A 57671-nucleotide genomic window follows, 5' to 3' on the forward strand; every position below is an offset into this window, starting at 1 on the left:
TTGTCCATGTCAATTTAGGTGAACCGGTTTTCCTTGAAGAGATCTTAAAAAAGAACAATGTTCCACAACATGTTGCTTTGCATGAAGAGATGCCTGAGTCGGTTAAAGCCACGGTCAATGATGTGGCGTTTGATATTTTGGAAAATATCAATAAAGCGGTCGTGATTAATCCTGTTAGTTTGATTTCTCTGGTCTTGTTAAATGCACCAACGCATGCTTTGGCAGAGCGTGAAGTATTGGTACGTTTAGAACAATTCCGTAATCTACTCAAACAGCATCGTTATGATGATCGTATGCAAATTACCGAGCTTTCCAACACAGAAATCATTCAATATGCCATGAAGCTAAAACAAGTTGAATTGATTGAGCATGATAATGAGCGCTGGGTGAAAGTCAGTGATATACAGGTGGGATTGCTTAAGTATTTCAGTAATAACATTCTGCACACGTTTATCCTGCCTGCACTGATTGCCAAAGTATTACGTGTTGAAACAGAGCAGCAGCAATTTGAGATTCCAAAATCTGATTTATATACCCAAGTCATCAAACAATACCCACTTATACAAAAAGCCTTCTTTTTAAAATGGGATGAGTCTGAGATTGAGAGTGAAATCACACAAATTATCGATTATTTTGTTGCGGAGAAATTAATCACACTTGAAGCGGATCAAAGCATTAAGATTTCAAATGCAGATCCTAAAATTCGTTTACTTTCAGCCTTTGCTCATTTGTATGATGTCAATGTTGTGAAAGAACCTGAAAAAGAAAGCAAAGAGAAATAATCTTTTAAGCTTTGACGATGATCTGCAATAAAAAAGTTCCTTCAACCATTTGGATAAGGAACTTTTTTGTAAGCGTATAGCAATATGACTAATTGATTTACTTTAAAGCAAAAAATGATTTTTAGTTATTACTTAGACGTTTTTCTTAGTCCGTTTTAAATGCAATAAAACCATGATAATTCAATACTTGAGCAAAACTTTCCACACGCTTAAAACCTGCTTGTAAATACAAAGCGCTCATTTCATCAACAGAAATTAAAGCAAAATCTTGTTCAATACGTTCTGCCATAAGTTGCGCCTGTTTTTCTGTTAATCCTGTTGCTAAACTCAGATTTTTTAAAGCTTGTAATTGTTTGGCATTCGAAATTTCCATCAATTCATAACTTAGACATAGACCAGTACTGCTTAGGTGATTTGCAATATCTTTTAAGAATTGTGCTTTTGCATCAACTGGAACAAAATGTGAAACCAAGATAGCCAAAGCCACATCAAAATTCTCATCGACTTGTTTAAGAACAGATGTATCACCTTGTACAAACTGAATTCGAGAACAAAGCCCTAAACCAGCTATATGTTGTTTGGCTTTATCAATCATATTTGCTGCAGGATCGATTGCTGTAAAATTCCAGTGAGGAAATTGCTCAGCCAAATATTGCAGTTCATAACCTGTACCACATCCCACGACTAAAATCTTCGCTTGAGTCAATACATAGCTCTTTAATACAGCATGGACTTGTAAATGTATCAGTTCATAACCGGGAATTAATTTACGAATATGTGCATCATATCCTTCAACTACAACTGGATTATTAAAGTCCTTTGCCATTTCTTTAAGCCTTGTAATGATGATTAATACTATTCCTGAGGATGTTTGACTTTCACTGCCTGTAAACAAAAATCAGCGATTTGTTTTACAAAATACTCTTTATAGCTTTTATCAAAACGCTTGATCTTGGCGATACTTAAAGGTTCAATCACAACGAAAGTCATTGCGCCAACGATGCACAATGCGGTGGTGTTTAGATCCTCAAAAATAAACTCGCCTGAATGACGTCCTTCTGTCAAAATTTTAATAATACTTTCTTTAATCAATTGCTTACTTTGAAAGCGTTCTAACTCAAATTGAGGATCGACTGGTTCAAATAATAAAGAATAAGAGAGTCGAGGGCTGTTCATTGCCCTTTTTACAAAGGTTGTGACTGCTCGATCTAATTTTTCTATCGCACTAAGTTCAGTATGTGCAATATCATTGAGAATATTAACTTCGATATGAATCGCTGCATTTAAAACTTCAATCAATACCTGATTTTTATTTTCAAAATATCTGTAGACCAAACCACTTGATACACCTGCCCTATCTGCAATTGCTTGAATTTGTGCATCTTTAAATCCTCCTTGTGCAATCAATTCACGTGCAGACAATAAAATTGTCTCACGGTTCTGTTGCATTTTCTCTTCCATGACAGAGGATCTTTTATAGTTCATAGCGATATGTAAATTCCATTCCAAATAAACTGGCAGCGAATAGATTGCCCTGTTGGTACTACAAGGTAATGCAGACTAAATACTAATAAATTTTGCAGCAATAAGCTATCCACCCTGATCGCTTGATTCAATATTTAATAAATCATTGATGAACTTAATTATCTTGTTGAGGTTATTTTCTACCCTTGCTGATTTATCAATTCCTGATCGATCAAAACAGTCATTTTAAATTACTCCTTTTTAGAAAATGAACCTTTTTAAATCATTAATTGATTCTACAATATTCTTAAATGATCTGAGGCAACTTCTTAAGACAATGCAAACATGAGTTGTCCGATAATCCCCCCTTAAATTGGTCATTAGCCCCCTTTATTAAATCCACTAAAAATGATTCACTAAAATCATAAAGATTTCAGATAAAAGTTAAATAAACTAATAGCTTAACCTCTATTGTTCACTTTGTTTATCTGAATTTTATATGCGAAATAAAAAAAACATTCAAGGAAAGAAAAGCATGAAAACTCAATCACTGATTCTCAGTGTCCTCAGCATTTTACCCACTGCATATACTCATGCAGCTGCGATGGATCAATCTGGTCAATCGATACTGGCGTTTCTTGAAGACAAGAATTATTTCGAAGCCAGTATTGCCACAGTTGACCCAGAAGTATCAGGCAAAGTCCGAAATCGACCTGATTTAGTCAATACAGGGAGCAATGATTTAACTACAGGTGATATGGCACAATCATATCAATACTATAATGCTGCTTTAAAACTGCAAATTGCGCCAAAAGTTTCCTTTGGGCTCATCTATGATCAACCTTATGGTGCTGCAATCGAATATCCTTTACGTAGTAATAATACCTTCTCTGATACCGAAATCAGTATGAAAGGTACCATTGCGGATGTTGATACTCAAAATATTGCGATGTTATTTGGTTTTCAGCCAGATGCCCATTTTAACCTTTACGGCGGTGCGGTATACCAGACAGTCAAAGGCAAAGTGTCTTTGCGTGGTAATTCGATGAGTGTTTTTAATGGCTATGATGCTAATTTTAAACAAGATAATGCTGTTGGATGGCTTGCTGGTGCTGCTTTTCAGATTCCTGAAATTGCTTTAAAAGCAGCGGTAACTTATCGTTCTGAAATCAAGCACAAAATAGATGCTCAAGAAACGATTTTTGGACAACCTTTAGCATTCACCACTGATAAAGATACAGAAATCAAAACGCCACAATCGGTAAATTTAGATTTTCAAACAGGCATCTATAAAGACACGCTGGCATATTTAAATGCACGTTGGGTAAATTGGAAAGATTTTAGAATCCGTCCAACACAGTTTGGTGCACTCACTGAACTGGCAACAGCTGAGTTAAGCCAAGGCCTGTATGCTGGTGGATTCAATCTCGATGACTATCAAAAAGACCAATACAGCATCACTCTTGGTTTAGGACATCAATTTACACAAAAATGGGCTGCGTCGGCTGATGTTTCATGGGATTCTGGTACTGGAAATCCTGCTTCTGTATTGAATCCTACCAAAGGCGGTTGGGGCTTAGGGTTGGGTGTTCAATACAATCCTGCTGAAAATTATTTTATCGCAGGAGGCATCAAATATATTTGGATTGGGGATGCCACGGCACAAGATGGTACCTATTACATTCCGGTACCCGGTGCTTCAGAAATTGCCCAACAAGGTGATTATCATGACAACAATGCCATAGGCTATGGTTTAAAAATAGGTTACCGTTTTTAATGCTCAATGCATGATCTTGTTAAAAGTGTTTTTAGCGTAGACTTCATTCTAGTGTATATACTTGAGAATGAAGTCTTTTTCTTTTTATTCAAAGACAAATTCATTTTCCCGTCATTTGTATACGCTATAAATTTTAATGATCAATATGAATAAACCTCAGTAAAAAACCAACTTAATTAAAGGATCTAAATATGAAATTATTACGTTTAATTCCAATTCTCGCTTTAGGCACTATCTTAACCGCATGTGGTGGTATGCCAAAGGAATGTGAAGAATCTTGGAAGCATATGGAAGACTTGGCAAAACAAAGTGGCATTCCTGAAGATTCACTAAAAGAACAGAAAAAAGCCTTTGAAGAAGAAATTAAAAAGTTATCTAAAGAAGATGCTATTCAAGCCTGTAAAGCACAGTCTTCAATCATTGGCATGGTTAAGTAATTTATCATTAATCTACAAAATGGATGCTTCAATTTGCAGGCATCCATTTTGATTTAGCATATAGATCATAAGCAAAACTTTAATTTTTACATTTTAATCGTCACAATTTTTTGCTTCACTATAAATAAACATTGGGCCTAAATCATAAGTCTGATCATGCCTTTTCACTTGTGGAATAAATGCACTTGAAATTGAACCATCTAAATATAAAGCTTGATCTGTTTTAAGCTGCGTCTTAAAAATATCAGCAAAATTATAAAAATTAATTTTTTCACGACTTATCACGAAATACAGTTGATTATTCTTAATTCCCACCCCATTGCGAACTTTCAATGAATCTGAGTTTTTAACGAAAATTGGATTGATCTCACCATTGATCAACAACATTGGACCAGATTGTGTTGCATAGCGAGCTTTAAAATTAGATTTAAGATATTGCTCAGTGGTTTTAATCACAGCTTGCTTATTGTTCCAAGCAACCACGCCATTGGGTTGCATAAAAAAATTACCAAATTTATTTTTTTGCTGGTTTAATTCTGTTTGTTGTTTACCTTGTTCAATGTATAAACCCACTGGTGTAAAATTTGGATGATACATTCCTGCATTCATGGCAAAACTGATCTGGCATTTTTTACGCTCTTTTTGTACAGCTGCGAACTTTTTATAAGTTTGTCCTTGTTGGTTTTTTAAAAATAGTTGTAGATGATCAAGATCGTCGATACGTACAGCATCTGCGATCACCTTCTTGTCTTTGATTATTTTGATATAGTCGGTATTGGCATTGACTTGAAAGGAAAGTGCACTCAATCCCATCATGCTTATCAGCGCATATACTCCAGTTTTCAAATTCATAACCCCCCCATTCAAAGTGTTATATTTTATCGTGTGATCTATTGAATAATGAAGGCTAATTAGCATTTTTAATGCATTTTTTTACTTAATTATCACTTTAAGGGCTATCAAATTCATTTTGCATCGTTATAATCAAACTATCCTTTCAATTAAATACATGTGTACACTTTATTTGAACTGAGTGGGAATATGCAGACAAAACAAATAGCTAAATACCCGTTAGGTGCGCATTTAATCGTCAAACATTTTGGCTATAGTCATCATGGAATCTATGCTGGAAAAGGTCGTGTTATACATTATTCTGGACTGGCACATTTTGTAAAAAAACGCCCAATCGAAATCACTTCACTTGAAAAATTTTCACATGGAAAAGTGATCCGTGTCCGTTACTATGATCAACCTAAGTTTTCTGGTCGTCATGTGGTTCGACGTATGCGTACACGCATGCACGAAAACAGCTATCATTTAATTATCAATAATTGTGAACATCTGTGTAGTTGGGCAATTACAGGGGTTGAAAGTAGTCCTCAAGTGGTAAAAATGATGAACCGTTTAACCACGATTGGCTATATCAGTTCAATCATGACCTATATGAATGGCTTATTTTTAACAGTTGCAACCACCTGTTTTGCTTTAGTTTTATATATAAAAATGAAACTCAGGGCTCAGTCAAAATTAAAACTTCCAACCTATTTATCTCTTAAAGAACAACAGCCTAAAAAGTAAAATACTCAACGAGGTTCTTCACATGACCTTAAGTAAAGCCCTGATTTTAAAATACCATTAAAATGGTGGAAATTTGTCTTCAACCAATTTGAGTTCTAATCCGTATTCCAAATAAGCTTTTAAACCATCCAGCACTGTGGTGAATCCTCCAGTTGCATCTATAATAAATTGAATTAGTTCAGAGCCTTGAAGCGAAATATCATAATTTCTAATTTTTAAATAAGTTTGCTCTGAGCTGATTTCTTCAAATATAAAATCTACCGATGTTTTGGGTTCACCCCAAGTAATTTGAATCAATTTATTTTCAATAATGTTAAATACCATAACCTTTGAGCTGACTTGATACTTATCCCAACTCCATTGCACAATTTTGCCTTCTTTTAGTGGTCCTGTAGATCGACTAAACCAGAATTTTGAAGTAATGTCAGGATCAATAAATGCATTAAAAACCGCAGACACGGGTTTACGAATTAACATTTGAGTTTCAATGGTTGGATTCATTCTTATTACTCTTCTAAACTTATATTGAATTATATAGATAACAAAGTGATACTGATAACATAAGTGCTATGTAATCAGTATCATGTTTTTGTTAATAAATTTAACCAATTAGTTTTGAATAAGTGATGATTCAACGATGCTCTGATAGCGCTCTGAAAATTGACCATTCCAATATGGATAATATGGATATGCTGGATAAACCGCACTGGCTTGATTTAAACGCTGTAATTGTGAATCCATAAGTACTAGATCTTTTGCAATGAGATTATCTTGCAGTTGTTGTTGATTTCGAGCACCAATCAATACAGTCGAAACGGTAGCTCGTGTTAACAGCCATTTTAAAGCAATTTGTGGGACTGAATATCCCGTTTCTAATGCAATCTGTTTTAAAGTATCGATCACTTGATAAAGATATTCTTTGTTTACGGGTGGTGCAAATTGTGCTGTTTCATGTAAGCGACTATTTTCAGGCATAGGACGCTCACGATCAAACTTACCCGTCAAACGTCCCCATCCTAAAGGACTCCACACAACGGCACCAATATGCTGATCATGATTTAAAGGCATCAATTCCCATTCATAATCCCGACCTATCAATGAATAATACACCTGATGTGCTACCATTTTTTCATAACCATAACGATCTGCAATCGACTGCGCTTTCATCAATTGCCAGCCTGAAAAATTAGATGCCCCGATATAACGAACTTTTCCGCTTCGGACCAATTCATCTAAAGTTTTCATAAGCTGATCGAGTGAAGTAAAGCTATCAAACTGATGTAACTGTAGAACATCGATATAGTCTGTATTTAATCGTTTTAACGATTGCTCTACTGCATGAATTAAATAATGACGACTAAATCCGACCTGATTCACTTGCTCATTGCTACGAAGCGCAACTTTAGTTGAAATAATCGTACTGTGCCGATAAGGCGCTAATGCAATTCCAAGCATTTTTTCAGATTCACCGTCTGAATACACATCGGCAGTATCAAAGAAATTAATTCCTGCATCTATACATGTGCTAATCATTTGATTCGCTTCGATCTGCCCTGTTTGTCCCCATGCAGAAAATAGAGGACCTTTTCCTCCAAAGGTTCCAGCACCAAATCCCAACTCAGATACTTTTAAACCAGATTCGCCTAAAAAATTATATTTCATGATCATTCACCCTGATTGAATAATGTGTCTCATCACAAAATAACAACTTGGTATTGTTTAAAAAATCAGGATAATAAGAAATTACTTTTTCGATTTTATGGAAAATGAATACACAAGACTTTCATTTCTTCTTACGTGTCGCAGATTTGGGTTCAATCAGCCAAGCCGCAAAAGAAGCCAATATTGCAGTTTCAGTGGCAAGTCAACGAGTGCAAAGGCTTGAAAATCAGCTTAGCCTTAAACTTTTTTATCGCACGACACGTAAACTGAGTCTGACTGAAGAAGCCAAAATATTGATTAAGCAAGGACGTCCACTTCTCGATAGTTTTCAAACATTGACCGAAAATTTAAAGCTTCAAGATCAAAAACTTTCAGGGAGCATTAATATCACGGCTTCCGCAACCTTTGGAACCCAGATACTAGTTCAAGTTATTGCTGAGTTTTTAAAACACCACCCTGAATTATTAATCAATCTAGATTTAAATGACCAAAATGTAGATCTTATTACCCAAGGTATGGATATCGCAATTCGCATAGGCAAACTACAAGACTCTTCTTTAATTGCAAAACCTTTATCTATCAATAAACGCTTACTTTGTGCTGCACCTGAATATCTAGCTAAATTTGGTATCCCCAAACGTTTAGAGGATTTACAGCGACATCGTTGTATCGTGCAGCGTCATCAACAAGGCATCACCAATACATGGAACTTTCTGGATCATGCTAAATCCAATCAAAGATTAAATATCCACGTAAATGGCTATTTTATTAGCAACTCAGGCGAAGGGATTCGTCAGGCGTCTTTGGCAGGGCTCGGCATATCCAATCACTCACTTTGGCATGTCAAAAACGATTTAGATTCAGGAAAACTGGTTCATGTGCTTCCTAATTTTATGGTAGAACCCACTGCTATTTATGCTGTTATTCCAGATAAAAAATTAATCTCTGATAAAGTAAAAGTTTTTATTGAGTATTTACAGGATTACTTTAAAGAATTCTAATGATGATTTGCCTAACATTATTCGTTATTCTAAATGACAAACATAATCTACAACTTCGCTAGATTGCAGACTAAAACGACTATTTGCAGGTACAGTAAAAGATTCTCCACAACTGTAGACCTCCATTTCTTCTTGATCTGCTATCCGAACCAAGCATCTTCCAGAAACAATTTCAATGCGCTCAGTCACATGAGTTTCAAAAGTTAAAGGTTTCTCTGTAGGTAAAATTACCCCCAATGTTTTCTTCGAACCATCTTTACATTCGATAAGATAACTTATTGATCGTCCTTTATAATGAACATTAGGTTTAATATGGACCGTAACAAAATCAAATTGGGAAGACATATATTTGTCCTGATTATTATTTGTGCATTTACTATATCTTTTTTCTATAGTATTACTCAATCAATTTTAAACAACATGAAAAAAACCTAGCCGAAGCTAGGTCTTAAATCATGATTTCATTCAGGATTGAATAAAATTATTTACCCGGTTTAAAGCTATCTTTCAAATCTAAGACACGATTGAACACAGGTTTATCTGCTGTATGATCATATTGATCCGCAACAAAATAACCCTCGCGTTCAAACTGGAAACGATCTTCTGGCTGCGCTTGTGCCAAAGCAGGCTCAATTACCGCTTGAAGTACTGTTAAAGATTCTGGATTTAAATTTGCTAAGAAATCATCATCCGCATCTGGTGCAGCTTCGGTGAATAAACGATCGTAAACTCGAACCTCAGCAGGAATCCCTTTCGACGCAGAAACCCAATGTACAACGCCTTTCACTTTACGACCTTCTGGGTTTTTACCTAAAGTTTCCGGATCAATAGAACATTTCAACTCGATCACTTCGCCATTGGCATCTTTAATCACTTCATCACACTTGATCACATACGCATGACGTAAACGCACTTCACCCTCAGGAACTAAACGTTTAAAACCTTTTGGCGGAACTTCTTCAAAGTCTTTACGATCAATAAAAATTTCAGAGGTTAAAGGAATAATACGATCGCCCATATCTACATTTGGATGACGTGAATGGCTTAAATTCAAATCTGCTGGCAAGTTGGTCAAAGTCACTTTCAGCGGATTTAAAACAGCCATACCACGTGCTGCTGTATTTTCAAGGGATTGGCGAATACAGAATTCAAGCATAGCCACATCAACGATACCGTCTGTTTTAGATACACCTACACGCTTACAAAACTCACGTAACCCTTCAGGAGTAAAACCACGACGACGCATGCCCACCACAGTTGGCATACGCGGGTCATCCCAACCATGAACATAGTTACCTTCTACTAATTTACGTAATTTACGTTTAGAGGTAATCGTATAATCTACATTTAAACGGCTAGATTCATACTGACGTGGAACCGATTGTGAGTGCACTTTCTCAACAACCCAATCATAAAATGGGCGATGGTCTTGAAACTCTAAGGTACATAATGAATGTGTAATCCCTTCAATCGCATCTGACAATGGATGAGCATAGTCATACATTGGGTACATTTTCCATTTATCACCAGTTTGGTGATGTTCTGAATGAAGTACACGATATAGAATTGGATCTCGCATATGTACATTTGGTGATGTCATATCAATTTTGGCACGTAATACTGCTTCACCTTCGGCCAATTCACCATTGTTCATTTTTTCAAAACGAGCAAGGTTTTCTTCAATAGATGCATCACGATAAGGTGAGTTTTTACCTGGCTCGACAAAATTACCACGGTTAATTCTAATTTCTTCTGGGCTTTGTAGATCTACATAAGCATCGCCCTGTTTGATCAACTGAACTGCCCAAGCATGTAATTGGTCAAAATAACTTGATGCATAGCGAGGTTCGCCATTCCATTCAAAACCTAACCATTTTACATCATTGGCAATACCGTCAACATATTCTTGTTCTTCAGCATCTGGGTTGGTGTCATCAAAACGCAAGTTACATAAACCATCGTATTCTTGAGCGATACCAAAATTTAAGCAAATAGCCTTTACATGGCCAATATGTAGATAACCATTTGGCTCAGGTGGAAAACGCGTAACAACTTTTTGTGTACGGCCCGCTGCCAAATCTTCTGTAATGACTTGGCGTACAAAATCTAAGCCCGCTTGTTGTTCTTGCTGCGCATTATCGACAGGGCTTGGACTATTTGTCGGAGTTTTCGGCAGTTCTGAAACAACATCATTTGGCTTCATAGTTGATAAATCACTTCTAAAAGTTAAAATTGAATATATAAAATGTGATTTTATCCTTTTTTAACAAAAGAATTTCACATTTTTACTTGCTATGTAGTTTACAGTTTGCTTATGCTTCTCTCAACCAAAAACCCATGACATTTTTAGTCATGATTAGGAGATTATAGAATGAGTTTTCCTCAAGTCGAATTAAACACCAACAAAGGACGCATTGTTCTTGAACTTAACTCTGAAAAAGCACCAAAAACTGTTGCTAACTTTTTAGAATATGTTCGTGATGGTTTTTATGATGGCGTAATCTTCCATCGTGTTATTGACGGTTTCATGATCCAAGGCGGTGGCATGGATGAAAACTTCAAAGAAAAAACCACACGTGATTCAATTGAAAATGAAGCGGACAATGGTTTAAGCAATGATGAGGGTACAGTTGCAATGGCACGTACTCAAGCACCTCACTCTGCTTCTGCACAATTTTTCATCAATGTAAAAAATAACTCTTTCCTTAACCATACAGGTAAAACTGCTCAAGGTTGGGGTTATGCAGTATTTGGTAAAGTGACTGAAGGCTTAGACATCGTTGAAGCAATCAAAGGTGTTCGTACAGGTAACCGTGGTTATCATGCTGATGTTCCTTTAGAAAACATTGTGATTGAATCTGCAAAAATTATCTCTGAATAATTTATAAATCCTCCCGAAACTTCTTTTAAATAAAGGGATATTGTTCCCTTTACTAAGCAAGGTTAGGAGGAGTTATTAAATAGGAAAAATAAGTGACCTATCTGTTTATCGCTGATTTACATTTGTCACCAGAACACCCTCGACTGGTTCGAGGGTTTTTTGATTTATTAGAACACTATAAATATCAACACACGCAACTGTTTATTCTCGGTGACTGGTTTAATGCTTGGATTGGGGATGATTATACTGCGCCTTGGTTAGATGAAATTATGGAGCATCTAAAACAATTTTCCTTGCAAGCTGGTAATCAAATTTATTTTCAAGTGGGTAATCGTGACTTTGCTTTAGGGGAAAAATTTTTAAATCAGTTTGATGGCAAACTACTTCCCGAATTTTATACATTTACCATAGCTGATAAACAATTTCGACTTGAACACGGCGATGCTTTATGTACCGATGATATCTCTTATCAACGATTTAAGAAAATTATTCGCAATCCGATTGTATTGGAACTTTTAAAAAGTACTCCACTTGGTTTTAGACAAAAACTTGCTAATGGTTTTCGTAAAAAAAGCCGTGAGTCTCAACAAAATAAGTCCTATGAAATTATGGATGTTAACCAACAAGCAGTAGAAAAAGCAATTAATAATGTCGATCTGTTGGTTCATGGTCACACTCATCGCCCTGAAATTCATGATGTAAATGGTAAAGCTAGAATTGTTTTAGGAGATTGGTGTGAAAAAACATCTGAAGCAATGATTTTAGAAGTGGATGAAAATGCGGATTGGAAATTTATTAAGTGGATTATTCAATAACTCCCCCCCTTAAACTAAACAGATTTAATAATTCCATAAAATTAAAACCATCCAAACATGAATCAATATCACAGAAAGCTTAATAGTAAAAATAGACGAGAATGCTTATTAGTATATTATCCAGCAGAGAGCAAAAATTGAGCCTATAAATAATATTATGTCTTTCAACTTATTCCACTTTTTCATGGAGTAAAAAATGATAAAAGAATTTTAATACTTAATTATTAAAAAATGTCTTTTCCTCTACACTACTCTATCAAATTTCTCTTAAGTTAATACTGTTAAATGAGTTTCTGATCATTCTAAAACCAATGATTTTTCTGCTGTAATTAACGAATCCAGTCTATTGTAATACCAGATAAATAGCGGATTTAAGAGTTTAATAAAAACACGAAATAAAATATTAAGAATTAATCAATTAATTTATGCTTTTTTGCAGGGATATATTGGTTCAAATTTAATCCATTGATAAAATTTACAAATATTTATCCCAGCTAAAAAAGATTTTCCACCTTTATTTACGTTTTGAAGATTCACATTTCGGAATTTTAGCATATAATATATCGAAAATTTACGATATATGAGATCTCCTTATGGATGTATTAAATGTAGCAAAAACACGTTACACCACAAAGGCTTATGATTCTTCTAAAAAGATTCCTCAAGCACAATTTGCACGTTTACTTGAAATCCTACGTTTGACACCATCATCAATCAATATCCAGCCTTGGCACTTTTTTATTGCTGAGAATGATGCAGCTAAACAACGTATTGCTAAAGCCTTAATCGGAAAATATAGCTACAACGCACCAAAGGTTTTAGATTCATCACATACGATTTTATTCTGTACCAAAGCAGATATTACAGAACAGCACCTGAGTAATTTACTTCAGCAGGATGATCTCAGTGGCCGCTTTAAAGATGACAAGGCTAAGCAAGGTCAAAAAGACAGTCGTACAGGCTATGTCTCTTATTATCGCAATGAAAAAGGTGATATTCAGCGCTGGGCGGAAAATCAAACCTTTATCGCACTGGGTCAAATGCTATTAGCTGCAGGTATTGAAGGTATCGATGCAACGCCAATCGGTGGTTTTGACGAAGATATTCTGACTGAAGAATTAGGCTTAATTGAAAAGAATTTGGTCCCGTCTGTGATTATGACACTCGGTTATCGTAGTGATACTGACTTTAATGCAAAATTGCCCAAGTCTCGTTTAACCCAAGAAGATGTCTTTACTCGTCTATAACGTTTAAAGTGCTTGCTTCCACTCAATAAGTGCTGTGGGGCACATCACGTCCCTCAGCATTGAATCATAAGCATATTTTGTTAAGAGAAATCACTTTCACAGGCATCCATAAATTCATTGATTAATGCACTTGGATTGGCTCTTTTGGTCCACGAAATGGGTTCTTCATAATATTCAAGCTCATGAATAATGACTGGAAGATTTTTCCCAAATGTATCTTGAAGAATATTTTCAGAAAATAATTGCTGAACTATTTTGATTATTTGTGTAATAAACAATTGAGCAAACTGCTCGCCTTTTTCTAAAAGTTCATTAAATAGTGCATCATCTTCTTGTTCAGCATATTCCATCTGTTTTTGAGAATAATAAAATGGTGTTTGCTCAAACCATTGTGCCAAAAGCTGATCATTCTCTCCCCCAATATCCCAAGACGGTTGTTGTAACCAATAGGCATAATTCCATTTCGCTTCAGCTTGACTCGAAGATTCAGAAATTTGCGACTCAAACTGTTCAATGGTATTAAAGTTCAGCTCAACTTTGGGAAAACAAGGTTCATCATCATCACAATAATAGTACAAGGCCAAGGCGTACACATCGTGATAATTTTGTGCAATATATTGAATCGATTCAACTAACTTTACATAGCTCGTTTCATGCCAGTGCTTTTGAGTTGTTGATTCTATATTCATAACACACCTAATTATTTTTACCAGCACTCTGGTGAATATGGACATTCACCAGAGTGCAAATACAAAAATATTGCCTATACGATTAAATCGGATGCGAGCTTGCAATTTCCTGACTAATCATCACAGCTGTTGCAGCAGACAACGTCCAGCCTAAATGTCCATGCCCTGTATTATAAAATACCCGTTCACGTTTTCCACGTTTTACCACAGGCATCATATTCGGCATCATTGGTCGTAAACCCGCCCACGGGATACAATGCTCGGTTGAAATATCGAAGTTCTTATTGACCCAATCTGTTAAAGGTTGGATACGATCTGAGCGGATATCTCGATTATAGCCATTAAATTCAGCAGTTCCAGCAATACGTAAACGATTAGCGCCTAATCGTGACGTGACGATTTTCGCGCTTTCATCGAGCAAGCTGACCCAAGGTGCACCATTAATACTTTTTTCATCATCCAATTGTACGGTGATTGAATAGCCTTTTACAGGATAAACATTCACACGATCGCCCAATTGATTGGCCAATTGATAACTGCCAACACCGCCACAAATCACCACGGCATCTGCACTGAGTTGTTCAACTGCTACTGAACCACCTTCCATGTTTTCAACACTCGAATGATATTGAATATTCACCCCATTGGCAGTGTGTTCTACATTAACAACTTCCATACCAAATAAATATTTTACCCCATATTTTTCAGTCGCTTTGGCAAGTCCAGTGGTAAATTTATGAATATCCCCCGTTGCATCACCTGGACAATAAAAGCCTCCATAGTACTCACCCGTCAAACTCGGTTCGATAGATTTAATTTCTTCATTGGTCACTGCATGGCGTTCTAAACCACCTTTACATAACAGCGCATTGACGTTGGTTGCCACTTTATAATCATATTCAGAATGGTAGAAATGCAAGATGCCACGTTTTTCTAAATCAAAATCAATCCCTTCTTGTTCAGCAATATTAAATAGCCTTTGACGCGCTAAAAGTGCCATTTTCACTGTATTTTGAGTATTTGCTTCATAGTGTTTGATATTGCCAAGGAATTCGACCAGCCATGCATATTTGTGCAAATCAAAAGATGGATTGAGCAATAATGGTGCATCTTTCTTCGCCATCCATTTAATACCTTTTAACACAGTGGATTTTTGATTCCACACTTCAGCATTACACGCAGACAGCTGTCCACCATTGGCAAATGATGTTTCCATTGCGGGAAATAAATGTTTATCAATAACAGTAACTTGATAACCTAATTGAGCAAGTTCATAGGCAGAAGTAACACCTGTAATACCAGAACCAATAATGACGACATGACACATACGCACACTCCGTTGAAATGCAATATTTTTAATTACATTGTCAATGTATGCCCCATCTGTCATGTGTACCTGAGAGCTTCGATAAAAACCTAAACTATTTAGGCTTTACCATCCCCTTCGGTGAGTCATTTCTTTTTTGTTTTCAATAGAATGACTTCTCTCCAGAGGTTTTACAATGATTACAGTCCTTTTGCCTGAGAGTTTCCGGGGTCGTTGCTCCTTCGGCGAGTCCGCAAGAGACTTCTCTCCTGCAATCATCTTTCCTTGTATTAGCAATTAATATGCCATGAATTTGCTCGAATACAAGTAAAATATGTTCAATTATTATCTAATTTTTAAATCGCTTAAGAATTAAATAGCTTAGTCAATAACTTGATCACTGACTCTGGCTTTGTTGTAGTTTGATTGAAATTAGCCTAAATCGCCTCATCTGAATTTTCTTCATTAAAACCACGAAGTGAAAGCATAAACCAATGCCAAAAATGCACATTGGAAAATGAAATTGCCTGTTCTGCGACTTGCTAACTTTGGTTCATATCAGTTTCACAAACATCTTAGTGATTCACTGAGTCATATCGAAACACATTCAAATCATCATATTCAATTTGTGGTGTGGTTCCAGAAATAATGTCTGATAATAATTTTGCAGAACCACATGACATGGTCCAACCCAAGGTACCGTGCCCTGTATTGGTATATAGATTTTGATACCTTGTTTGCCCAACAATCGGGGTACCATCTGGTGTCGCAGGTCTTAAACCCGTCCAGAAATGTGCATCTGATAAGTCACTTGCATTTGGAAATAATTGTTGTAAAACCATAAGCAAAGTGTCTTCACGACTAGATTTTAACGAGCGATCAAACCCATTAATTTCAGCCATCCCCCCTACACGAATTCGATCATCAAAACGGGTTAAGGCAATTTTATAAGACTCATCTAAGATTGTAGACACTGGTGAAAGTGCCGGATCAACAATTTTGGTGGTGATCGAATAGCCTTTTAATGGATATACAGGCGCATCAATTTCCAATTGTTTGAGCATTTCATGACTATAGCTGCCCAGTGCCATGACATAAACATCTCCCTTGATTTTACGACCATCTTTTAAATGAATCGCGGTAATCCGTTCAGCATCTTTTTCGATTGATTCTATTACCGTATTAAATAAAAAATTGACCCCTTGTTTGGCTGCAAGCTCCGCCAACTCTGTTGTAAATTTTTGGCAATCGCCTGTCTGGTCATTCGGTAAACGCAAACCACCAACAAAATCAACAGTTGCGTGGGCTAAAGCAGGTTCAGCCTTGATTACGCCAGCTTTATCCAACAACTCAAATGGCACGCCTTCATGTTTTAAAACTTCGGTATCTTTGCCTGCCACATCCAATTGATGTTGTTTTCGAAAAAGTTGTAATGTACCTAATTGGCGCTCATCAAAATGAATTTTAGTCTCCGCACGTAATTCATCTAGACAGTCACGGCTATATTCAGAAATCCGTACCATTCGCTCTTTATTGATTTGGTAGCGATTGATATTACATTCAGCCAACATACGGATCATCCACTGATACTGATGCATATCACCCGTTAGCTTAATTGCCAATGGTGAATGTGGTTGAAACATCCATTTAAACGCTTTTAATGGAATACCTGGTGCAGCCCAAGGCGACGCATAACCCGGCGAAATCTGCCCAGCGTTGGCAAAACTGGTTTCTAAAGCCACATTGGGTTGCCGATCGATCACAGTGACTTCATGACCTGCTTGTTTTAGATAGTAAGCGGATGTTGTACCAATAACACCAGCTCCCATGATGATGATATGCATATTGAACCGAACCTTATACGATTTAATCGTCTTATAATAAGAATAATGTAGTTAGAGAAATAATTTATATGACTATTTTAATTTAGCACTTAGAACAGATTTAGCAATACTGATTTGATGTTGAAGTGTCAGCTTAAATTCGATTTCAAATAGATACATCATTCACAATATCACATGATTTTTAAACCATCAGCAAATTATAGCTGCCTAGTCAAAAAACTCAGACATAAGAATACAATTTCTCCTAATTAATATTTTTAGTTAAATTAATTGCATAGAAAAAGAAATTGTTCCGTTATAAAAAAACTTGCAATGCCACACTTTACATTCAAAGTTTCAATACCTTTGCGTTGGCGATACCTCACTTTTCGCAGGAGATGCCAAACCTTGCGCTGCAAACAAAGCAGTGCTTATTCTTTACTCATGGGCGCCGCCCAACGGCGACATCCATGTTGCCACACTATAGAACAACCATCTATGATTCAAAAGTACACCAGACGAATTTAAAACCAACAGTATCTAAAAGTTCATCCAAAAAAATAATTATTATTTATGATCAATAATTTGATGCATTGCACTTGTATGAATAATTAGGTAGTTTGACAATCTAAGGAACTTAAATTTAAGAAAAACTTTTTTTTATTTATATTTGATACTATCCTCCTCTAAAAAAGAGAAGGAATAGCTTTAGTTTAAGAAATTTTAAATTTTGAAGATTCTATTTATTTATTTATGCGTATGGATAGACATAACGATACCAAAACTCGCTAACAACGCAATTACCGCCGATCCACCATAACTCATAAGTGGTAATGGATCACCAGTCACAGGTAAAATCCCACTGACCATACCAGAGTTTACAAATACATAGAAAAACAAAGACAAACCAATCGTACCTGCCAATAAACGACCATAATTATGAAAACTGCTTAAGCTAATGATCATACATCTAAAAATCATTGCGGTATAAAGTGCAAATAAGAAGAATACCCCAATAAAGCCAAATTCTTCTGCATAGGTCGACATAATAAAATCAGTATGATGTTCAGGTAAATAGCCCAACTGAGACTGTGTTCCTTCTAAGAATCCACGCCCTGTCATTCCGCCTGAACCAATCGCAATTTTAGATTGGATAATATTCCATCCTGCCCCAAGCGCATCTGACTCAGGATCAAATAAGGTCATAATCCTTTTCTTTTGATAAGCTTGTAATACAAAAGTCCAAATTAAAGGGAACGCCAGTGCCAATGCCGCTAAAGTCCCAATAATTAAAGTCCACGACATGCCACTTAAAAACAAAGCAAACACACCACCAATCACGATACCAATTGCCAAGTCTGGTTGTAATAATGCTAATACGAAAGGCACCATCATAATAATCAAGGCAATTACAATATGTTTAAACTTTGGCGGCAACGGGTTACGTGCAAAATACCATGCCATCATCAGTGGCATGGCAAACTTCATAAATTCGCTGGGTTGCATACTGCCAATCCCTGGAATGGTCAGCCAGCGCTTTGCCCCTAATCGAACATCACCGACCAATAAAACCAGTATCAACAACAAAATTGCAAACAAATAAAACCAAGGGCTAATCGCTTGATATACTTTTGGTGGAATTTGTGCACAAATAAAAAGTAAAATAAAACCAACACCGAAACTCACGGCTTGTCGAATGACCATAGACATATCTTCAGAAGATGCGCTATAGACCATCAATAAACCCAAAATTGCATTGATAATTAAAAAGCCCAATAACCAAGGATCAAGGTGTAATTTGTCCCACCTTGAAACTTTTTGATTAATACTTAAACCATCTCTGACTGATTGACGTAAAAACTTATACTGTGGCGATGGTGTCATGAATACAAATCTTAAACCTAGTTTAATCTGGTCAAATTATAGAGATAAATAGCGGTTGAGAAAATCAATCAATGCATAATTATTTTTATTTTCGTTGTTTTATTGCTGCGATTGCAAAATTAACTTGGCCAACTCCAAATCATCTGGATAAGTAATTTTAATATTATCAGAACGCCCCATCACTACTTTGACAGGTTCATTGATATATTCCAATGCACTCGCCTCGTCTGTAATGACAATATTATTCGCTAAAGCTTTTTCGATTGCCGTTTTAAGCTTTGAAAAGGTAGAAATTTGTGGTGTTTGTGCTTGCCACAATTGATCACGACTGATTGTTTTATTGATATCTTGCTGATTTTCAACACACTTCAAAGTATCTCGTACAGGAATTGCAAGAATTGCACTGCTGTTCAGGTTTATTGCGGTATCGACTAAGTTTTCAAGACATTGCTGTGTCACACAAGGACGAGCAGCATCATGTACAAAAACCAAATCATCGGCTTGTGCAAATTGTTCTAAATAACGCAACGCATTTAAAACCGAATCAACACGTTCTGCACCACCCAAACAAAAATGACTCAAATGTTTATTTTTTAATGGCAATGTTTGAGCATAATGATCTTGCTCACCCACAGCAAGTACATAACCCGCAAGTGGTAAATCGTTTAAACGCGCTATGGTATGCGCTAAAACTGTTTGATTTTGGATTACTTGGTATTGTTTTAGTTCAGTTTTTGAAAAACGACGACCTGAGCCAGCCGCAGGAACAATTGCCCAAATTTTACGGTTGTTCTGGCGCAGGTTCGTTGTCATCTTCATTGGTTCTTAAATCTACACTTGGATCGGTATAAATAGGTTTGTAATGGGTACTAATGGTACTCATTTGTACAAAAGTTTCATGTGGCTTTACTAAGCCAAGGTCTAAACGTGCATGTTCTTCTATGGCTTCAGCACCATTTTTTAAATCATACACTTCAGCAGCAAGAATTCGGTTGCGTTCTTTTAACTCAGCATTGACTTCAGCTTGCTGTTCAATTTGCTGTAGTAAAGCTTGATGAGGGAAATGACCACCCTCACCAAACCAAAAGCGATATTGTAATACCACAACGATTAAAATCGCGAGTATTGCAATCACTTTACTTGAAGTTGTTTTAAAGACTTCTAACATGTATTTGCGTCTTGAGTAACAGCATTAAATTAAGATGCTAATATACATCAAATATTTTGTATGAAGAACACTAAACTATGCGAAAACTGCAAAACTAGAACAAAATAAATTCTCTTTTTTATAAAAGAATAATTATGTGCTCAATAATCTACTTTGTAATTAAAAATTTAAGAATTATCTTTATGCTAAAAACTCATATATCGCGATATTATTTATTATAAATTTTCTTTTCCACAAACTATGCTAATTAAACTCCACCTCTAAATTTCATTATTAATCAATCACATGATATTGAATCTCACTTAACACATACTATTCTTGATTATTTTTAGCGAATAAAAAGCCATTCCCTATATCAAATAAAGGAATGGCCTTTTTTAAATTAAATCAATAAAAGATATTAATTTAAACCTTTAAACTCAGCTTTACCGCGATAAGCAGCATGAGTCAATTCTTCAATACGAAGCAATTGGTTATATTTTGCAACGCGGTCAGAACGGCAAAGTGAACCAGTCTTAATTTGACCTGCTGCTGTACCTACAGCAAGATCTGCAATTGTAGAATCTTCAGTTTCACCAGAACGGTGTGAAATCACAGTGCTGTAGCCATTTGCTTTAGCAAGATAGATTGCATCTAAAGTTTCAGACAAAGTACCAATTTGATTGTATTTAATTAAGATAGAGTTACCTACTTTCTCATCAATACCACGTTGTAAAATCTTAGGATTTGTAACGAACAAATCATCACCGACCAATTGGATTTTATCGCCTAGGATAGAAGTCAAATAGCTCCAGCCTTCCCAATCAGACTCATCTAAACCATCTTCGATTGAGATAATTGGATATTGTTTAACAAGACCAGCAAGATAGTCAGCAAATTGGTTACTTGTGAATGCTTTGTTGCCTTCACCTGCAAGAATATATTGACCATTTTTGTAGAATTCTGAAGATGCACAATCAAGTGCAAGCATAATATCAGAACCTGCTTTATAGCCAGTTGTTTCAATTGCAGAAAGAATAACAGTAATTGCTTCTTCATTTGAACGTAAGTTAGGCGCAAAACCACCTTCATCACCAACTGCTGTATTTAAACCTTGCTTTTTCAATACAGATTTCAAAGCATGGAAAATTTCAGCACCAGCACGTAAAGATTCAGCAAAAGATGTGAAACCTACAGGTTCAATCATGAATTCTTGAATATCAACAGTGTTGTCTGCATGTGCGCCACCGTTCAAGATGTTCATCATTGGAACAGGCATAGACAAAGTTGTTTGGCCACGAAGATCTGCAATATATTGGAATAGTTCAGTTTTCTTCTCAACAGCAGCAGCACGCGCAGCAGCTAAAGATACAGCTAAAGTTGCGTTTGCACCTAATTTTTCTTTGTTTTCAGTGCCATCAAGCGCAATCATTTTGTCATCAAGTGCTTTTTGTTCAAATACGTTTTGACCTTTTAATAAGTCTTTGATTTGACCATTTACGTTTTGAACAGCAGTGCGAACACCTTTACCTAAGTAACGTGATTGATCACCGTCACGAAGTTCTAAAGCTTCACGAGAACCAGTTGAAGCACCAGATGGTGCACATGCACGGCCAACAACGCCAGAGTCTAGGATTACGTCTGCTTCGATGGTTGGGTTACCACGAGAGTCCAAAATTTCACGTGCACGAATGTCAACGATTTGGCTCATGAATAATTCCTCAGTTGATTAAAAATAAGATGCTTTCTAAGCGCATCAATGTGTATCTAACTTTTTGAAACCTTTAACTAAGGTATCCAATTCTTTTAACTGCGCTAAAAACGGCTCAAGCTGCGACATACGTAATGCACAAGGTCCATCACATTTTGCATTTTCAGGGTCTGGATGACTTTCTAAAAATAAACCTGCAAGCCCAGTCGCCATACCTGCACGAGCTAAGGTTGTGATTTGAGCACGACGTCCGCCTGCTGAATCTGCACGACCGCCCGGTGTTTGCAATGCATGCGTTACATCAAAAAATACTGGTACATTCATTTCTTTCATGGTGTCGAAACCCAGCATATCAACGACTAAGTTGTTATAGCCAAATGACGTACCACGTTCACACAAAATGAGTTTGTTATTACCCGCTTCTAAACACTTATTTAGAATATGGCTCATTTCACGAGGAGAAAGGAATTGCGCTTTTTTGATATTAATAATGGCTTGAGTTTTCGCCATTGCTTCAACCAAATCAGTCTGACGACTGAGAAATGCTGGAAGCTGGATAATATCTGCAACTTCAGCGACAGCGGCAGCTTGGTGAGGTTCATGGACATCGGTAATAATCGGAACATTAAAATGCTTTTTAATGTCACCTAACCATTCGATACCTTTTTCCAAACCAGGGCCACGGAACGAATGTAAGCTTGAACGATTGGCTTTATCAAAACTGGCTTTAAATACATATGGTATTTCTAAACGCGTACAGATATCGACATAAGTTTCTGCAATTTCAAAAGCTAAGTCTTTCGACTCAAGTACGTTCATGCCGCCGAATAATACAAATGGCAAGTGATTTGCCATTTGTATATCGCCTAAACGTACAATTTCTTGTGGTTTTAATTGTGACATTTAAACTTCCTAGTTTAAGTTCTTACATACTTACTTGCTGTTTTGGTGCTGCTTTTTAGCAGCATCGATAAAACTAGCAAATAATGGATGTCCATCACGTGGTGAACTTGTAAATTCTGGGTGGAATTGTACAGCAATAAACCAAGGATGTTCAGGAATTTCTACAGTTTCAACAAGATGTTGCGCAGTAGAATAACCTGAAATTTTCATACCTGCTTGTTCAATTGCAGGAATGAAGCGATCATTCATTTCATAACGGTGACGATGACGTTCAGTAATTTCAGCTTTGCCGTAAACTTCACGTGTTTTAGTACCTTCAACCAATTCTGATTTTTGGGCACCTAAACGCATTGTGCCACCAAGGTTTGACTCAGTACTACGATGCTGGATTTCACCACGTTCATCTAGCCATTCCGTAATTAAACCAATCAATGGGAATTTTGTTGAACGATTAAACTCTGTAGAAGTCGCTTCTGGCATAGCAGCAACATGACGAGCAAATTCAATTACGGCCAATTGCATACCTAAACAAATACCCAAGAAAGGTACTTTGTTTTCACGGGCATATTGAATCGCCTGCATTTTACCTTCAGTACCGCGCTCACCAAAACCGCCAGGAACTAATATTGCATCAATACCTTTTAATACTTCAGCAGGATTTTGGCCTTCAAGTTCTTCTGCATTGATATACTCAATTTGAACTTTGACACGATTTTGAATACCTGCATGTAAGAGTGCTTCATTAACAGACTTATATGCATCAGGCAATTCAACATATTTACCTACCATCGCAACTCGAACTGTGTATTCTGGGTTCAATAATGCTTCAACAACATGATCCCAATCCGAAAGATCAGCTTCAGGCAAGCTGTCATAACCAAAACGTTCACAGATTAAATCATCAACATTTTGTTCATAAAATGTACGAGGAATTTGATAAATTGAACGCGCATCTTTACACACCACAACGGCACGTGCTTCAACGTTTGTAAAGAGTGCGATTTTACGGGTAGTATCTGCGTCAACATCATGTTCAGTACGACAAATCAGAATGTCGGGTTGAATACCAATCGACAATAATTCTTTAACAGAATGTTGAGTTGGTTTGGTTTTAAGTTCAGCAGCAGACTTGATATATGGCAATAAAGTCAAATGCATCAACATGGTACGTTTATGACCAAGCTCAACCATCAACTGACGTACAGATTCCATGAATGGGAGAGATTCAATGTCACCTACTGTCCCACCGATTTCCACAATGGCAACGTCATAACCTTCGCCTGCGCGAAGAACACGTTCTTTAATATTATCCGTAATATGCGGAATAACTTGTACTGTACCGCCGAGGTAATCACCACGACGTTCTTTATTTAAAACGTCTTGATAAACACGACCTGAAGTAAAGTTATTCAATTTGGTCATTTTGGCACGACGTAAGAAACGCTCGTAATAACCCAAATCTAAGTCAGTTTCAGCACCATCTTCTGTGACAAATACTTCACCGTGCTGGAATGGGCTCATAGTCCCAGGATCGACATTAATGTATGGATCCATTTTGACCATGGTTACTTTTAAACCACGGGCTTCTAAAAGTGCAGCAACTGAAGCAGCTGAAATACCTTTACCTAGTGATGATACAACACCACCAGTTACGAATATAAAATGGGTCATTAAGTTTCTCGTACAATGGAGCCTAAATTGGCCTACAATGTTGTGCGATTTTACTTTACCTTGTACCAAGAAAGCAAAGTCAATTCACATCAATTCATAGAACAATAAACAATTGGCTATTCTATCAGCATTTCCAATAAAAAATTAGCACTTGATAAGGTGATTTTTAAATATCATTTTGCTGTTATACTAAGTAACATCTCTTTAATACGTTTTGTTTTGAGTCATTATGAATAAGAAATTTTTAATTTGTGGTGCAATTGCGACAGCGCTTTTGGTATCTGCTTGTGTAAAAAAAGAAGAGCCTAAAGAAGCTGAGCAAGAGAAAGTTGAAACTGCTCAGCCTGCGACTTCTGAACCGACACAGTTTGAAAGCTTACCAAGCGTTGAACAGAATAATGCACAACAAGTCGAAATTCCGGCACATGTAGAAGTTGAACGCACTGAAACAGCAAATACAACCACAGAAATTCGACGCGAGCCAACGCATGAAGCTCATGCAACAATGCCAAGTGCACAAGCAGAAAGTAAACCTGCTGCGACTGAGGCAAAGCCTGCAAAAGCAGAGTCAGTAAAAACTGAAACTGCACAAACTAAAACTCCAGCACCAAAAGCAAGCTCTGGTTCAGCCCAATCTGAAGATGATGCTGTTGCCGCAGCCATCGCTGCTGCTACACCAGCTTTGAAAAACTAAGATTTTTCATCACTAAAAAAAGGGAAATTATAATTTCCCTTTTTTTATAAATCCGTTTAAATATTAAGCTTTATCTGTCATATGAAACTTAATTTCTAATGTAAGTCATGAATTGCTTAAATTGCACAATAAGTTTAAAAAACTAAGCTGCGTGTTGTTTTGGCTGAACCATGTTATGAACAGCAAGTACATCCGCCAAAATTTCATCTGAAAGTAATCCCTCAGCTTTAATCAAAGCCAAAACACTCTCCCCAGATTCATTTGCCATCTTTGCAATTCGTGTAGTAGTTTCATAACCTAAATATGGGTTTAACACCGTAATGATACCAATTGAGTTATCCACTAAATGCTGACAATGTGCCGCATTGGCACGAATATTTTGGATGCACTTTTCATTCAGCATTTGCATTGCTTTACCTAATAGTTCAATAGACTCAAATAGTTTAAGCGCAATTAATGGCTCAAACGCATTTAATTGTAGTTGTCCACCTTCTGCAGCCAAAGTAATTGCTAAATCATTTGCAATAATTTGATAACACGCCAAATTCATCGCTTCAGGAATCACTGGATTTACTTTTCCTGGCATGATTGAACTACCAGGCTGGCGTGGCTCCAATTGTATCTCGCCGATACCAGTACGTGGCCCACTCGATAACAAACGTAAATCATTAGAAATTTTAGACAACTTGGTTGCAGTACGTTTGAGTAAACTTGATAAAAGTACAAAGTCACCCATATCTGTAGTCGCTTCAATCAAATCAGGTGAGCTTGAAATGTTTTTACCAGTGATTTCTGATAAAGCTTGAATTGCATTTAAGCGATACTCAAGCTCGGTATTAATTCCCGTACCGATTGCTGTTCCACCTAAGTTAATCACACTGAGTGAATCTGGCATAATATGATTTAACTTTTGCAAATCATTTTGTAAGGTATGCGCAAAAGCACTAAATTCTTGCCCTAATGTCATCGGTACCGCATCTTGTAACTGAGTACGTCCCATTTTCAAGATATCAGAGAACTCTTCAGCTTTGCGACCTAAGCTTTCAATTAGTTTTTGAAACGGAATATTGAGATGATCCAATGCAAACAATAGACCTATTTTTATTGCACTTGGGTATACATCATTGGTCGATTGAGACATATTTACATCGTTATTGGGATGTAGATATTGATATTCGCCTTTTGCATGACCCAGAAACTCTAATCCAATGTTTGCAATAACTTCATTTGCATTCATATTTGTAGAAGTTCCTGCCCCACCCTGAATCATATCAATAGGGAATTGATTATGGTATGAACCATTTATCAATTGCTGACATGAATGTTGAATCGCTTTATATTTATTTTCTTCAATTTTATTTAATTTAAAATTAGCCTCTACACAAGCAGACTTCACCATAGCAAGCGCTTGAATAAAAATAGGGAAATGACTTAATTTATGCGCACTTAGGTTAAAGTTCTCAACCGCTCTTAATGTTTGTACACCGTAATAGCAATGAAATGGGACTTCTTTCATTCCCAATAAATCTTTCTCAGTTCTCGTTTTAATTTCAATGTTCATTTGCAATGTAACTCTACGAAGATAATCAATTCATCTTAGGTGAAACAATCTAAACTTGACCAATGTAAAAAAATATATCTGTATGCATTTTTTGCATATCACTTGTTATACTTTGCTTGAGTTAAATCTTTATTGGTGATTGAACATGACGCTTGAAATTCGGTGGATAGAGGATCTTCTTGCATTAGACCAAGAAAAATCCATTTCTAAAGCTGCAGCTATACGTCATGTCACTCAATCGGCTTTTACACGTAGAATACAAAATATTGAAGAGTCGTTAGGGTTTCAAATTTTAAAGCGTTATAGTAAAAATATTGATTTTACAGATGCTGGCCAAGTCTTACTCTCCACAGCAAAAAATATTAAAAACCAAATGGATACAACAATAAAATATTTAGAAAAAAACATTAAGGATAATGAACTCTCAATTAAATTTGCAGTATCCCATTCTCTCATCACGCAGTTTTTTCCTAAGTTTATTCAAAAACTATACTCAGACTATAATGATCTAAAGTTGGAAATTATTGCTGCAAATCTGCAACAAGGCATACATTTATTAAAAGAAGGTTCTTGTGATTTTCTCATTTGTTATTGTGATCAACTCACTTTACAACAATTGGATCTCACACTTTTTATCTATCATAAAATTGTAAATATGCAAATTGTGCCAGTTACAGCAAGCAAAAATGGATTACCTAAATACCAACTTAACCAGACATTCCCCCTTTTGGCCTATAGTAAACAAGCCTATCTGAGAAAATGTGTAGATAAAATTATAGAAAGTAAACTCAATTATCGAACATTATATGAAACAGATAATGCCAGTGACTTAAAAGCCTTGGCTTTACAAGGCTTAGGCGTAGCTTGGTTACCTCGCTTACTGATTGAAGAAGAAATAAATGAAAATAAATTAAAAATACTTGATGGTTATAGTTTCTTTCAAGATATTTATATCGTTCGTAGCAATATTATTTACTCACAAAAGATAAATTTTGTTTGGAATTATTTAGCACTTAAATAGGCCTTTATTTTAAATAAAGATCTTTCTTACTTCAAAAAATGATCATATAACGTGAATCTATTGATATTGAAAAGTGCTTTTTCTCACTGGAAGAAGGCTAGGATGGGTGTGATTTTATGTTGATCTATGTTTTAACATCGACTTATAAAAGAAGTCTAATATTTACCTTAGCTTAGAACTTAGCATCGATCAAACACCACAGTTGAGCAATTAAAACTGACGGATCAAATAATAATAATAGTTTGATCTGTCAGTTTTTTAACTTGAATAGATATTTATTGGTATTGCATATCATGAATACTGTTTTAAAAAATCAGCCATTAAACGAGAAGCCCAAGATTTTGTATTGAGTCCTTCATAAAAACCACAATGACTGCCCTTTTTAGTTGTCACTACCACAACATTATCCATATTTTGAATGGTTTCTTTAAACGGTTCTAAATTCTTGATTGAACATACAGGATCATCTTCTGAGTTTAGAATCATTAATGGAATTTTAACATTTTCAAATACATAAATTGGATTGGTGGCTTTTGAGTAGCTTTCATAATCTGAAAAACCAGCCATTTCAAAATATTCAGTCTGAAACTCTTGTAGGGTTTTCGTTTGTAGAACATTTTGTACCGAATGTAATGGTGTCCATGTTTGCTCATAAGGCTTAATAAATGCCTTAAACAATTTTTTGGTCATGACTTTGGTATAGAAAGGATGGACATTTTGAAACCCAAGCTCGGTATCATAACCAGGGCACATGGCAAAAGCAGCTTTAAAAGGTGTATCTAGGCCTTGTTCACCAAGATAACGCACAAGTAGGCCTGTACCAGCGGAAGAACCTACTGCATAAAGATCAGATTGTGGAAATGTGTTTTGAATCGAAGCCAATTGTTCTTTTAAATCAGAAGTTGAACCAAAAATTGACATGCGAGGAACAGGCATGGGTAAGCCCGCATGCCCACGGCGTAGACATAATGCAATACGCCATCCCGTATACTCATGGAGATCTTTGACCAATTCACGCATACTGTCAGGTGTGCCTGTAATCGTATGCATAATCACGATAGTTGGGGTTTCTTGTGGTAAATCGTAGCCATACCAAGCAATAGCCGTGATACCGCCATCTTGCATGGTCAGCTGATCAATTCGATCATAGTCCAGCTTAACGGATTTTTTCTTAATTAAATCAAAATATAACAGGTGAGCATGGGTATTGCTGAGCCATGGTGTAGGACGATATTTATTTTGTAGTTGAGGGAGTTTCTTAATGATCTCAGACATTTTTCCTTGCTGATTAAAATAAAGCTTTGGTAATTCAGCACCTGTCACTTGATCCAATAAATCTTGGCTAATCTCAGTAAACTTATGTAATACAGACATTTTCCACCTCAACTCTTTTATCACTCATCATCATTTTAAAAATTAAGAAATTTTTCACGCTTAATTTTATTTATTGCAGTATATACGTAATTAGGCTTTAGGTATAAAGCTGGCCATACGTTGCCCCATTTGAGCTGCCAATGCTTCCAAACCACTTTTTGGTCGAATCATCACTTCAAAATCAACAATTTGACCTTGTTCATTAAAACGAATCATATCAATCCCTTTTAATTTTTTTTCACCCACATTGGCAGAAAATTCTAAAACTACACTTTGCTCATCTTCTGTAAAAAATTCTCGATGATATGTAAAGTTTTCAAAAATTTGAATCACATTACTTAAAATGAAAAAGACCACTTGCTTACCTTCATAGGGGTTATAAGCCACAGGTGAACGAAAAACCACATCGTCTGCCAGTAATTCATTTAAAAGACTCATGTCTCGACTTTCCAGCATGTTGTGCCATTTTTTGATTGCAGGCTTGGTATTTGTATAACTCATTTTTTATATCCCTTTGATTTGAAATAATTTGAATTCGTTTCCAGTCATTTTCTTAAAAATCCAGTCATGAAGTCCCTTCTCTCGCAGCATGCTTCACACTACACATGATTTAAAGAGAAGGAGTTCAAACAGGGTTTATTCTTTTAAATCACAGCTGCCAATTCAGCACCTTGGCGAATTGCACGCTTCGCATCTAACTCGCCCGCTTCTTTTGCACCACCAATCAAATGTACAGATTTTCCATCAGCTTGGAGTTGATCAAACATCGCTGTATAAGGTTCTTGGCCTGCACAAATCACCACATTGTCGACATCTAAAATCATGGTTTTGTCGCCAACCGTAATATGTAAGCCCTGATCATCAATCTTGTCGTAACTTGCGCCAGGAATCATATTGACATGACGATGTTTTAAACCTGTACGATGAATCCAACCTGTTGTTTTGCCTAAACCAGCACCAACAGATTTGGCTTTACGTTGCAGTAAATATATTTCACGAGGAGATTGTTCGATCTCAGGTTGTTTCAAGCCACCCACATGTTCATATGATGTATCAATTCCCCATTCATCATAGAATTTTTGTGGATTTAAGCTGCCACTTTCACCTTCATGAGAAAGATATTCAGCAGTATCAAAACCAATACCGCCTGCACCAATAATTGCCACTTTCTTACCGACAGGTTTACGCTCGCGTAAAACCTCGATATATGACAAAACTTTTGGATGATCGATACCTTCAATATTTAAATGGCGAGGCGTTACACCTGTAGCCACCACAACATCATCAAAGTCACCTGTCGCTAACTCTTCATAGCTTGCAGTGTGGTTAAGTACCAGTTTGATATTCGGTTGTAATTCAATTTTACGTTTAAAATAACGTAAAGTTTCATAGAACTCTTCTTTGCCAGGAATGGTTTTTGCAATATTAAACTGACCACCAATCTGATTAGATGCTTCAAAGATTGTGACTTTGTGTCCACGATCAGCTGCATATGTTGCAAAACTAAGTCCTGCTGGACCTGCCCCAATCACAGCAATATTTTTAGCTTCTGGTGATTCTTTAAAAATAAGTTCAGTTTCATAGCATGCACGTGGATTGACCAAACACGTTGCAATTTTCATTGAAAAAATATGATCTAAGCAAGCTTGGTTACAACCGATACAGGTATTGATTTCATCAGCACGGCCTTGTTCAGCTTTCAATACAAAATGCGAATCTGCAAGCATTGGGCGCGCCATCGAAATGATATCGGCATCACCTTGAGCCAAGACATGCTCAGCCATTTCAGGCGTATTGATACGGTTCGAGGTAATTAAAGGAACTTTGACGGAACCTTTTAATTTTTTAGTCACCCAAGTAAATGCGGCACGCGGTACTTTGGTGGCAATGGTTGGAATACGTGCTTCGTGCCAGCCAATTCCAGTATTGATAATGGTTGCACCAGCTTTTTCAATTTCTTTGGCAAGTTGAATTACTTCTTCAAGTGTAGAGCCACCTTCAACCAAATCCAGCATAGATAAACGATAGATAATGATGAAGTTTTCGCCGACTTCCTGACGTGTTCTTCTGACAATTTCAATCGGGAACCGGATACGGTTTTCATAACTTCCTCCCCATTCATCATCGCGATGATTGGTTCGTGCAGCAATAAACTCATTGATCAGATAACCTTCTGATCCCATGATTTCCACACCATCATAACCTGCGATTTGTGACAATTTTGCACAATTGGCAAAGTCTGCAATGGTTTGATGAACTTCTGCTGAAGTTAAAGCATGCGGTTTAGTTGGATTGATGGGCGCTTGTATCGCAGATGGTGCAACATTTTCAGGCTGATATGAGTAACGACCTGTATGTAAAATTTGCAGTGCTATTTTACCGCCAGCATCATGCACAGCTTTGGTAATGACCTTATGTTTTTCTGCTTCTTCTAAATGATCCAGTTTTGAACCACCAAAGAATGTTACCCCATGATCATTGGGCGAGATACCACCCGTCACAATTAAGCCAACACCACCTGCTGCACGTTCTGCATAAAATGCAGCCATACGTTCATATCCACCTTGGACTTCTTCTAGTCCAACATGCATTGAACCCATCAATACACGGTTTTTTAATGTGGTAAAGCCTAAATCTAAAGGCGCAAGTAAATGCGGATAATTAGACATGTGAACTCCCTTGGCGTGCTCTCGCTAGCTATCAATCTGTTAAATGACACTTCATATCTGTTTAATGCAACAAGTTGCATAGTGTGAGTATTTATAATCGAGATTTGATTTTTATGCAACATGTTGCATAATGACTTTATATTCATTTTGTTGATGTGATATTACACAATGTCATTAGCCCATGTTTTATTGACCAGTCTGATAGAGAAGCCAAGTACAGGTTTTGAATTGGCGCGACGCTTTGACCGATCTATGGGATTCTTCTGGAATGCAACGCATCAACAAATCTACCGTGAACTTAACGGCATGCAAAAGAAAGGCTGGATTTCCACACTTGAAGATCAGTCTGATCATGGCCGTAAAAAAACCTATCAAGTTGAGCAACTTGGACGCGTCGAACTGGCAGACTGGATGGTCAAACAAGGCCAACCTGCCCAGCTTCGCGAAGAAATTATGGTTCGCTTACGGGCAGAAGCACAATTTGGTGGAAATACTGTTTTACCTGAACTTGAGCGTCATTTAGAATTACATCGTGAAAATTTAAAACTATACCGCCAGATTTTTTCCAAAGATTTTGAACAAATCGAGCAACTGGATCGAACTTTATATATTCACAAAATGATTTTACAATTGGGTATAGACTTAGAAATGGGCTGGATCAATTGGCTCGACCAAGTCATTCCACAGCTTAAAGCGTTTGAGAATAAAGAGAATTCATAGGAAACTGCATGCCACACTATACAATGCCAGATGGTGAAAAATTATTTGTCCGTGAAATTGGTCAGGGTGAACCTGTACTGGTTTTGTCTGGTTTAGGCATGCATAGTTGGCAATGGCTTCCCTTTTTACTGCCTAATATCAAACATTATAAATTTTATATCCCAGATTGGCGCGGATTTGGTGGCTCTAGAACCTGTAAGATCCCTCAAGAAATCGATGCGATTAGCAACCATTGGCGTGACCTTGACAGCTTAATTGATCAACTGAATTTAAATAATTTTATTCTTATGGGTTATTCCATGGGAGCAACCACTGCCATGCATGGGATGCAATATGGCAATTTGGCTGAAAAACTCAAAGCTTATCTACACATTGACCAAACCCCTAAAATTCCAACGGATGAAACATGGGAATTTGGTTTATTTGGGAAAAAGTATTTTAAAATTAAAAGATTGCTAAAAGACTTCTCTGATTTTTTACATCAATATTCAAACTATCGTTTTGTCGATGAATTACCAATTGAACCACGAACTGAATTGATTCAAATTTGGTTAAATTTTATTAAAATTCAAGGCAGTAATAAATTAAGCCCCTTTATGTTTAATTTGGCGCTTAAACATCCTCAATTACAAAAACATTTATTGCCTATCCGTCGAATGGATTATTTAACATGGTATATCGATAATTATCTAAACCATGATGAAGATTATCGTCAGGCAATTTCACAATTGGAATGTCCAACTACATTCTTTATTGGGGAAAAGTCATCCCTCTATCCTGCTGAAGGTCAAATGCAAATTTCCGACAGTTTAGCCAATGCAAAAAATATTATTTTTAAACGTTCAGGGCATACGCCGCTTATTACAGAACCTGTGAAATTTAGTCATGCAATCCGTTTATTTTTAAAAGAATCCGCTTAATTTAAACGAATAACGAAAAATATAAAAACCTCATTTAAATCAAATTAAAAGAGGTTTTTCATCAAATTACTCATGTTATTTTTAAAAAATGCTTTTAAAGTCGTTATTTAATACCAATCCATAAATTGATCATCATATAAATTAAACAGCTTTATATATTATTGAATCATACATGGTCATTCTATCGTGAGGCGACATGGATGTCGCTGTTGGGTGGGGGTACAGGACGTACCTCTCACCCAACATAGAATTTTTGTCCCTTTTCATCCCTGAAAAGGGAGGCATCGCCTACGCAAATATATTTAAACTTTAAATGCAAGGTATGGCCGTACAAACTTTATCACCATATGAATTAACATTTATAGAATGATATAAGTTTGATATTTTTTAAAGACTTAACCTCATTTTAATATCCTCTAAAAGCCTATTTTCGTAAGAAGACTAATAGAAATGTTTATCAAAAATTATACATCGCAACCGCATTAAAACGATTGTCCTCACCTGTATCCTGTCCATTAGGCGCTGCAACAAAGGCTTTACGCTCACCATAAACATACTCCAGACCAAAACTTAATGGCTTTTTCGGGCTATAAAATACATTGGCCCAAGCTTGCCAAAGTGTTTTATTGGCTTTGGTTGGATCACTTAAATATCGAATATACTCCTGATTTTCATCCGCTTTCATATAGCCATATCCCAATGTTCCTCGCCATTGTGAGTTAAACTGTTGCGTCACTCCAACAGTGATTGAGTCAAATTGATTCAGCGCCATGATGTTTTTATTGGCATCTATGGTAAAGCCTTGGTTCGTCCATGACACTAAACTGGAGTCACCTTTAACATGATAATAATCTGCTTTAAGTGTGGTTTTTGCAGAAATATCGTATTTTGCTCCAAGTCCAACACCCCAAGCGAGTTCATTATCAGCAACTGTTCTCTTTTCACTAACCATGCCTCGCAAACTCAATGCACCCGCTCGATCAGCAAATGATTGATTTAATCGAGTTGATAAAACCGGGATCCGCATATTCGATAAGGCATCTTTGGAATCTTCCAAAGCCGTTACCAGCTGTGTTTCTGCATTAAATTTATGGGTATAACGAATTTGTGCATCACGTTTAACAGCGCCCCCCACATAACCCAAAGCATCAATTGTTTCTGGCATATAATCAGGCACTGCAAAGTTAGACCATGTTTGACCAATCAACCACTGACCATAATTAAAATAGGCATGGCGAATTCTAAGTCCATCATTCGCACCTAAGAAATCAACTTCTATTTTTCCAGAAATATCTTTGTCAGCAGTTTTAAAATCTAAACCTAAACGAGTCGCGGCAAGTGTCGATTTTAATTGATCACTACTTTCATTATGGCCTTTAAGCGGTACGGTATTGATCTGATTATACAGTCGATCGGCACTTCCACCTTCCGACTGATACAATAGATCCGCACGGATATTCCCATATAGTGTTACTTCTGCGCCTGCTTTTGTTCGTGCAAAGCTTTGATCTTTTGCCTGCGATACAACCTGTGCCGTTTTAACATTGTTTTCCAATGCCACAATTTGCTTATTTTGCACCTGTTGCTGTTGTTCAATCATTTCACGTAATTGTTTAACTTCATTACGTAACTGCTCTACTTCTGTTAATGAATCTGCATGTGCCATATTTAGGCTAAGTAATCCCATTGACACCAAAATAATGTTGTAGTTAAATTTTTTCATTGTAGAAAGCATCCTATTCTCTACGATTGATTATTTTGAACCAGCCTTAATCCTCATGATTCAGGCTGAAATACCAAGTCAGTTTGTGCGTGAGTTTGGTTTACGAGCTTAGTTAATTGTATTTCCAACAATATTTTGTTGAGTTGTTGGTGCTTCGGCCGTTTGAGTTTTTTCCACTGAAGCATTTAAATTCACAAAGAATATTGCCAGTGCTGCAATAAATCCAGGAACAGCGATAACAAGAAAATTCATTTGGTGAGGTAACTCTAAGGTCAGCAATGCACCTGTTAAGACTGGTCCAACAATGGCACCAATTCGTCCAATGCCTGATGCCCACCCCATACCTGTAGAACGTACTGTTGCAGGATAAAATTGTGCAACAAAGGTATAGAGTAAAATTTGTGAACCAATGGTTGCTGCACCAGCAATTGCAATCAAGGTATAGAGAATGAATTGTGGGCTTTTAAAACCAAGGAAAATGAGCGCAATCGCACCAACTGTAAACATGATGGTCAATACGGGTTTAATATGAAATTTATCCGCCAAAGCACCACCACCAATTGCACCAACCATGCCACCAATATTTAATGCAAATAAGAAGATCATACTTGCACCTAGTGAATAGCCTGCTTGGATCATTAATTTAGGCAACCAACTTCCGAGTGCATAAACCATCAATAAACACATAAAGAAAGCAATCCAGAACATTACTGTGCTTGATCGACGACCTTGCTGAAACAATGCACGTAACGGTGCTTCATCACCAGCAGTGACTTCATTTAATTCAAATTGAGTCGAGGCATGAATCTGTTGCTGCGGTGCAATTTTCTGTACCACTTCTCGCACTTGATCGGTCTTGCCTTGATGAGTTAGAAACATCAATGATTCAGGTAAAAACTTCCAAATAAGGGGTAAAGCTAAGAATGGGATAATCGCGATATAAAACATGATTTTCCAACCATAATCGACCACCAGCCAAGCACCAAGCAAGGCAGAGGTCATACCACCAATGGCATAGCCACTAAACATCACAGCGACCAGTGTGCTACGTATACGTTTAGGTGCATACTCAGTCATTAAAGCCACAACGTTCGGCATCACACCACCAATACCAAGTCCTGCTAAAAATCTGAGAATCCCAAATTCAACGGGGGTTGATGCAAATGCACCGAGAAAAGTAAATCCACTAAAAATAGCCACACAAATCATGATGGTTTTTTTACGGCCCAACTTATCAGACAGTGTTCCAAAACTCATTGCACCAAACATCATGCCAAAAAGTGCTGTGCTGGCCAGCAAGCCTGCTTGTACAGCAGTTAATCCCCACTCTTGCATCAATAAAGGTAAAGCTACGCCATAAATAACCAGATCATAACCATCAAAAATAATAATTAATAAACACCACAATAGAACGCCCCAATGAAAAGGGCTGAATTTTGCTTCATCCACGATGCGATTAATATTTAGTTTACTCGTTTGCACTTTTGCCTCCTGCGGTGAAACGCTACGAAATTTTTTCAAACAATGAGGCAGCTGTTATTTTTTGTCCAAAACCGATTGCATATATATCCATACCTTAAAAGTCGGTTTAATATTTTTTATTGAATAAACAAGGGATTAAAAAGAATTAATAAAGAAATCGGGCTTTATATTTTCAATGATTTATTTTTTATTTTAATGATTATCTCGATATTTTTAGAGTATTAGAACAAATCAATCGACTTTTTCTGATTTTTCAATATGTTACTTTTCACGTAAAATAACATCTATAAATGACTTTTCATTCAATGATTGGACTGAATGGATTTTTCATAAATCGAAAAAATGATCATATGGTGTGAATAAAATTGGTATTGAAAGTCCCTTCTCCCTTGGGGGAGAAGGCTAGGATGAGGGGGATTTTATGTTGATTTATGATTTAAAAAAGAACTTAGGAAAGAAGCCTAATATATCGTCGTAAAGCTCGCACGATCATATTGAAAACCCTCTAAATCATAAACCTGATAAATACAATCAAATAAAGACCGAATATTTTCGCTTTCATCCATACAGCGTATTGCCATAAAAATTGGACTTTTTGCAGAGCTATCTAACAATGGGATATAGATTAAATTCGGCAATTGAATGGTTTTTGCACTCTCAGGCACAATACAAACGCCTTCACCCGCAGCGACCAATCCCAAAGCCAGTTGAATTTCTCGAACTTCTTTTAAATTTTTAGGATCTAGCCCATGTTCAGAAAATAAATGACGAACTTGAGTGGAAAAATTGGGCTTAGGATGACTTGGGTAAAGAAATAAGTTCTCATCTGCAATATCGGCAAAATAAGTGCCTTTAGAATCTGTAGCGAGATGGTGACTGATATGAACAGCCAACATTAACGGCTCCTCTCGTAATAAAACTCGCCTAATGGCAGGATCAGAAATTCTTAAACGTCCAAATCCAACATCAATACGCCCCTCTTTAAGCGCCTGAATTTGATCTTTGGTACTCATTTCAATCAGCTCAATTTTTAAATGTGGCTGCTGTTGGCGAAACATATAAACGATTTTGGGTAATAATCCATACAGTAAAGAACCCACAAAACCCATAGTCACCGTTTTTTCAATTAAGCCAATTCGCTTAGTCATGGACTTTACTTCTTCGGCATTAGACAAAAGTTTAACAGCGTGTTGATAAAAAAAATGCCCAGCTTCTGTGGTTTTTAAAGGACGGCTTCCTCGTTCAAAAAGCGCTATACCCAATTCACCTTCAAGGTTTTGAATCTGTCTACTCAGTGGGGGCTGAGCAATATAAAGCTTCTCTGCTGCTTTAGTAAAACTTTGTTCTTCTACAACAGCAACAAAATAGCGCAAATGCCTGAGTTCCATCTCAAACTCCATACCTTTAAGATATAAAAAAATGCAAATTTGATCTTAGACAGCGATCATCCATTCTTTTAAGGTATATCAAAAGCAAGATGTAAAGCAAGACTGTAAAACTTTTGATATTCACAGCCAGCCAAAGAATCACATTCTGTTAGCCCAATGAATCACTTTCAACAGTTTAAGCTTTAAGTTTCGCGCATGAAGAACATGGAAAGTGGACAGCAAAGTTTCAAGCGAATTTTTCGTATGCAATGCCAAACCACGCATACTGCAGGAGATCTGGTATGAACCGTCAAGAAATCGACACTTTGGTCAAACAAATGAATGTAGACACTGCAATAGGTGCAGTTGATACACGCGTACAACAAGTGGTGGTACGTTTATTAGCTGACTTATTCCAGGCCATTGAAGATTTAGACATTTCACAAAGCGAATTATGGAAAGGCCTAGAATATTTTACCGATGCAGGTCAAGCCAATGAACTTGGTCTTTTAGCAGCGGGTTTAGGTTTGGAACATTATCTAGATTTACGTGCTGATGAAGCAGATGCTAAAGCTGGAATTACAAGTGGTACACCCCGTACTATTGAAGGTCCATTATATGTCGCTGGTGCGCCTGAATCTGTCGGCTTTTCTCGTATGGATGATGGATCAGAAAGCGATAAAATCGAGACCCTATTTATTGAAGGTACGGTAACTGATACAGATGGCAATATTATTCCAAATGCTAAAGTTGAAATTTGGCATGCCAACAGTTTAGGTAATTATTCTTTCTTCGATAAATCACAATCAGATTTTAATCTCCGCCGTAGCATATTGACTGATAGCAATGGTCAGTATGTTGCACAAACAACTATGCCCGTTGGCTATGGTTGTCCACCGCAAGGGACGACTCAGTTTGTACTGAACAAATTAGGTCGCCATGGTAACCGTCCATCTCATGTGCATTATTTCGTATCTGCACCCGGCTATCGTAAATTAACCACACAATTCAACATCGAAGGTGATCAATACCTTTGGGATGATTTTGCTTTTGCAACACGTGACGGCTTAGTGGCGACAGCTATTGATATCAGTGATGAAGCTGAAATTGCCCGTCGTGGTCTCAACAAACCCTTTAAACGCATTTCATTCAATGTAGCACTGGTAAAAGAACAATCTAAAGCACCATCTACAGAAGTAGATCGTCGTCGCGCAAGCGCTTAAACCCACACGCACGGAACCGAAATGTTTGCACTATTGCAGCACTTCGGGGACTTCCTCTCTTTTGGAAAGTCGGAGAACCCATATGCCACGTATTCCTGTTATAAACACCAGCCATCTTGATCGGATTGACGAACTCTTAGTCGATAATTTTGAAACGGGTGAATTTAAACTTCATCGTTCTGTTTTCACAGACCAAGCCCTTTTTGACCTAGAAATGAAATACATCTTTGAAGGCAACTGGGTTTACTTGGCACATGAAAGCCAAATTCCAAATAACAACGATTATTACACCACGAACATGGGTCGTCAGCCCATTATGATTGCGCGTAATCGCAATGGTGAATTAAATGCCATGATCAATGCGTGTTCACACCGTGGCGCACAGCTTTGCCGCCATAAGCGTGGTAATAAAGCGACTTATACATGCCCATTCCATGGATGGACATTTAATAACTCTGGGAAATTACTCAAGGTTAAAGATCCAAGTGATGCTGGGTATTCGGACTGCTTCAATAAAGAAGGTTCACACGACCTGAAAAAAGTAGCACGTTTTGAAAGCTATAAAGGTTTTTTATTTGGCAGTTTAAATCCAGATGTGCCAAGTTTAGAAGAATTTTTAGGTGAAACAACCAAAATCATTGACATGATTGTAGATCAATCTGAGCAAGGCTTAGAGGTTTTACGTGGTGCTTCAACCTATACCTATGAAGGCAACTGGAAACTGACTGCTGAAAATGGTGCAGATGGTTATCATGTTTCAGCTGTACATTGGAACTACGCTGCGACCACTCAGCAACGTAAAGAAAAACAGCAAGAAAATGACAATGTACGTGCAATGAGTGCAGGTGCTTGGGGCAAACAAGGGGGTGGCTCATACGGTTTCGAACATGGACATATGCTGTTATGGACTCAATGGGCAAATCCTGAAGATCGTCCTAATTATCCAAAAGCAGATGAGTATACTGAAAAATTCGGTGCGCCAATGTCGAAATGGATGATCGAACGTTCACGTAACTTATGCCTTTACCCAAATGTCTATTTCATGGATCAATTTGGTTCACAAATTCGTGTATTACGTCCAATTTCAGTCAATAAAACTGAAGTGACGATTTACTGTATTGCACCCGTCGGTGAAAGTCCTGAAGCACGTGCACGCCGTATTCGCCAATACGAAGATTTCTTTAATGCTTCGGGCATGGCAACTCCTGATGACCTTGAAGAATTCCGTGCTTGTCAAGCGGGTTATGCTGGTATTGAGCTTGAATGGAATGACATGTGTCGTGGGTCAAAACACTGGATTCAAGGCCCAGATGATGCGGCCAATGAAATTGGTTTAAAACCTAAACTGAGTGGTATTAAAACAGAAGATGAAGGCTTATATCTCGCCCAACATCAATACTGGTTAGAAATGATTAAACATGCCATTCAATCTGAAAAAAATCTTGCTCAACAAGAAACATCTAAGCAAGGAGCAACAGCATGAATGCAACTGCAAACATCGATCAAATTTCTTTAGAAAATATTGCGCAATTTCTCTACCGCGAAGCTCGTTTTTTAGATGATGAACAATGGGATCAATGGCTGGCCTGCTACTCACCCTCGGCATGTTTTTGGATGCCTGCGTGGGATGATGATGATCGTTTAACCGAAGATCCTCAGTCTGAAATTTCCTTGATTTATTACCCAGACCGTCAAGGTTTGGAAGACCGTGTTTTCCGGATTAAAACTGAGCGTTCTTCAGCAACCATGCCTGATACACGCACTTGCCACAATATTAGCAATATTGAAATTATCGAAAGAGATGGTGACAAAGTCACAGTCCGCTTTAACTGGAATACGCTGAGCTTTCGTTACAAAAACAGTTATAGCTACTTTGGTATGTCTCGTTATGTCATCGACTTTTCTGCTACACAACCACAGATTCTCAATAAATATGTGGTGTTAAAAAATGACTACATCAATCAAGTCATCGATATTTACCACCTCTAATTTTTATCTCGAATGGTGTAAAAAATATGAGGTGTTTGCTTTAGTCAAATGGAAAGTTGGCTAAAGCACTCAAAAGTTTTAAAGATTTTTATAGGATTTTCAGCCATGTCAAACCACAATGTTGCTCTTCAATTTGAAGATGGCGTAACGCGTTTTATCTCAGTTACACAAGGTGAAACTTTATCTGATGCAGCATATCGCCAGAAAATCAATATTCCTTTAGATTGCCGTGATGGTGCTTGCGGTACATGTCGTGCTTTTTGTGAATCGGGTTCGTTTGACATGCCTGAAGAAAGTTATATTGAAGATGCTTTAACACCAGAAGAGGCTGAACAAGGCTATATCTTGGCCTGCCAATGTAGACCTTCTTCTGACGCAGTATTCCAGATTCAAGCTTCATCTGAAGTATGCAAAACCGAAATTCATACATTTCAAGGCACATTATCTCGTGTGGAAAAGCTCTCTGATTCCACCATCACTTTCGATATTCAATTAGATGAAGGTCAGCCCGATATTCATTTTCTTGCAGGTCAGTATGTCAATGTGGCAATTCCACAAACTACTGAAACGCGTTCTTATTCCTTCAGTTCTAAACCCGGAAATCGCTTAACAGGCTTTGTGGTACGTAATGTTCCAAATGGAAAGATGAGTGACTTTTTAAGTGCCAATGCCAAAGCGGGTGACAAAATGACCTTTACTGGTCCATTTGGAAGTTTTTACCTTCGTAATGTAGTTCGTCCTGTCGTTATGTTGGCAGGCGGGACAGGTATTGCACCGTTTATGTCGATGTTACAAGTGCTTGAAGACAAAGGCTCACAACACCCTGTACGCTTAGTATTTGGAGTAACCAATGACTTTGACCTTGTGGCACTTGAAAAGCTCAATGAACTGCAAAATAAACTGCCATGGTTTGAATACCGTACAGTCGTTGCACATGCTGAATCAACACATGAACGCAAAGGTTATGTGACAGGTCATATTGACAATGACTGGTTAAATGGCGGTGACGTCGATGTTTATTTATGTGGTCCTGTACCTATGGTGGAAGCTGTTCGAGGCTGGTTGGATACTGAAGGGATTAAACCTGCAAACTTCTTATTTGAGAAATTCTCTGCAAACTAAAATCGTACTGTTCAGGAGCTGAGAAGAATGTCAGATCGCCTAAGATTCAAAAATAAAGTTGTCATTGTTACTGGTGCAGCACAAGGTATTGGACGTGGTGTCGCCTTACAAGTGGCAGCGGAAGGTGCGCATGTGGTTATGGCCGATCGTTCAGAATATGTCGAAGACGTGCTTGTTGAAATTAACAAAAATGGCGGTGATGCAATCACCGTCCATGCAGATTTGGAAACTTTAGCGGGTGCTCAAGCTGTCGTTGCTAATGCTATTGAAAGCTATAACCGTGTTGACATTCTGATTAACAATGTCGGTGGTGCAATTTGGATGAAACCGTTTCAAGAGTTTTCTGAAGAGGAAATTATCAAAGAAGTGCATCGCTCGTTATTTCCAACTCTATGGTGTTGTCGAGCAGTCCTGCCCGAAATGATCAAAAATCAAAAAGGTACCATTGTTAATGTATCCTCTATTGCAACATGCGGTATTCATCGAGTGCCCTATTCAGCCTCAAAAGGTGGTGTAAATGGTCTAACCACAGCACTTGCATTTGAACATGCCAAAGATGGTATCCGGGTTAATGCTGTTGCGACTGGTGGTACAGAAGCACCTCCACGTAAAGTCCTACGCAATACTACGGCATTGACCGAAAATGAAAAACAATGGATGCAAGATGTGGTAGATCAAACCATTGATCGCACTTTTATGGGCCGTTATGGTTCGATTCAGGAACAGGTCAATGCAATATTATTTCTTGCGTCTGATGAATCCTCTTATATGACAGGTTCAATCGTTCCTGTAGGTGGTGGCGATCAGGGTTAAAGCTGGTCTTTTTTATATAGCAGGATCATTGAAATTCAATGCATGGAGGCTTTGCCCAATGGCATCCCTGTTCAAAACGTTAAAACAAGATTGGTCTTTATCAGCGACAGTTGCAGGATTTTTAGCTGTACTGATTTCTTATGCAGGGCCAATGATCATTTTTTTTCAGGCCGCTCAACAAGCCAATGTTTCCTCAACCATGATGGCATCATGGATCTGGGGGAGCTCTATTGGTGCGGCAATCACTGGAATAATTTTATCCATTAAGTTTAAAACGCCGATTATTACTGCATGGTCAGCACCGGGAACGGCGCTCTTGGTGGCTCTATTTCCGCATATTTCTCTCCATGAAGTTGTTGCAGCCTATATTACTTCTGCAATCATTATTTTTATCATTGGGATTACTGGTTCTTTTGACAAACTTTTAAAATGGATACCACAAGGGCTGGCAGCAGGAATGATGGCTGGAATTCTGTTCCAGTTTGGTTTAGGTCTGTTTAAAGCTACTGACACAATGCCCTATGTGGTTTTTGGTATGCTGATCTGTTTTTTACTGGCAAAACGCTTTTCACCTCGCTATGCCATAATTTGGGTATTATTTTCAGGTATTGCGCTCAGTTTTATCTTTGGAAAAATCAATACAGTACCAATGGATTTTTCATTGGCAGTTCCTGTTCTGATCAGTCCAGAATGGACATGGTCTTCTACACTAAACCTTGCAATTCCACTTACAATTGTCAGTTTAACGGGTCAGTTCTTGCCAGGTATGGCAATTCTCAAAATTAATCATTACGACACACCTGCTAAACCGATTTTAAGCATAGCCAGTATCACTTCAATTGCTGCGGCTTTTACTGGTGGAATCACGATTGTGTTAGCAGCGATTACTGCTGCACTTTGCACGGGTAAAGATTCACATGAACTGAAAGAAAAACGCTACATCGCAGGTATTGCCAATGGTATTTTCTATATTTTAGGAGGATTGTTTGCAGGGAGTTTGGTGATGCTATTTAGCATACTTCCCAAAGAGCTGATTGCAGCGCTTGCTGGATTGGCCTTACTCGGAGCAATTACCACCAATATTGGTATTGCAATGAAAGATGAAACACAACGAGATGCTGCCATTATTACTTTTCTCGCCACTGTTTCGGGTATGCATTTTTTAGGATTTAGTTCGGTTTTCTGGGGAATTTGTATTGGCATGATCGCACACTTGATTTTAACTCAACAACAATCAAAGGCTACCATTCCAACTCCAGTACAAGACTCAACGCAAAGTCAATAAACCAGCATATTCACTTAACAATCAACATAAAATCCCATGCAGTTCGATGGGATTTTTATGTAATAACGCGTTCTGGAATATAACCAAGTTTCGCTTTATGAAAGCGCCATTTCTTGCAGTTTAATCTTTAAATATTTCACTGTAGTTTATTAGTGATTTCTAAATACCAAATCGTTTCACCCCAATCACTATTTTCAATTTTTGGAAAAATTTCTCCTTGTTCAAAATAACGAGATTGAGATTTGTTTGCTGGACTCCACCAATATCCTGATCTTGGGCAACTTTGTTCTGCAAAGCCTTTTAAACTGTCAGTTTGGATCATTTCTGCAGAACCACCATCATCTGCAATTCTTTCAATTAATATCCAATTCGCTTCAGCATACAATGTTTCATATGTGTCTGGATCGTGCCCAACAGCAAGAACGCTTGCTACACCATTATCTTCTTCTTCGCTTGCTGCCATAAATTCGATCCGATCCCCTATTTCTTCACACAAATAGATGCCTGTTTTTTCTAACTTTTCATTAGACTTAACCATTATTTCTGGATTTATACGATAAATTGGATAACTGTTTGGCAAATCAAGGATAATATTATTAAATATATCGATTTTTTTAAAATCATAAATAAGCGTATCCATATCCCAATAGGTTGGATATGTTTGTCCTATAACTGAAGCATAACTTGTTGCTATTGAATGATAATCCCAACATTTTTTAACTTTATCATAGGGTAAATCATCCATCCAATGAGGGGAAAACTCGCTTATACCTTTCTGATCAGAACTAATTTCACCAACATAATTAAGATAAGTAAAATCTCCTGATTTTATTTTTGCATAAGCATAATCTATGCGATCCATCGTGGACCTAAAATTTGGTAAAACTGTACCGCCCCAATTAATATCTGCCCGTTCAGGTAAAGGAAAATCTCTTAAGTTATAAGGAAGATTATGCATATATATTTCAAATAATTCTTCTAAACCATCTAAAAATTGACGATGATTGTTACGTACAATTTCAAAAAAATGCAAAACGCTAAATTGTTCAAGTAAATAGGCTTCTTTCGGACTAAATGTATAAAAACTGCTTGGATTGGGTTTTTTGTCTCTCAACTGCAAATATACTTTCGCACAATCATTTTTAATCTCTGGTTTTTTAGGACTTTGTTGCACAAAATCTTGAAAGCTAGAGTTTTCCTAAGTGACACAAATTTAAGTCACAACTCTAGTATATGGACGACCTAATTCATTAAATTTATTGAGCACTGCTACGCGTGCGTGAACCTCATTCACTTGGCTTTGTAAGTTCCCAGCAGTCAGTTTATCTCCTAATAGTTTAATACAGTGCATCTTAGTTTCCACTAAACTTCTTCGATGATAGCCTACCCAATTTTTCCATATCGTCCTGCCCAAATGCTTAATCGTTCATTTCTTTCTAGTGAATGAGTTTTTATATCTTTCCACAGCTTCGCATTCTTTCTTGGTGGAATAACGACATGAGCTTTTCTAGATGCAATCAATTGACGGCAAATCTTAGTGTCATAAGCACCATCGGCATAGACTGAGTCTATTTGTTCTTCTTGTGGAATTTGATGAAGTAAATCACCGAGTACCTGTGAATCACTGAGATTGTTCGTTGTGAGCTGAACTGCACGTCTTTGCAGGATTTTGGCATCTAACTCTATGTGTAATTTACGCCATTGGCGACGATAATCGGGTTGGTATTTCTTCCTTTTCCATTCACCTTCACCTAAAAACTTTAAACCAGTAGAATCTACAAGTAGATGTAATCCATTACTGCTTTTTTGATAGCCAATCGCAAATCACTATGCTTTTGTCTTCTGCAAAGAGTTGAGTAATCTGGTGCAGCCCAATCTAAACCACAACTTTGAATGAGGTTTTAAATAAATCCCAAGGCCATTCGTAAAGTTAAACGAAATAGAAGTTTGATCATCAAACAGCATTGAATTGCTGTATCGGAGTAGGTTTGATTTCGTCCTTGTTTGCTTTTTAATGGCGCATACCATTGGGTAGTAGGATCAAACCAGTTCGAGAGATTCCCTCGATTCACCAAAGCTTGGTTGTAAGAAGACCAATTCGTTGTACGATAGGTTTTAGGTGCAGACTTATTCATTCGGAAATTATATTACTGAATCAGACCTTACCAACACCTTTGTGCAACAAAGCCATTACACATTGATTCTTATTAACATTGTAAATACTTACTTTATTATCTAATATAGGACCTCAATTATCAACGTCATAATCTGCAATAAACCTTTGTAATAATTTATATCTATTAGCAATCTCGTATCCAGTATATTTAATATCAGTTTTGGTTTTCACAGTACGGTACTAAAGATAAAAAGCTATTAAAAACAAAAACCTCATTAAATATACCTTACTAAAATATAATATTTTTAAACTACCTATTTTAAAAATTAGCTTCTAAAAAACCTCATCGATTGATTTTTTCAATAAATTAATTTTTAAAATTCCATTAACAAATATAAAACCCAAATTTTATAAAATTCGAGACAATCTGATATAACTTTTTGTTAACTTGTGATTATATTTAAAAACTACAACCCATTAATTTTAATAAACTTATCAAAATAAATTTTATCATCATTAATTAAATAATTTTTGGTTAAAATAAATAACTTATCATTAACAAATACCAAAATTGAATAAGATAACAATACTATAGAGACAATTATTTTACTCAAGTCCACCCCTCACCTCAACCGCTATAAAAATCCATAATAATTCAGTATAAATTAAAAATTTAAATTCTTAAAATCAACATACTGCTGCAGTTTTTTTATTAAAATTTTCCCTATATTTAATAAAATCTTCTTTTAAACTTATTTGTACCTCTTTTCCACTTAAATAATCTCCGTATTTTATTTGATCTGATTTAATCTTAGCATCATCATCTAAAAAAATAGAAGCAAATTCTTGTTGTGAACTTCTCAACATTTTCCCTTTTTTAAAATAAACTATACTTTCATATCCTCCAAAATTAGACTCATTATCTAACCTTGACACAATTACACATTGCGCAGCATCAATTTTATAAATATGTGCATACATAGTTAATACCATGTCGTTATCATAATTTGCTGGAATACTTAATGATTGTAACACTTTATACTTTTTACTGATTTCTTCACCTGTAAGTAAATTTTCCTTTGCTTTGATATTTGTAGTTATAAAAAATACTAAGGCTACGAAAATTCTTAAAATCATATCAAAGTCATCCTTTTAAAAAGTTAATTTTTTATAATTGCTTACACCTAATTGCAAAAGCTGTGGCTTTAAAATACGCCAAGTTTTACCATTAGGATGTAATTCGAAATGAGGATAGTCTGGTTTAAGTTTTCCATTCTTTTTAAATATGCCGCCCCATACTAAGCCCAAACTTTCTCCTATTGGACCGAGTTTTTTACTATCTTCTACAGATTGAGAGTCACTAGTAAGATATGTAATTTTACCATCTCTTACAGATACTATATCTATAGCTAAGCCATATTGGTGATAGCTTTGCAATGGTCCTGCATTAGTCACCCCACCAGATAATTTACCTTGAGCAGCAGGACTTCTATAACTATCAGTAATAACCCACGTAATACCAAGTTGTTCGTAAGCCATATTAATTAATTTAATAACAATAGGTTGATAAACAGAGTGTAGTTCAGCTATTCGAGCTAGAGTTCTCTTATAATGCTTTTCTCCACCACATGCTTCAGGCCGCAGACCATTTGCATTAACTGACTCAGGCGATTCCACTGTCGCAACAGGTGTTGACTCTTTGTTTTTTGATGCGTCTTGTTTCACTTTTGGGGTTACAGGCTTTTTCTCATCATTTTTCTTCACTGTAGTTAATTTTACTTGACGCTCATAAACTCTTAACTTTTGATTAGGGCTCAAGCGATCACTACTTAGACCACTTAATTTTTTTATTTCATCAACTGTATTTCCTGTTAGTTTGGCGATCAAAGGTAACGTATCTGTTTGCTGAACAACGATAATCTTCGTTTTTTTTTGCTGATTTGGCTTTGGTTCTTGTGGTTTTGGTTTATTTTCTGACGAAGACGTTAAATTTGTTTGTTTAATTGGAAGCTTTAATACTTGCCCCGGATGAATATCAGTATCTTTTTTTAGACTATTAATCCTGAGTAATTCAGCTGTCGTTGTATTATTATCCACTGCAATTCGAGATAAATAGTCTCCTTCATCAACAATATAGGTTGATCTTATATATGTCCCAGTAGCGACATCTTTAGCAGAAAGATTTAAACCTTTTAGCAGTACTTTTGGGCTACGTATAATAAAAGTAGTTTTTTCTCCAATTAAGTGTATTTTTACTTTTGACTCATATTTTCCTGAAGTTATATTTCTTACTCGAATATCTATGATTGTACCTATTGGACGTTTGATCCATACTGATTCACCGTTCGTAGAAGTTACAAAATCTGATATAAGTAATGTGCCAACCCAAAGTTGATGAACTAAACCATTAATAGGTTGATCTAGCGCATCTAAAAACCGAATATTTGCTAAACAATCCATAATTATATCTCTTGATCATGTGCCTCACAGTTACAGTGATATTCAAAATCATTATTCTCATTGCCATCATCAATAGATACAGTCCATGCTTCATTTGCTCCTATGAGAATTTCATAATCTTGATTTTCAACTGTATCTACACGTTGAGTCCGACCATGTGCATCTAAATTTCCTGAAATGTAGGTACTATTCTTAGTATTGATTAACTTATATTTAACTTCTGAAAATTTATTTTCATAAAATAAGTTATAAAAATCCCATTTATTCGTAAAAGATTTAATTTCATTCATGATTGGGAGTAATGGAATTTCAGTTTTAACTTTCTGTCCTCCCTGAAACTTCTGTTGCCCAGACTTTACTTCAAATAAACGATCTGTTTCGCATAGAATTCCTGTACTGTTCAAGGTAATCCTTGAGGATTTCCCCGTAATCTGAACTTCTTTCGGGCTATTGATTTCAATTTTGTCTTCTGTCGAAGATATCGTGATCCCGAGTTTGGCAAATAGTTCCAAAGCATTCGCCTGCGCATGAATATTAAATTTACCCTGTGCTGCGATAAAGTTGATGCCATCCATCACTGAAAATAAACTTATTTTATTTTTTGCATGCACAATCAAGTTTTTTTGCGAGCTAAAGTTAATACTATCACCAGCAATTTGATTAATTTGAGCATCCGCAGATAAATGGATATTTTCAGGAGTGCTTAAAGCAATCCCATCTTGTGAACTAAGTAAAAGCACGGCTTGATTAAATTTGGCAATTTCTTGTTGGATCTGTTTAGCAAATACTTTTAGTTGCTCAACTGACTCTATTTCATCGGTCTTTTGGTTCTTGGCAATATCACTGAGTGCTTTAATTCTGATTTGACTGCCTTCAAGTTGTTTCTTGGCAGGCTCTGCATCAAGATGATTACCTTTGGCCTGCACTTGTTGATAGGTTGATAGCAATAAACCTCGCCCTGCACGCACCGCACCCCATTGGTCAGTTCTTAACTCAAAACCTTCTCCTCGCCCTTCACTGGTCTCGGTTTCTTTTGGGTGGCTGAGATTACCCAAGTTGAGTTGGCTTGTCGCATGACTACTCTGTAATTGACTGCTTATTTGGTTGGTCGTATCATCAAAGCGAAGTTGATTGTAGCCACTGCCCTGATATTCCTTAGTTTTAATCCCTGCTAATTTTTTTGTGTCAGGCAACTTGCCTTTGTCATCAAACTTAGTCGGATAACGACACCCTTCATGAATTCGTCCCACCACAAAGGGTCTGTCAATGTCACCATTACTGAAAGAGATCATGACGATCTCTCCAACCCTCGGTAAAAATAGTGCCCCATAGCCTTCTCCTGCCCAAGGCGTCAGTACATCGACCCAAGCCGAATCTGTATCATTGTCATTTGAACCTGCACCACCATCATGGGTGTGGTCTTAATTTCGAGTGAACAAGAAGCGTACTTTGATACGTCCCCATTCATCGACATGAATTTCCTCCCCATCCATCCCGACAACTTTTGCTCGTTGTGGATGTGTTATAGGTCGTTGTTGCAGTAGGTTATATTCAGGAACGACGTCGATGTTTCGACGTTGCAATACAAGCTGATTGGCTTGACGTTCATCTTTGTTATTGGTGATGATATTGTTCAATTGCCAATGACTTTGTTTAAGTAATGCTGTCACTTGATCATTCAGGTCTTTAGGCAAGTTATTCTGATTATAGAATGTCTTTGAGGTGATCAAAAACTCTTTGTCTGCACCTGAATGCTGATCTATTTCAGGATGTTCATTAAATTCAAACCAATACCCCACATATGCATCTCTTACTGTAGAAATAGCAATAAATTTTTTGGCTTGTAGATCGAAATATTTACTCAAGTTTTCATTGAGCTTTTCAATTTGGACATGACCAGATTTGGTTACACCATCTTCACCTTTTAAGTCCTGTATCCATGCAGGACTGACATGAAATGCCTGTTCTAAAGCTAAACTTGCCACATTCTGATTGGCTGAATGCTTATGCTTGCTAAGAACTGAACCTGCACCTTCTTCTTGTTCTAAAGCATCCGCTTGCCATCTTTGTACATGTACAGCCGTAGGCTGAATAGAACGTAAACCAGTAAATGCCGTTATGCTATCTTGTCTTTCTACAGCACTGCTACGGTGAAAACGGATACTACGGCGATCTAGTGCTTTGTATTGTGCATTATGATCGATTAGACGTAGTATCTGTGGTTGAATCTGCTCTGAAGAACTTGAAACTTTATGCTGCGCTTCATCGACTAAGATGCTTATCCCTTCAGAAGCCAACAACCGTTGAATGAAGTCAAAATCGAGCTCATTGCTCTGCATGATGAATGGTCGGACATCATAGTCTTTGGTTAAACCAGTTTTATCCAAAGTCAGGCTTGAGGCAAACAATGGACTTCGCTCTCGCCATTCTTGAAATAGAACCTCCACAACTTGAACAACAGATTTATTCACAAACACTCTGGAGTTTCTGCGATATTTCCAAAGCGCTGTGGGGTCTTCTACTGTAAGGCGATAAATTGTAAGAGAACCGTCACTGGCACCTACATCGGCTTTGGTTACGATCGCTGAAATTCGATTCAGCTCAGATTTGTCATTAACAATATCCACGGCCACTTGACTACCAACAAAGCTTTTTAGAGCAATGCTTGCTGATGTAGATAGACAAGTTAATTGTAGGTTAATGCCTAAGTTAAGTGCATGTGTCCCATCAATACGTTGCAGGAACACTTGATCATTTAAAGATGGATTTGAAAATAGAACATGGATCGTACTATTCTGTGCTGTTAGCCCCAATTTTTCTAAAGCAAAATAAATATTATTCAACATAATCTATTGTGTAGTTTTTTTAAGTTGTATATTACTTTATAATAAAAAATAATATTTTGTCTACCATAGGAGACTTTTCATGTGAATCTCAATTTATTGATTTTTTTATAATATTTTATAATTTAGAGTACATATTATGAAATTCAACTTTTGCATAAATGCTATAATATAATTTAAAATTATTTTTATATAAATTTAATAAAACAAAAGTTCGATCCATTATTTCCTTTCAAAAAAAGCTGAACTTATTGTGTGATATTTTTATATACTTCCCATCCAAAACTATTTAATTTAAATAGTCACTAGATTTATCTATTAATCTTTTCTGATAATTATTTATTTTTTTCATTTTCACAATATGCAATTAATCAATAAATTCTCATATTATGCAAATTAAAACAAGAACATTCTTGCATTAATTTATAGATATAGCTGTATAAAGCTGTGTATTTTTTGTACCAATACCGTATTTGTATAATCGTTTAATTTTAAAATTGAAATGCAAAATCTAAATGGTTTGAAATGCAAAAAAATTAATTTTTCACATTTTAAAGCATAAAAATCGCAGCAGCATAATAAGGATATTTTATGACTGAAACACATATATATCAGCCACATGAAAAACGTAATCGTGTCATGGCTATCGTTGGGGCTGCTTCTGGTAACTTGGTGGAATGGTTTGATTTCTATATTTATGCAGCATTCGCAACCTATTTCACCCACGCATTAACCGCTCCAGATATGGATGACTCTACAAAAGCAATTTATGTGTGGGGTGTCTTTGCTGCTAGTTTTTTCATGCGGCCCATAGGCAGTTGGCTCTTTGGCTGGATTGGCGATACCTATGGACGTAAAAAATCCATGATTATTTCTATTACCTTAATGGCAATCAGTTCATTTTTATTTGCAGCACTCCCTACTTATGATCAAGTCGGTATGGCAGCACCATTTCTATTATTGGCTGTACGACTTCTACAAGGACTTTCAGTAGGTGGTGAGTATGGTACTGTTGCAACCTATATGAGTGAAGTTGCATTAAAAGGTCAACGTGGTTTTTATTCCTCTTTTCAGTATGTGACGTTGTCTGGCGGACAACTTTTAGCAAGCCTTTTGGGTGTAATCATGTTGGCACTCATGTCCAAAGAACAGTTAATGGATGGAGGCTGGCGTATTCCATTTATTATTGGTGGTGTTGTTGCCATTCTTTCATTCTTTGCACGACGACATTTAAAAGAAACTTTATCTGAAAATGATAGTGCGAAAGAGGGTTCAGGCAGTTTAAAAGAATTACTCAGCAAGAACTGGAATACCTTTCTGCTGGTGGTTGGTTATACCTCAGCGGGTTCTTTATGTTTTTACATCATCACCGTATATTCAAAAACCTATATTACCAGCCTTGGATTTGCAGACAAAACCGTCGGCTATATGATGACCATTGCCCTATTTGTGTTTATGTGTGCGCAACCTTTGTTCGGAATGCTGGCAGATCGAATTGGTCGTCGTGCTTCAATGATGCTCTTCAGTACCAGCTGTGCTATTTTTATCTACCCTGTAATGGTCATTGCGATGCCATATTTTAGTGGTTCAGCGTTTATTGTGACTTTGTTACTGATCTTCTTAATGATGTTGCTCAGTTTCTATACCTCTATCAGTGGTTTAGTTAAAGCAGAAATGTTTCCACCACATATTCGAGCCCTTGGGGTTGGTTTTGCTTATGCAGTCGGTAATGCAATCTTTGGTGGTTCTGCCCCTGCAGTTGCATTAAAGTTAAAAGACCTCGGTCATGAAAATAGCTTTTTTGTTTATGTGATTGTCATGCTGATTATTTGTCTGTTCTGTAGCATGCAATTACCTAAACAGCCGAAATATTTACACCATGATCATTAGCCTCTGCATTTTAAGGTCTGTTTTACAGACCTTTTCTTTTAATACACGCCTTTTATTGTAAAATATCCGCGTATATACAATAAAGTCGTATTAAACCTTGAGGAAAAGATGAAAAAGATATTGCTTATTCTTATCTGTATTTCGTATAGTCATTTTGCCAATGCTCAAACTCAAAACTATATATTGGTCAATGGTGGTGGAATTGATGATAATGGTTTACTGTTGAAAAACATCCAAGGTAAAACTATTTATGCATATTGCAATCAAAAGTGCGGGCAATGGTTTGACCATGATGAAGAAACAAGCGGACAAATTTTAAAAAAGGAATATATTGAAAAAAAAATCCAAGCAGATATTCAATTTGAAAAGAATGCAGATCGAGTCATGGGTCCAAGTGCTGATGAGTCCTTTTATTTTATTAATCAAATTAAATTTATTGAATAATTTAAAAATAAATCATGAAATTAGAAGCCTTTCATTCTTTTTTAATGTCATGATCTTAAGGTCAAAAGCATTATGTTCTATATTATGGACTTAATAATCAATTTTAAAATATTTTAGCTTCATATTTCACTCCTCAGAAACCAACTAAATTAAAACATCTTGACGCCCAGGTATGTTTGAAGCGGCGATACTGGCAATTGTTTGATTATACTTTTTGATACTGCGCTTGGTTTTTCCCATAATTTCATATAAAACTTCTTTTACAAGCTCCTGCTCTGGAGCTTGTAAATATGCCGCCTGACACCATGTAACTGCTTCAACATAGTCATAATAATGAGGTCGATTTTTAGGGTCAAAATGCAGTCTTGCGATCGCACACATTGCAGCAATATGGCGTTTATGTGCTTTTGTTTTTAAAACTGCAATCATTTGCTCTGCAATTTCAGGATAATAGCTAAAATTAAATAAGCGGGTGACATAAATATCAATTAAATCATTCAGCAAATCAGAATTAATATAACGATGGTCTTGTTGCGACTTTTCTAAACCTAATCGGCTCTGTTCAAAATACCCTAAACTCTTTTTTAAATATTCTTTAGGTTGAGATTGATTTTCATCCATACTTAAATTTAGATAATGTATACCCATATTATACATGGCAATATAATGACCTTGATCTGCTGCTTTTTTTGCATAATACAGTTCTTGTTTCACATCATATAAGGCATGTTCAGCCAAAGAGTGAATATAACCAGCACTAAAGCAACAATACACAAAGCCTAAATCTGCACCTTGATGTAATAAATCTATAATAAAAATATATCCGTGATCATCATCAAAGTTGTTTGCGACACGAAAAAAACAACAGTAACGCCCTTCAGGATAAGCTTTTGGTGCTTCCAATAATTTTGCCTGTTCATACCAAGATTGAGCAACCAATGGATTTTTTTCAACACTTGACCAACCATGTTGACATAGAAAACCATAAAGAACCGCAGCACTGGCAAGATGCTTCCGATTGGACAACGCTATTCGGCCTAAAAAATCTGAATCTTGAGCATTATGTCGCCAAAAATAAGTTGCACGATCAAGATCATACTCATCAAATACAGGATAATCTGCGGCGTTTTGATAACAAGATAAAATTCTTGGATCATTTTCATCTAACAGATAATAAAAATACGCCAATTTTAAATAGATAACTGCTCGATTACGTTCCGTTAAGGGGCGTTTTAAGATTGCTTGGGCTTTTTGGATATATTTTTTTATTTCAAGTGTTTGATCTTTATCAAAACTCGTATCAAGCGTATCAAACCATACGATATAATTTAATTCACTTTTTTCGATTTCACTAAAATGTTGACACCAATCCGACTGAGCAAAATCAATAATGGCCTGATGATCGTGTCCCCATCTTGGCAATAGATACCAACAATAATCTCTTACCGCAAGCAAGCCAAAACCTGATTCTTCAATAAATATTTTTAACCAAAAAGCAGCATCAGCTTGAGGTAAATCAATTTCTTCTTTCAAATTTAGATATTTTAGTAAAAGTTGAGGTACATCTTGGGGTAGATCAATTTTTAAATCTTGATTTAAGCCACTTTTCTGCGCCATTGCTTGGGCTGAAGCATTTATTTTATGCACTAAATTTGAAGGATATCGACGCCTAAGCATCCACTCAGAAAACCACTCGGGTTCATCCAAGTGAACTGCCGAATTTAATAGATGCAGCGCAATTGTCCATGTATCCGAACTAAATGCAAAAGCTTGCATTGCGGAAGCATACAACTGCTTTTGCGCCTCTCTTGCACAATCCCACATTTCATCTGTAACATTGCTTGACCATTCTTGCCCACGATATTCCGCTGCCCAAAAAGCCCAATAACGCACACGAACAATATAAGGAAAAAAACTTTCTGGAAAAGCCAAATGCCATTCATTGATATGTTTTAATGCAGTTACGCCATGATTTAAGAATATGTCCTTAAACATTTGTTTGGGCTGATCAAACCATTCATTTTCCCAAAGCTGCGGCGATTTATGACTTCGACTTTGCCATAACACATTGAAAAAATCTTCCAATTCTGCATAGTTTTTACTTTCCAATAAACCTTGCGGACAATGGATATCTTTACGAAATACTTCATGGGTATATTCAGATTTAATCATCATTCAGCTACTTTGTTTTTATTATGGGTTGAGAATAAATCAATATTCCATGAATAAAGTGACCAATTATTGGGATATATGGATTGATATAAGTGTAAGTCTTGCTTTGCAGAGCGATCATAATTTTCAAAATCTGAATGTTTAAACATCAAATACAGCTCACGCCCTGCGACATATTTCTCGCCCATATCCTGCCAGCTAGAACAACAGTCTTGAATAATATTCGATGAAGCAACAATGTATTGCCATGCATCATATTCCTGTAATTCATAGAACTGCACCAATAACCGTATAGTAAATATTTTTTGAATATGGCTAAACACCAAAATATCTCTTAAATAACTTGCAGTACCAAATTCACTACTTGAATAAAGATTTTCTAATTGAGCGATTTGAAAATATTGATTTAAAAAATAACGAATCTGTTTCTCTTTAGAACCTGCTTTTTTCTGTTTGATATTTAACAATTGATTTAAATGGTTTTTATATATTTCTGGATGCTGTTCAAAATGCGCTAACGTTAAGCTATCCACCTGATACCATTGAATATGATTACGAAAATAAATCAGATCACCAGTTGCAAGCATCCATTGCTTACGATTGTCCTGCTTTAAATTTAACAGCATCCAAGGCAAAGCAATGATATAGACGATAATTTTAATCATCCAACCAAGCAATGGAATCTTGCTTAAACCATATAAAGTCTGAAGCAACCAGAAATAAGGCTTAAAGATCACGCTCCACAGCGATTTCTTTGACTTTGCTTGACTTAACTCAACCTTTAAATCAAATTTTTTCTCAGTTTGCTTTTGATTTGTATAAGCAAGGATTTCTTCTATATATTTTTCTGATGAGTGCCTGATATGTTCTGGACGATTTAGTCCCAGTAAAAGATGCTGAATCACATTGGTTTGATGATCATATTGTTCCAATAGATGATGATTTTTCATCAACAGCGTTTCAATTTTACAAGGATCATCTAATTCATGAAAATAGAAATATAAG

General features: G+C 36.6%; 48 protein-coding genes, 2 pseudogenes and 1 riboswitch (2 of these 51 cut by a window edge). Of the genes and pseudogenes, 20 read left to right on the plus strand and 30 right to left on the minus strand.

The annotated features are described in order from the left end of the window. A protein-coding gene (gene plsB / locus AC4CUY_RS10710; RefSeq protein ID WP_419327283.1) for a glycerol-3-phosphate 1-O-acyltransferase PlsB crosses the window boundary here: on the plus strand, positions 1–782 show its final stretch. 1420 nt of this gene lie to the left of the window's left edge; 782 of the gene's 2202 nt are visible here — the last part of the coding sequence; the start codon falls outside the window, past its left edge; it ends in the stop codon at positions 780–782. 145 nt (positions 783–927) lie between these two features. Here plsB and AC4CUY_RS10715 read toward each other — a convergent pair whose 3' ends face one another. Together AC4CUY_RS10715 and AC4CUY_RS10720 are read right to left on the minus strand one after the other, a co-directional pair. Beyond that, positions 928–1608, minus strand: coding sequence for a class I SAM-dependent methyltransferase (locus AC4CUY_RS10715; protein WP_490774101.1), 681 nt, complete (start codon positions 1606–1608; stop codon positions 928–930). A gap of 29 nt (positions 1609–1637) precedes the next feature. Beyond that, on the minus strand, positions 1638–2267 hold the full coding sequence (locus tag AC4CUY_RS10720; protein ID WP_490774102.1) for a TetR/AcrR family transcriptional regulator: 630 nt from the start codon (positions 2265–2267) through the stop codon (positions 1638–1640). Positions 2268–2781: 514 nt separating this feature from the next. On the opposite strand from AC4CUY_RS10720, the gene AC4CUY_RS10725 reads away from it, so the two are divergent. Further along, positions 2782–4023 (plus strand): OmpP1/FadL family transporter, encoded by a 1242-nt coding sequence (locus AC4CUY_RS10725; protein WP_490774103.1) that lies wholly within the window; start codon positions 2782–2784, stop codon positions 4021–4023. Positions 4024–4214: 191 nt separating this feature from the next. Continuing rightward, positions 4215–4460 (plus strand): hypothetical protein, encoded by a 246-nt coding sequence (locus tag AC4CUY_RS10730; RefSeq protein ID WP_004719975.1) that lies wholly within the window; start codon positions 4215–4217, stop codon positions 4458–4460. 93 nt (positions 4461–4553) lie between these two features. On the opposite strand, the gene AC4CUY_RS10735 is transcribed toward AC4CUY_RS10730, so the two are convergent. Then, positions 4554–5312 (minus strand): phosphodiester glycosidase family protein, encoded by a 759-nt coding sequence (locus AC4CUY_RS10735; RefSeq protein ID WP_490774104.1) that lies wholly within the window; start codon positions 5310–5312, stop codon positions 4554–4556. 189 nt (positions 5313–5501) lie between these two features. Between AC4CUY_RS10735 and AC4CUY_RS10740 the strand changes: the two genes are divergently transcribed. Then, positions 5502–6038, plus strand: a complete 537-nt coding sequence (locus tag AC4CUY_RS10740; protein ID WP_209826074.1) for a lecithin retinol acyltransferase family protein — start codon at positions 5502–5504, stop codon at positions 6036–6038. 57 nt (positions 6039–6095) lie between these two features. On the opposite strand, the gene AC4CUY_RS10745 is transcribed toward AC4CUY_RS10740, so the two are convergent. After that, positions 6096–6539, minus strand: a complete 444-nt coding sequence (locus AC4CUY_RS10745; RefSeq protein ID WP_336950962.1) for an SRPBCC domain-containing protein — start codon at positions 6537–6539, stop codon at positions 6096–6098. Between the two features lie 108 nt (positions 6540–6647). Continuing rightward, positions 6648–7700: an aldo/keto reductase gene (locus AC4CUY_RS10750; protein WP_419327287.1), complete on the minus strand. Its 1053-nt coding sequence runs from the start codon at positions 7698–7700 to the stop codon at positions 6648–6650. A gap of 104 nt (positions 7701–7804) precedes the next feature. On the opposite strand from AC4CUY_RS10750, the gene AC4CUY_RS10755 reads away from it, so the two are divergent. Then, positions 7805–8701 (plus strand): LysR family transcriptional regulator, encoded by an 897-nt coding sequence (locus AC4CUY_RS10755; protein WP_419327288.1) that lies wholly within the window; start codon positions 7805–7807, stop codon positions 8699–8701. Between the two features lie 24 nt (positions 8702–8725). Here the strand turns inward: AC4CUY_RS10755 and AC4CUY_RS10760 are convergent, their stop codons facing one another. Then, positions 8726–9046, minus strand: coding sequence for a pyrimidine/purine nucleoside phosphorylase (locus AC4CUY_RS10760; protein WP_419327289.1), 321 nt, complete (start codon positions 9044–9046; stop codon positions 8726–8728). A 136-nt stretch (positions 9047–9182) separates the two neighbouring features. Next, complete coding sequence (locus AC4CUY_RS10765) at positions 9183–10904, minus strand: glutamine--tRNA ligase/YqeY domain fusion protein (RefSeq protein WP_419327290.1); 1722 nt, start codon at positions 10902–10904, stop codon at positions 9183–9185. Positions 10905–11072: 168 nt separating this feature from the next. Here AC4CUY_RS10765 and AC4CUY_RS10770 point away from each other — a divergent pair, with 168 nt between their 5' ends. From AC4CUY_RS10770 to nfsB, 3 genes are all read left to right on the plus strand, one after another. Beyond that, the gene (locus tag AC4CUY_RS10770; RefSeq protein WP_105712525.1) at positions 11073–11582 is read left to right on the plus strand and encodes a peptidylprolyl isomerase; all 510 of its coding nucleotides are present in this window, start codon (positions 11073–11075) and stop codon (positions 11580–11582) included. 92 nt (positions 11583–11674) lie between these two features. Beyond that, entirely contained in the window at positions 11675–12397 is a 723-nt protein-coding gene (locus tag AC4CUY_RS10775) for a UDP-2,3-diacylglucosamine diphosphatase (RefSeq protein WP_490774105.1), read from the plus strand. A 593-nt stretch (positions 12398–12990) separates the two neighbouring features. Continuing rightward, on the plus strand, positions 12991–13644 hold the full coding sequence (nfsB, locus tag AC4CUY_RS10780; protein ID WP_419359740.1) for an oxygen-insensitive NAD(P)H nitroreductase: 654 nt from the start codon (positions 12991–12993) through the stop codon (positions 13642–13644). An 80-nt stretch (positions 13645–13724) separates the two neighbouring features. Here nfsB and AC4CUY_RS10785 read toward each other — a convergent pair whose 3' ends face one another. The 9 genes from AC4CUY_RS10785 to pyrG form a co-directional block, all read right to left on the minus strand. Next, positions 13725–14333, minus strand: a complete 609-nt coding sequence (locus AC4CUY_RS10785; RefSeq protein ID WP_419327291.1) for a DUF4303 domain-containing protein — start codon at positions 14331–14333, stop codon at positions 13725–13727. Positions 14334–14415: 82 nt separating this feature from the next. Next, the gene (locus AC4CUY_RS10790) at positions 14416–15660 is read right to left on the minus strand and encodes a D-amino acid dehydrogenase (protein WP_034615308.1); all 1245 of its coding nucleotides are present in this window, start codon (positions 15658–15660) and stop codon (positions 14416–14418) included. A 172-nt stretch (positions 15661–15832) separates the two neighbouring features. Continuing rightward, a riboswitch (glycine riboswitch) is annotated at positions 15833–15921 on the minus strand. A 293-nt stretch (positions 15922–16214) separates the two neighbouring features. Then, positions 16215–17483, minus strand: a complete 1269-nt coding sequence (locus AC4CUY_RS10795; protein ID WP_419359742.1) for a D-amino acid dehydrogenase — start codon at positions 17481–17483, stop codon at positions 16215–16217. Between the two features lie 726 nt (positions 17484–18209). After that, entirely contained in the window at positions 18210–19346 is a 1137-nt protein-coding gene (rodA, locus tag AC4CUY_RS10800; protein ID WP_336950953.1) for a rod shape-determining protein RodA, read from the minus strand. Positions 19347–19445: 99 nt separating this feature from the next. After that, the gene (ispD, locus tag AC4CUY_RS10805) at positions 19446–20165 is read right to left on the minus strand and encodes a 2-C-methyl-D-erythritol 4-phosphate cytidylyltransferase (protein WP_483770973.1); all 720 of its coding nucleotides are present in this window, start codon (positions 20163–20165) and stop codon (positions 19446–19448) included. Further along, positions 20128–20514 (minus strand): cell division protein FtsB, encoded by a 387-nt coding sequence (ftsB, locus tag AC4CUY_RS10810; RefSeq protein ID WP_336950951.1) that lies wholly within the window; start codon positions 20512–20514, stop codon positions 20128–20130. The genes ispD and ftsB overlap by 38 nt, the downstream gene beginning before the upstream one ends. A gap of 400 nt (positions 20515–20914) precedes the next feature. Continuing rightward, positions 20915–22204, minus strand: coding sequence for a phosphopyruvate hydratase (eno, locus tag AC4CUY_RS10815; RefSeq protein ID WP_004719930.1), 1290 nt, complete (start codon positions 22202–22204; stop codon positions 20915–20917). A gap of 45 nt (positions 22205–22249) precedes the next feature. Beyond that, a complete protein-coding gene (gene kdsA, locus AC4CUY_RS10820) occupies positions 22250–23107 on the minus strand; it encodes a 3-deoxy-8-phosphooctulonate synthase (RefSeq protein WP_336950950.1) in 858 nt (285 codons plus the stop codon). Between the two features lie 30 nt (positions 23108–23137). Then, positions 23138–24778: a CTP synthase gene (pyrG, locus tag AC4CUY_RS10825; protein WP_336950949.1), complete on the minus strand. Its 1641-nt coding sequence runs from the start codon at positions 24776–24778 to the stop codon at positions 23138–23140. Positions 24779–25007: 229 nt separating this feature from the next. Between pyrG and AC4CUY_RS10830 the strand changes: the two genes are divergently transcribed. Then, the gene (locus AC4CUY_RS10830) at positions 25008–25472 is read left to right on the plus strand and encodes a hypothetical protein (RefSeq protein ID WP_004719918.1); all 465 of its coding nucleotides are present in this window, start codon (positions 25008–25010) and stop codon (positions 25470–25472) included. Between the two features lie 142 nt (positions 25473–25614). Here the strand turns inward: AC4CUY_RS10830 and AC4CUY_RS10835 are convergent, their stop codons facing one another. After that, positions 25615–27033 (minus strand): aspartate ammonia-lyase, encoded by a 1419-nt coding sequence (locus AC4CUY_RS10835; protein ID WP_336950948.1) that lies wholly within the window; start codon positions 27031–27033, stop codon positions 25615–25617. A 145-nt stretch (positions 27034–27178) separates the two neighbouring features. Here AC4CUY_RS10835 and AC4CUY_RS10840 point away from each other — a divergent pair, with 145 nt between their 5' ends. Next, positions 27179–28054, plus strand: a complete 876-nt coding sequence (locus AC4CUY_RS10840; protein ID WP_490774106.1) for a LysR substrate-binding domain-containing protein — start codon at positions 27179–27181, stop codon at positions 28052–28054. A gap of 291 nt (positions 28055–28345) precedes the next feature. Here the strand turns inward: AC4CUY_RS10840 and AC4CUY_RS10845 are convergent, their stop codons facing one another. The 3 genes from AC4CUY_RS10845 to AC4CUY_RS10855 form a co-directional block, all read right to left on the minus strand. Continuing rightward, positions 28346–29428 (minus strand): YheT family hydrolase, encoded by a 1083-nt coding sequence (locus tag AC4CUY_RS10845; protein ID WP_419327297.1) that lies wholly within the window; start codon positions 29426–29428, stop codon positions 28346–28348. Positions 29429–29518: 90 nt separating this feature from the next. Further along, on the minus strand, positions 29519–29929 hold the full coding sequence (locus AC4CUY_RS10850; RefSeq protein ID WP_336950945.1) for a nuclear transport factor 2 family protein: 411 nt from the start codon (positions 29927–29929) through the stop codon (positions 29519–29521). A gap of 143 nt (positions 29930–30072) precedes the next feature. Continuing rightward, positions 30073–32097 (minus strand): oxidoreductase, encoded by a 2025-nt coding sequence (locus AC4CUY_RS10855; RefSeq protein ID WP_336950943.1) that lies wholly within the window; start codon positions 32095–32097, stop codon positions 30073–30075. A gap of 168 nt (positions 32098–32265) precedes the next feature. On the opposite strand from AC4CUY_RS10855, the gene AC4CUY_RS10860 reads away from it, so the two are divergent. Beyond that, positions 32266–32817 carry a PadR family transcriptional regulator gene (locus AC4CUY_RS10860; protein WP_004719902.1) on the plus strand — a complete coding sequence of 184 codons (552 nt, stop codon included), beginning with the start codon at positions 32266–32268 and terminating at the stop codon, positions 32815–32817. Between the two features lie 8 nt (positions 32818–32825). Beyond that, positions 32826–33737 (plus strand): alpha/beta fold hydrolase, encoded by a 912-nt coding sequence (locus AC4CUY_RS10865; protein ID WP_490774107.1) that lies wholly within the window; start codon positions 32826–32828, stop codon positions 33735–33737. A gap of 457 nt (positions 33738–34194) precedes the next feature. On the opposite strand, the gene AC4CUY_RS10870 is transcribed toward AC4CUY_RS10865, so the two are convergent. From AC4CUY_RS10870 to AC4CUY_RS10880, 3 genes are all read right to left on the minus strand, one after another. Then, positions 34195–35460: a DcaP family trimeric outer membrane transporter gene (locus tag AC4CUY_RS10870; protein ID WP_490774108.1), complete on the minus strand. Its 1266-nt coding sequence runs from the start codon at positions 35458–35460 to the stop codon at positions 34195–34197. A 108-nt stretch (positions 35461–35568) separates the two neighbouring features. After that, positions 35569–36942 (minus strand): MFS transporter, encoded by a 1374-nt coding sequence (locus AC4CUY_RS10875; RefSeq protein ID WP_483770967.1) that lies wholly within the window; start codon positions 36940–36942, stop codon positions 35569–35571. A 461-nt stretch (positions 36943–37403) separates the two neighbouring features. After that, positions 37404–38330 carry a LysR substrate-binding domain-containing protein gene (locus AC4CUY_RS10880; RefSeq protein WP_336950939.1) on the minus strand — a complete coding sequence of 309 codons (927 nt, stop codon included), beginning with the start codon at positions 38328–38330 and terminating at the stop codon, positions 37404–37406. Between the two features lie 281 nt (positions 38331–38611). Here AC4CUY_RS10880 and catA point away from each other — a divergent pair, with 281 nt between their 5' ends. From catA to benE, 6 genes are all read left to right on the plus strand, one after another. After that, the gene (catA, locus tag AC4CUY_RS10885) at positions 38612–39532 is read left to right on the plus strand and encodes a catechol 1,2-dioxygenase (protein WP_483770966.1); all 921 of its coding nucleotides are present in this window, start codon (positions 38612–38614) and stop codon (positions 39530–39532) included. An 82-nt stretch (positions 39533–39614) separates the two neighbouring features. Then, the gene (gene benA / locus AC4CUY_RS10890) at positions 39615–41015 is read left to right on the plus strand and encodes a benzoate 1,2-dioxygenase large subunit (RefSeq protein WP_490774109.1); all 1401 of its coding nucleotides are present in this window, start codon (positions 39615–39617) and stop codon (positions 41013–41015) included. Next, positions 41012–41521, plus strand: a complete 510-nt coding sequence (benB, locus tag AC4CUY_RS10895) for a benzoate 1,2-dioxygenase small subunit (protein ID WP_336950936.1) — start codon at positions 41012–41014, stop codon at positions 41519–41521. The genes benA and benB overlap by 4 nt, the downstream gene beginning before the upstream one ends. Positions 41522–41626: 105 nt before the next feature. After that, a complete protein-coding gene (gene benC, locus AC4CUY_RS10900; protein WP_490774110.1) occupies positions 41627–42643 on the plus strand; it encodes a benzoate 1,2-dioxygenase electron transfer component BenC in 1017 nt (338 codons plus the stop codon). Between the two features lie 27 nt (positions 42644–42670). Continuing rightward, the gene (gene benD, locus AC4CUY_RS10905) at positions 42671–43456 is read left to right on the plus strand and encodes a benzoate diol dehydrogenase BenD (RefSeq protein WP_419330665.1); all 786 of its coding nucleotides are present in this window, start codon (positions 42671–42673) and stop codon (positions 43454–43456) included. 58 nt (positions 43457–43514) lie between these two features. Further along, positions 43515–44741: a benzoate/H(+) symporter BenE gene (gene benE, locus AC4CUY_RS10910; protein ID WP_490774111.1), complete on the plus strand. Its 1227-nt coding sequence runs from the start codon at positions 43515–43517 to the stop codon at positions 44739–44741. A gap of 136 nt (positions 44742–44877) precedes the next feature. On the opposite strand, the gene AC4CUY_RS10915 is transcribed toward benE, so the two are convergent. From AC4CUY_RS10915 to AC4CUY_RS10935, 5 genes and pseudogenes are all read right to left on the minus strand, one after another. Continuing rightward, positions 44878–45915, minus strand: a complete 1038-nt coding sequence (locus AC4CUY_RS10915) for a hypothetical protein (protein WP_483770965.1) — start codon at positions 45913–45915, stop codon at positions 44878–44880. A gap of 39 nt (positions 45916–45954) precedes the next feature. Then, positions 45955–46876: pseudogene (locus AC4CUY_RS10920) on the minus strand (IS5 family transposase). A 668-nt stretch (positions 46877–47544) separates the two neighbouring features. Beyond that, complete coding sequence (locus AC4CUY_RS10925) at positions 47545–47994, minus strand: hypothetical protein (RefSeq protein ID WP_336950931.1); 450 nt, start codon at positions 47992–47994, stop codon at positions 47545–47547. A gap of 15 nt (positions 47995–48009) precedes the next feature. Then, complete coding sequence (locus tag AC4CUY_RS10930) at positions 48010–49317, minus strand: M15 family metallopeptidase (protein WP_490774112.1); 1308 nt, start codon at positions 49315–49317, stop codon at positions 48010–48012. Positions 49318–49319: 2 nt separating this feature from the next. Continuing rightward, positions 49320–52163, minus strand: a pseudogene (locus tag AC4CUY_RS10935) (type VI secretion system Vgr family protein). A gap of 588 nt (positions 52164–52751) precedes the next feature. Here AC4CUY_RS10935 and AC4CUY_RS10940 point away from each other — a divergent pair. Beyond that, positions 52752–54050 (plus strand): MFS transporter, encoded by a 1299-nt coding sequence (locus AC4CUY_RS10940; RefSeq protein ID WP_336950927.1) that lies wholly within the window; start codon positions 52752–52754, stop codon positions 54048–54050. A 108-nt stretch (positions 54051–54158) separates the two neighbouring features. After that, entirely contained in the window at positions 54159–54494 is a 336-nt protein-coding gene (locus tag AC4CUY_RS10945) for a hypothetical protein (protein WP_336950926.1), read from the plus strand. Positions 54495–54638: 144 nt separating this feature from the next. Here AC4CUY_RS10945 and AC4CUY_RS10950 read toward each other — a convergent pair whose 3' ends face one another. Both AC4CUY_RS10950 and AC4CUY_RS10955 read right to left on the minus strand, forming a co-directional pair. After that, positions 54639–56669, minus strand: coding sequence for a DUF4034 domain-containing protein (locus tag AC4CUY_RS10950; protein WP_490774113.1), 2031 nt, complete (start codon positions 56667–56669; stop codon positions 54639–54641). Continuing rightward, on the minus strand, positions 56666–57671 hold the 3' portion of the coding sequence (locus tag AC4CUY_RS10955; protein WP_490774114.1) for a DUF1266 domain-containing protein. The gene runs 890 nt beyond the window's last position; 1006 of the gene's 1896 nt are visible here — the last part of the coding sequence; its start codon lies off the right edge, out of view — the gene reads right to left on this strand; it ends in the stop codon at positions 56666–56668. Before AC4CUY_RS10955 ends, AC4CUY_RS10950 begins: the two co-directional genes overlap by 4 nt.

This window comes from Acinetobacter sp. 778_lipA, assembly GCF_058242985.1.

Excerpts from the sequence above, each read along its gene's own strand:
- benC (WP_490774110.1), top strand. The coding sequence starts at position 41,627 with ATGTCAAACCACAATGTTGCTCTTCAATTTGAAGATGGCGTAACGCGT.
- AC4CUY_RS10880 (WP_336950939.1), bottom strand. The coding sequence starts at position 38,330 with ATGGAACTCAGGCATTTGCGCTATTTTGTTGCTGTTGTAGAAGAACAA.
- AC4CUY_RS10715 (WP_490774101.1), bottom strand. The coding sequence starts at position 1,608 with ATGGCAAAGGACTTTAATAATCCAGTTGTAGTTGAAGGATATGATGCA.
- AC4CUY_RS10765 (WP_419327290.1), bottom strand. The coding sequence starts at position 10,904 with ATGAAGCCAAATGATGTTGTTTCAGAACTGCCGAAAACTCCGACAAAT.
- benD (WP_419330665.1), top strand. The coding sequence starts at position 42,671 with ATGTCAGATCGCCTAAGATTCAAAAATAAAGTTGTCATTGTTACTGGT.
- AC4CUY_RS10740 (WP_209826074.1), top strand. The coding sequence starts at position 5,502 with ATGCAGACAAAACAAATAGCTAAATACCCGTTAGGTGCGCATTTAATC.
- rodA (WP_336950953.1), bottom strand. The coding sequence starts at position 19,346 with ATGACACCATCGCCACAGTATAAGTTTTTACGTCAATCAGTCAGAGAT.
- AC4CUY_RS10720 (WP_490774102.1), bottom strand. The coding sequence starts at position 2,267 with ATGAACTATAAAAGATCCTCTGTCATGGAAGAGAAAATGCAACAGAAC.
- nfsB (WP_419359740.1), top strand. The coding sequence starts at position 12,991 with ATGGATGTATTAAATGTAGCAAAAACACGTTACACCACAAAGGCTTAT.
- AC4CUY_RS10845 (WP_419327297.1), bottom strand. The coding sequence starts at position 29,428 with ATGTCTGTATTACATAAGTTTACTGAGATTAGCCAAGATTTATTGGAT.
- AC4CUY_RS10725 (WP_490774103.1), top strand. The coding sequence starts at position 2,782 with ATGAAAACTCAATCACTGATTCTCAGTGTCCTCAGCATTTTACCCACT.
- benB (WP_336950936.1), top strand. The coding sequence starts at position 41,012 with ATGAATGCAACTGCAAACATCGATCAAATTTCTTTAGAAAATATTGCG.
- AC4CUY_RS10865 (WP_490774107.1), top strand. The coding sequence starts at position 32,826 with ATGCCACACTATACAATGCCAGATGGTGAAAAATTATTTGTCCGTGAA.
- AC4CUY_RS10840 (WP_490774106.1), top strand. The coding sequence starts at position 27,179 with ATGACGCTTGAAATTCGGTGGATAGAGGATCTTCTTGCATTAGACCAA.
- AC4CUY_RS10790 (WP_034615308.1), bottom strand. The coding sequence starts at position 15,660 with ATGTGTCATGTCGTCATTATTGGTTCTGGTATTACAGGTGTTACTTCT.
- ispD (WP_483770973.1), bottom strand. The coding sequence starts at position 20,165 with ATGAAGATGACAACGAACCTGCGCCAGAACAACCGTAAAATTTGGGCA.
- ftsB (WP_336950951.1), bottom strand. The coding sequence starts at position 20,514 with ATGTTAGAAGTCTTTAAAACAACTTCAAGTAAAGTGATTGCAATACTC.
- benA (WP_490774109.1), top strand. The coding sequence starts at position 39,615 with ATGCCACGTATTCCTGTTATAAACACCAGCCATCTTGATCGGATTGAC.
- kdsA (WP_336950950.1), bottom strand. The coding sequence starts at position 23,107 with ATGTCACAATTAAAACCACAAGAAATTGTACGTTTAGGCGATATACAA.
- AC4CUY_RS10925 (WP_336950931.1), bottom strand. The coding sequence starts at position 47,994 with ATGATTTTAAGAATTTTCGTAGCCTTAGTATTTTTTATAACTACAAAT.
- AC4CUY_RS10835 (WP_336950948.1), bottom strand. The coding sequence starts at position 27,033 with ATGAACATTGAAATTAAAACGAGAACTGAGAAAGATTTATTGGGAATG.
- AC4CUY_RS10760 (WP_419327289.1), bottom strand. The coding sequence starts at position 9,046 with ATGTCTTCCCAATTTGATTTTGTTACGGTCCATATTAAACCTAATGTT.
- AC4CUY_RS10860 (WP_004719902.1), top strand. The coding sequence starts at position 32,266 with ATGTCATTAGCCCATGTTTTATTGACCAGTCTGATAGAGAAGCCAAGT.
- AC4CUY_RS10850 (WP_336950945.1), bottom strand. The coding sequence starts at position 29,929 with ATGAGTTATACAAATACCAAGCCTGCAATCAAAAAATGGCACAACATG.
- benE (WP_490774111.1), top strand. The coding sequence starts at position 43,515 with ATGGCATCCCTGTTCAAAACGTTAAAACAAGATTGGTCTTTATCAGCG.
- AC4CUY_RS10735 (WP_490774104.1), bottom strand. The coding sequence starts at position 5,312 with ATGAATTTGAAAACTGGAGTATATGCGCTGATAAGCATGATGGGATTG.
- AC4CUY_RS10785 (WP_419327291.1), bottom strand. The coding sequence starts at position 14,333 with ATGAATATAGAATCAACAACTCAAAAGCACTGGCATGAAACGAGCTAT.
- catA (WP_483770966.1), top strand. The coding sequence starts at position 38,612 with ATGAACCGTCAAGAAATCGACACTTTGGTCAAACAAATGAATGTAGAC.
- AC4CUY_RS10855 (WP_336950943.1), bottom strand. The coding sequence starts at position 32,097 with ATGTCTAATTATCCGCATTTACTTGCGCCTTTAGATTTAGGCTTTACC.
- eno (WP_004719930.1), bottom strand. The coding sequence starts at position 22,204 with ATGAGCCAAATCGTTGACATTCGTGCACGTGAAATTTTGGACTCTCGT.
- AC4CUY_RS10830 (WP_004719918.1), top strand. The coding sequence starts at position 25,008 with ATGAATAAGAAATTTTTAATTTGTGGTGCAATTGCGACAGCGCTTTTG.
- AC4CUY_RS10730 (WP_004719975.1), top strand. The coding sequence starts at position 4,215 with ATGAAATTATTACGTTTAATTCCAATTCTCGCTTTAGGCACTATCTTA.
- AC4CUY_RS10870 (WP_490774108.1), bottom strand. The coding sequence starts at position 35,460 with ATGAAAAAATTTAACTACAACATTATTTTGGTGTCAATGGGATTACTT.
- AC4CUY_RS10950 (WP_490774113.1), bottom strand. The coding sequence starts at position 56,669 with ATGATGATTAAATCTGAATATACCCATGAAGTATTTCGTAAAGATATC.
- AC4CUY_RS10755 (WP_419327288.1), top strand. The coding sequence starts at position 7,805 with ATGAATACACAAGACTTTCATTTCTTCTTACGTGTCGCAGATTTGGGT.
- AC4CUY_RS10750 (WP_419327287.1), bottom strand. The coding sequence starts at position 7,700 with ATGAAATATAATTTTTTAGGCGAATCTGGTTTAAAAGTATCTGAGTTG.
- AC4CUY_RS10940 (WP_336950927.1), top strand. The coding sequence starts at position 52,752 with ATGACTGAAACACATATATATCAGCCACATGAAAAACGTAATCGTGTC.
- AC4CUY_RS10930 (WP_490774112.1), bottom strand. The coding sequence starts at position 49,317 with ATGGATTGTTTAGCAAATATTCGGTTTTTAGATGCGCTAGATCAACCT.
- AC4CUY_RS10770 (WP_105712525.1), top strand. The coding sequence starts at position 11,073 with ATGAGTTTTCCTCAAGTCGAATTAAACACCAACAAAGGACGCATTGTT.
- AC4CUY_RS10945 (WP_336950926.1), top strand. The coding sequence starts at position 54,159 with ATGAAAAAGATATTGCTTATTCTTATCTGTATTTCGTATAGTCATTTT.
- AC4CUY_RS10745 (WP_336950962.1), bottom strand. The coding sequence starts at position 6,539 with ATGAATCCAACCATTGAAACTCAAATGTTAATTCGTAAACCCGTGTCT.
- pyrG (WP_336950949.1), bottom strand. The coding sequence starts at position 24,778 with ATGACCCATTTTATATTCGTAACTGGTGGTGTTGTATCATCACTAGGT.
- AC4CUY_RS10795 (WP_419359742.1), bottom strand. The coding sequence starts at position 17,483 with ATGCATATCATCATCATGGGAGCTGGTGTTATTGGTACAACATCCGCT.